Annotated in this window: 51 protein-coding genes and 1 tRNA gene (2 of these 52 running past the window's edge); 40 read left to right on the top strand and 12 right to left on the bottom strand. The window is 67.5% G+C overall.

Features of this window, described 5'->3' with window-relative positions; all coding sequences use genetic code 11:
• A protein-coding gene (locus BSP_RS11055; protein ID WP_152950359.1) for a hypothetical protein crosses the window boundary here: on the bottom strand, window positions 1-537 show its 5' portion. Its footprint begins 357 nt before the window's first position; 537 of the gene's 894 nt are visible here — the first part of the coding sequence; it begins with the start codon at window positions 535-537; the stop codon falls past the left edge of the window.
• Between the two features lie 377 nt (window positions 538-914).
• Between BSP_RS11055 and BSP_RS16230 the strand changes: the two genes are divergently transcribed.
• The 10 genes from BSP_RS16230 to BSP_RS11005 all read left to right on the top strand — a co-directional run bounded on the left by BSP_RS16230 (window position 915) and on the right by BSP_RS11005 (window position 11,855).
• Window positions 915-998, top strand: a complete 84-nt coding sequence (locus BSP_RS16230; RefSeq protein WP_082503478.1) for a potassium-transporting ATPase subunit F — start codon at window positions 915-917, stop codon at window positions 996-998.
• 18 nt (window positions 999-1,016) lie between these two features.
• Window positions 1,017-2,726 (top strand): potassium-transporting ATPase subunit KdpA, encoded by a 1,710-nt coding sequence (gene kdpA / locus BSP_RS11045; RefSeq protein WP_054765929.1) that lies wholly within the window; start codon window positions 1,017-1,019, stop codon window positions 2,724-2,726.
• 18 nt (window positions 2,727-2,744) lie between these two features.
• Window positions 2,745-4,811, top strand: a complete 2,067-nt coding sequence (gene kdpB, locus BSP_RS11040; RefSeq protein WP_152950357.1) for a potassium-transporting ATPase subunit KdpB — start codon at window positions 2,745-2,747, stop codon at window positions 4,809-4,811.
• 23 nt (window positions 4,812-4,834) lie between these two features.
• A complete protein-coding gene (locus tag BSP_RS11035) occupies window positions 4,835-5,551 on the top strand; it encodes a TorF family putative porin (RefSeq protein ID WP_152950356.1) in 717 nt (238 codons plus the stop codon).
• A 10-nt stretch (window positions 5,552-5,561) separates the two neighbouring features.
• Window positions 5,562-6,140, top strand: a complete 579-nt coding sequence (gene kdpC / locus BSP_RS11030; protein ID WP_152950355.1) for a K(+)-transporting ATPase subunit C — start codon at window positions 5,562-5,564, stop codon at window positions 6,138-6,140.
• Window positions 6,141-8,828 (top strand): sensor histidine kinase KdpD, encoded by a 2,688-nt coding sequence (locus tag BSP_RS11025; protein WP_152950354.1) that lies wholly within the window; start codon window positions 6,141-6,143, stop codon window positions 8,826-8,828.
• Window positions 8,828-9,517 carry a response regulator gene (locus BSP_RS11020; protein ID WP_054765924.1) on the top strand — a complete coding sequence of 230 codons (690 nt, stop codon included), beginning with the start codon at window positions 8,828-8,830 and terminating at the stop codon, window positions 9,515-9,517. The genes BSP_RS11025 and BSP_RS11020 overlap by 1 nt, the downstream gene beginning before the upstream one ends.
• A 913-nt stretch (window positions 9,518-10,430) precedes the next feature.
• Window positions 10,431-10,970, top strand: a complete 540-nt coding sequence (locus BSP_RS11015; protein WP_227975930.1) for a lytic transglycosylase domain-containing protein — start codon at window positions 10,431-10,433, stop codon at window positions 10,968-10,970.
• On the top strand, window positions 10,964-11,233 hold the full coding sequence (locus BSP_RS11010) for a hypothetical protein (RefSeq protein ID WP_054765923.1): 270 nt from the start codon (window positions 10,964-10,966) through the stop codon (window positions 11,231-11,233). The genes BSP_RS11015 and BSP_RS11010 overlap by 7 nt, the downstream gene beginning before the upstream one ends.
• The gene (locus BSP_RS11005; protein ID WP_335337461.1) at window positions 11,226-11,855 is read left to right on the top strand and encodes an AlpA family transcriptional regulator; all 630 of its coding nucleotides are present in this window, start codon (window positions 11,226-11,228) and stop codon (window positions 11,853-11,855) included. Before BSP_RS11010 ends, BSP_RS11005 begins: the two co-directional genes overlap by 8 nt.
• 789 nt (window positions 11,856-12,644) lie before the next feature.
• On the opposite strand, the gene BSP_RS11000 is transcribed toward BSP_RS11005, so the two are convergent.
• Window positions 12,645-12,734: transfer RNA gene (locus BSP_RS11000), tRNA-Ser, on the bottom strand.
• Window positions 12,735-12,844: 110 nt separating this feature from the next.
• Between BSP_RS11000 and BSP_RS10995 the strand changes: the two genes are divergently transcribed.
• The 5 genes from BSP_RS10995 to BSP_RS10975 are packed head-to-tail and all read left to right on the top strand — an operon-like array spanning window position 12,845 to window position 16,866.
• Window positions 12,845-13,633 (top strand): septal ring lytic transglycosylase RlpA family protein, encoded by a 789-nt coding sequence (locus tag BSP_RS10995; RefSeq protein WP_054765922.1) that lies wholly within the window; start codon window positions 12,845-12,847, stop codon window positions 13,631-13,633.
• Window positions 13,634-13,671: 38 nt separating this feature from the next.
• Window positions 13,672-14,304, top strand: coding sequence for a dTMP kinase (gene tmk / locus BSP_RS10990; RefSeq protein WP_152950353.1), 633 nt, complete (start codon window positions 13,672-13,674; stop codon window positions 14,302-14,304).
• Window positions 14,301-15,293: a DNA polymerase III subunit delta' gene (locus BSP_RS10985; protein WP_054765920.1), complete on the top strand. Its 993-nt coding sequence runs from the start codon at window positions 14,301-14,303 to the stop codon at window positions 15,291-15,293. Before tmk ends, BSP_RS10985 begins: the two co-directional genes overlap by 4 nt.
• Window positions 15,293-16,075, top strand: coding sequence for a TatD family hydrolase (locus BSP_RS10980; protein WP_152950352.1), 783 nt, complete (start codon window positions 15,293-15,295; stop codon window positions 16,073-16,075). The genes BSP_RS10985 and BSP_RS10980 overlap by 1 nt, the downstream gene beginning before the upstream one ends.
• Window positions 16,072-16,866, top strand: coding sequence for an MBL fold metallo-hydrolase (locus BSP_RS10975; RefSeq protein WP_152950351.1), 795 nt, complete (start codon window positions 16,072-16,074; stop codon window positions 16,864-16,866). The genes BSP_RS10980 and BSP_RS10975 overlap by 4 nt, the downstream gene beginning before the upstream one ends.
• A 1,101-nt stretch (window positions 16,867-17,967) precedes the next feature.
• Here the strand turns inward: BSP_RS10975 and BSP_RS10970 are convergent.
• Both BSP_RS10970 and recG read right to left on the bottom strand, forming a co-directional pair.
• On the bottom strand, window positions 17,968-19,581 hold the full coding sequence (locus tag BSP_RS10970) for an NAD(P)/FAD-dependent oxidoreductase (protein WP_152950350.1): 1,614 nt from the start codon (window positions 19,579-19,581) through the stop codon (window positions 17,968-17,970).
• 77 nt (window positions 19,582-19,658) lie between these two features.
• Window positions 19,659-21,746 carry an ATP-dependent DNA helicase RecG gene (gene recG, locus BSP_RS10965; protein WP_152951123.1) on the bottom strand — a complete coding sequence of 696 codons (2,088 nt, stop codon included), beginning with the start codon at window positions 21,744-21,746 and terminating at the stop codon, window positions 19,659-19,661.
• Between the two features lie 145 nt (window positions 21,747-21,891).
• Between recG and BSP_RS10960 the strand changes: the two genes are divergently transcribed.
• Window positions 21,892-22,221 (top strand): succinate dehydrogenase assembly factor 2, encoded by a 330-nt coding sequence (locus BSP_RS10960; protein WP_152950349.1) that lies wholly within the window; start codon window positions 21,892-21,894, stop codon window positions 22,219-22,221.
• Window positions 22,221-25,688, top strand: a complete 3,468-nt coding sequence (mfd, locus tag BSP_RS10955; protein ID WP_152950348.1) for a transcription-repair coupling factor — start codon at window positions 22,221-22,223, stop codon at window positions 25,686-25,688. The genes BSP_RS10960 and mfd overlap by 1 nt, the downstream gene beginning before the upstream one ends.
• Window positions 25,689-25,693: 5 nt before the next feature.
• Here mfd and BSP_RS10950 read toward each other — a convergent pair whose 3' ends face one another.
• Entirely contained in the window at window positions 25,694-27,001 is a 1,308-nt protein-coding gene (locus tag BSP_RS10950; RefSeq protein ID WP_054765914.1) for a diguanylate cyclase domain-containing protein, read from the bottom strand.
• 284 nt (window positions 27,002-27,285) lie between these two features.
• Here BSP_RS10950 and BSP_RS10945 point away from each other — a divergent pair, with 284 nt between their 5' ends.
• Window positions 27,286-28,149 carry a YihY/virulence factor BrkB family protein gene (locus BSP_RS10945; protein ID WP_182713208.1) on the top strand — a complete coding sequence of 288 codons (864 nt, stop codon included), beginning with the start codon at window positions 27,286-27,288 and terminating at the stop codon, window positions 28,147-28,149.
• Between the two features lie 10 nt (window positions 28,150-28,159).
• Here BSP_RS10945 and BSP_RS10940 read toward each other — a convergent pair whose 3' ends face one another.
• On the bottom strand, window positions 28,160-28,387 hold the full coding sequence (locus BSP_RS10940; protein WP_054765913.1) for a sulfurtransferase TusA family protein: 228 nt from the start codon (window positions 28,385-28,387) through the stop codon (window positions 28,160-28,162).
• On the bottom strand, window positions 28,384-28,875 hold the full coding sequence (locus tag BSP_RS10935) for a CinA family protein (protein WP_152950346.1): 492 nt from the start codon (window positions 28,873-28,875) through the stop codon (window positions 28,384-28,386). The genes BSP_RS10940 and BSP_RS10935 overlap by 4 nt, the downstream gene beginning before the upstream one ends.
• Window positions 28,876-28,915: 40 nt before the next feature.
• Between BSP_RS10935 and BSP_RS10930 the strand changes: the two genes are divergently transcribed.
• Entirely contained in the window at window positions 28,916-31,213 is a 2,298-nt protein-coding gene (locus tag BSP_RS10930; RefSeq protein WP_054765911.1) for a spermidine synthase, read from the top strand.
• A gap of 10 nt (window positions 31,214-31,223) precedes the next feature.
• Here the strand turns inward: BSP_RS10930 and BSP_RS10925 are convergent, their stop codons facing one another.
• Window positions 31,224-32,378 (bottom strand): bifunctional 2-C-methyl-D-erythritol 4-phosphate cytidylyltransferase/2-C-methyl-D-erythritol 2,4-cyclodiphosphate synthase, encoded by a 1,155-nt coding sequence (locus BSP_RS10925; protein ID WP_054765910.1) that lies wholly within the window; start codon window positions 32,376-32,378, stop codon window positions 31,224-31,226.
• Between the two features lie 93 nt (window positions 32,379-32,471).
• Between BSP_RS10925 and dusB the strand changes: the two genes are divergently transcribed.
• From dusB to BSP_RS10890, 7 genes are all read left to right on the top strand, one after another.
• Window positions 32,472-33,527 (top strand): tRNA dihydrouridine synthase DusB, encoded by a 1,056-nt coding sequence (gene dusB / locus BSP_RS10920; RefSeq protein ID WP_054765909.1) that lies wholly within the window; start codon window positions 32,472-32,474, stop codon window positions 33,525-33,527.
• Complete coding sequence (locus tag BSP_RS10915; protein ID WP_152950345.1) at window positions 33,524-35,791, top strand: PAS domain-containing sensor histidine kinase; 2,268 nt, start codon at window positions 33,524-33,526, stop codon at window positions 35,789-35,791. The genes dusB and BSP_RS10915 overlap by 4 nt, the downstream gene beginning before the upstream one ends.
• A 10-nt stretch (window positions 35,792-35,801) precedes the next feature.
• The gene (locus BSP_RS10910) at window positions 35,802-37,208 is read left to right on the top strand and encodes a sigma-54 dependent transcriptional regulator (protein ID WP_152950344.1); all 1,407 of its coding nucleotides are present in this window, start codon (window positions 35,802-35,804) and stop codon (window positions 37,206-37,208) included.
• Window positions 37,208-38,071 carry a D-amino-acid transaminase gene (locus BSP_RS10905; RefSeq protein ID WP_054765906.1) on the top strand — a complete coding sequence of 288 codons (864 nt, stop codon included), beginning with the start codon at window positions 37,208-37,210 and terminating at the stop codon, window positions 38,069-38,071. The genes BSP_RS10910 and BSP_RS10905 overlap by 1 nt, the downstream gene beginning before the upstream one ends.
• A gap of 104 nt (window positions 38,072-38,175) precedes the next feature.
• Complete coding sequence (hfq, locus tag BSP_RS10900; RefSeq protein ID WP_054766962.1) at window positions 38,176-38,421, top strand: RNA chaperone Hfq; 246 nt, start codon at window positions 38,176-38,178, stop codon at window positions 38,419-38,421.
• Window positions 38,422-39,735, top strand: coding sequence for a GTPase HflX (hflX, locus tag BSP_RS10895; protein ID WP_054765905.1), 1,314 nt, complete (start codon window positions 38,422-38,424; stop codon window positions 39,733-39,735).
• Window positions 39,736-39,738: 3 nt separating this feature from the next.
• Window positions 39,739-41,379 (top strand): Na+/H+ antiporter, encoded by a 1,641-nt coding sequence (locus tag BSP_RS10890; RefSeq protein ID WP_054765904.1) that lies wholly within the window; start codon window positions 39,739-39,741, stop codon window positions 41,377-41,379.
• A gap of 3 nt (window positions 41,380-41,382) precedes the next feature.
• Here BSP_RS10890 and BSP_RS10885 read toward each other — a convergent pair whose 3' ends face one another.
• Genes BSP_RS10885 through BSP_RS10875 form a run of 3 tightly spaced genes read right to left on the bottom strand, consistent with a single transcriptional unit; the run spans window position 41,383 to window position 44,197 of the window.
• Entirely contained in the window at window positions 41,383-42,039 is a 657-nt protein-coding gene (locus BSP_RS10885) for an HAD family phosphatase (protein ID WP_054765903.1), read from the bottom strand.
• Window positions 42,040-42,047: 8 nt separating this feature from the next.
• Entirely contained in the window at window positions 42,048-42,842 is a 795-nt protein-coding gene (gene mazG / locus BSP_RS10880) for a nucleoside triphosphate pyrophosphohydrolase (RefSeq protein ID WP_082382702.1), read from the bottom strand.
• Window positions 42,839-44,197: an MFS transporter gene (locus BSP_RS10875; protein ID WP_054765902.1), complete on the bottom strand. Its 1,359-nt coding sequence runs from the start codon at window positions 44,195-44,197 to the stop codon at window positions 42,839-42,841. Before BSP_RS10875 ends, mazG begins: the two co-directional genes overlap by 4 nt.
• Before the next feature lie 135 nt (window positions 44,198-44,332).
• Between BSP_RS10875 and BSP_RS10870 the strand changes: the two genes are divergently transcribed.
• The 3 genes from BSP_RS10870 to ygiD all read left to right on the top strand — a co-directional run bounded on the left by BSP_RS10870 (window position 44,333) and on the right by ygiD (window position 46,707).
• Window positions 44,333-45,190, top strand: coding sequence for a M15 family metallopeptidase (locus BSP_RS10870; protein WP_054765901.1), 858 nt, complete (start codon window positions 44,333-44,335; stop codon window positions 45,188-45,190).
• 151 nt (window positions 45,191-45,341) lie between these two features.
• Entirely contained in the window at window positions 45,342-45,944 is a 603-nt protein-coding gene (gene wrbA, locus BSP_RS10865; protein ID WP_054765900.1) for an NAD(P)H:quinone oxidoreductase, read from the top strand.
• Window positions 45,945-45,948: 4 nt separating this feature from the next.
• The gene (ygiD, locus tag BSP_RS10860) at window positions 45,949-46,707 is read left to right on the top strand and encodes a 4,5-DOPA dioxygenase extradiol (RefSeq protein ID WP_082382701.1); all 759 of its coding nucleotides are present in this window, start codon (window positions 45,949-45,951) and stop codon (window positions 46,705-46,707) included.
• 6 nt (window positions 46,708-46,713) lie between these two features.
• Here the strand turns inward: ygiD and BSP_RS10855 are convergent, their stop codons facing one another.
• On the bottom strand, window positions 46,714-48,267 hold the full coding sequence (locus BSP_RS10855; protein WP_152950343.1) for an AMP-binding protein: 1,554 nt from the start codon (window positions 48,265-48,267) through the stop codon (window positions 46,714-46,716).
• Window positions 48,268-48,450: 183 nt separating this feature from the next.
• Between BSP_RS10855 and lipA the strand changes: the two genes are divergently transcribed.
• The 11 genes from lipA to BSP_RS10800 form a co-directional block, all read left to right on the top strand.
• Window positions 48,451-49,413: a lipoyl synthase gene (gene lipA, locus BSP_RS10850; protein WP_054765898.1), complete on the top strand. Its 963-nt coding sequence runs from the start codon at window positions 48,451-48,453 to the stop codon at window positions 49,411-49,413.
• Window positions 49,414-49,420: 7 nt separating this feature from the next.
• Window positions 49,421-49,873, top strand: a complete 453-nt coding sequence (locus tag BSP_RS10845; protein ID WP_054765897.1) for a type II toxin-antitoxin system RatA family toxin — start codon at window positions 49,421-49,423, stop codon at window positions 49,871-49,873.
• Window positions 49,870-50,985, top strand: coding sequence for an NAD(P)/FAD-dependent oxidoreductase (locus BSP_RS10840; RefSeq protein ID WP_054765896.1), 1,116 nt, complete (start codon window positions 49,870-49,872; stop codon window positions 50,983-50,985). The genes BSP_RS10845 and BSP_RS10840 overlap by 4 nt, the downstream gene beginning before the upstream one ends.
• Window positions 50,982-51,533, top strand: a complete 552-nt coding sequence (locus tag BSP_RS10835; RefSeq protein WP_054765895.1) for a sugar O-acetyltransferase — start codon at window positions 50,982-50,984, stop codon at window positions 51,531-51,533. The genes BSP_RS10840 and BSP_RS10835 overlap by 4 nt, the downstream gene beginning before the upstream one ends.
• A 133-nt stretch (window positions 51,534-51,666) precedes the next feature.
• Window positions 51,667-51,849, top strand: coding sequence for a 50S ribosomal protein L32 (gene rpmF, locus BSP_RS10830; RefSeq protein WP_054765894.1), 183 nt, complete (start codon window positions 51,667-51,669; stop codon window positions 51,847-51,849).
• Between the two features lie 287 nt (window positions 51,850-52,136).
• A complete protein-coding gene (locus BSP_RS10825) occupies window positions 52,137-52,571 on the top strand; it encodes a hypothetical protein (RefSeq protein WP_227975928.1) in 435 nt (144 codons plus the stop codon).
• A gap of 89 nt (window positions 52,572-52,660) precedes the next feature.
• A complete protein-coding gene (eno, locus tag BSP_RS10820) occupies window positions 52,661-53,938 on the top strand; it encodes a phosphopyruvate hydratase (protein ID WP_054765892.1) in 1,278 nt (425 codons plus the stop codon).
• 138 nt (window positions 53,939-54,076) lie between these two features.
• Window positions 54,077-54,376 carry a septum formation initiator family protein gene (locus BSP_RS10815; protein ID WP_054765891.1) on the top strand — a complete coding sequence of 100 codons (300 nt, stop codon included), beginning with the start codon at window positions 54,077-54,079 and terminating at the stop codon, window positions 54,374-54,376.
• Window positions 54,377-54,509: 133 nt separating this feature from the next.
• Window positions 54,510-55,538, top strand: coding sequence for a pyruvate dehydrogenase (acetyl-transferring) E1 component subunit alpha (pdhA, locus tag BSP_RS10810; protein WP_054765890.1), 1,029 nt, complete (start codon window positions 54,510-54,512; stop codon window positions 55,536-55,538).
• 3 nt (window positions 55,539-55,541) lie between these two features.
• Window positions 55,542-56,921, top strand: a complete 1,380-nt coding sequence (locus BSP_RS10805) for a pyruvate dehydrogenase complex E1 component subunit beta (protein ID WP_152950341.1) — start codon at window positions 55,542-55,544, stop codon at window positions 56,919-56,921.
• On the top strand, window positions 56,918-57,204 hold the beginning of the coding sequence (locus tag BSP_RS10800; RefSeq protein ID WP_152950340.1) for a pyruvate dehydrogenase complex dihydrolipoamide acetyltransferase. 1,027 nt of this gene lie beyond the right edge of the window; only the first 287 of its 1,314 coding nucleotides appear in the window; the start codon lies at window positions 56,918-56,920; the stop codon falls past the right edge of the window. Before BSP_RS10805 ends, BSP_RS10800 begins: the two co-directional genes overlap by 4 nt.

Genomic DNA, 57,204 nt, shown 5'->3' with positions numbered 1-57,204 from the left:
TCTCACGCCAAACGCCAGTCGATCTGGCCCGAAGCGGTATGGCGCAGTGTCGAAAGAAATCCGGGAAATCCGGACGGCGTCGTCGTCCATGGCGTGGGGGATGCGGAGCCGATGGCGCGGCGTGCCGGTTGGCTCGTCGACGACGAGCACATCAAGATCACCCAGCGTCGAATCCACGCCAACCTCAGCAATAAGCGGGATGGCGACCAGAAGCAGTCCTGGCCTTCCCCGCCAGCGACGACAGACGATGGCGTGAGGGTTTATCGACGAGGGTGAGGGCAGGGTGAGCGTGCGATTTCCAGTTTTCATAGTGCGCTCGCCGTCCGCGACCGCATTGGGGTAGGCTTGACGAACGATCGCCCCGATGTCCCCGCATTCCTGATCCTGTGCACGCGCGAGCGTCGGCACGCACAGCGCCAACACCAGCGTCGCCAGACTCCATCCGTCGACCGTCCGCATGGTCTCTCCCTTCACAGCTTTTGACAGCCGCTGAACTATGGTCTGCTGCTGATAGACATTGAGCATCGTTTTCGTCACGGAAGTTCCCGGTCAATGGGAAGTCGGGGCCTTGGCGTAGGGCAAGTGGATCGATCCATAGGGGACGCCGTCCATCCTCGCAAAAGCGACCAATTCTCCTACGGATCGACGACGGAGACTCCCAATGGGAAGCCACGACGCGCTTCTTCGTCCAGGCGATAGGCCTAGTAGGCGACCGGCCGATAGATCCAGGTTTTTATGAATCCTTTAGGCGAAGGGCTGGGAGTCACATCGCGCCATTATGCGTCTTGATGGTCCTGTCCCGCTCGAACTTTGAGCGAGGAGGCCGACATGGCCGATGTGATCTTTCTGGCGATCGGGGCAGGGGCGTTCGCCGTCTTCGCCCTGCTGGCCACAGCGTTGAAGCGGGTGTGACGATGATCGCCATGCTCTGGGGGGCGGGGGCGCTTGTCGTCGCCGTTTACATGGTCGCGGCGCTGCTGCGGCCCGAGCGGTTCTGAGGAACCGGGACGGATTTCATGAACATTCAAGGATGGGGCGAGATCGCCGTGACCCTTGGGCTGGCCGTCATGCTCGGCTGGCCCATCGGCATTTATATGTCGCGCGTCTGGAACGGCGAGCGGACCTGGCTGGACCCGATGTTGAAGCCGGTCGAGGCCGTCTTTTACGGCGCGGCGGGCGTCGATCCGAAACGCAGCCAAGGCTGGCTGGCATATGCCGGCGCCCTGCTGGCCTTCAACCTGGCGGGCTTTGTGCTGCTGTACGCCATCCTGCGTCTGCAGGGCTTGCTGCCGCTGAACCCGCAGGGGTTTGCGGGCGTGTCGCCGCACCTGGCCTTCAACACCGCCGTCAGCTTTGTCACCAACACCAACTGGCAGAGCTATGGCGGGGAGGCGACGATGTCGACCTTCAGCCAAATGGTCGGGCTGACGGTACAGAACTTCGTGTCGGCTGCGACCGGGGCGACCATAGCGGCGGCCCTGGCGCGGGCCTTCGTCGCCCATCGCGGCGAGGGCGTCGGCAACTTCTGGGCCGACCTGACGCGGACCACCCTCTATGTGCTGCTGCCCGCCGCCTTCGTGCTGGCGGTCGTTCTGGGCGGACTGGGCGTTGTGCAGAGCCTGGCGGCGAACGTTCAGGCGACAGGCGTCGAGGGCGGGTCCCAGAGCCTGCCGCTGTTTCCGGCGGCCAGCCAGGTGGCGATCAAACAGTTGGGCATCAACGGCGGCGGCGTCTTCAACGTCAACGGCGCCCATCCCTTCGAGAACCCCAACGCCATCACCAATCTTCTCAGCGCCGTGGCGATCAACGTCATGGGTTGGGCGGCCTTCTTCGCCTTCGGCCGCACGGCTCTGGCGGGACGCGACGTCCGCGCTCTTGCGGCGGCGGCGCTGATCCTGCTGAGCGTCGCCAGCGCGGCCATGTATGTGATTGAGACCCAGCCGGCCCCGGCCCTGGTCGCGGCCCAGGTGGACGCCTCGGTCAATATGGAGGGCAAGGAGGTCCGCTTCGGCGCGCCCGCCTCGACCGTCTGGTCCGTGGTCACGACCGGCGCCTCGAACGGCTCGGTCAATTCGATGCACGCCAGCTATATGCCGCTGGGCGGGGCCTTGCAGATGTTCCTGATGCAGCTGGGCGAGATCCTGCCCGGCGGGATCGGGTCGGGCATCGCCATCATGGTGGTCATGGCCCTGCTGTCGGTCTTCGTCGCCGGCCTGATGGTCGGACGGACGCCCGAATATCTGGGCAAGAAGATCGAGGCGCGCGAGATCCAGTTCGCCATGATCGCGGTGCTGGTTCTGCCGCTGGCCATCCTGGGCTTCGCGGCGGTCAGTGCAGTGTTCCCCAACGCCTTGGCGGGGCTGCTGAACGACGGCCCGCATGGCCTTTCGGAGATCCTCTACGCCTACACCTCGGCGGCGGCGAACAACGGCTCTGCCTTTGCGGGTCTGACCGCCAACGCCCCCTGGTGGAACACGACCCTGGGTCTGGGGATGCTGTTCGGTCGGTTTGTTCCGGCCGTCGCCGTTCTGGCCATCGCCGGCAGTTTGGTCGTCAAGCCCAAGCTGGCGCCCAGCGCCGGCGCACTGCCCACCGACAACGGCCTGTTCATCGGCCTGCTGATCGGCGTGATCCTCATCCTCGGCGGCCTGCAGTTCCTACCCGCCCTCGCCCTGGGACCGATCGTCGAGCACTTCCAGGTGCTCGCGGCGGTCGCCGGCGCCTGATCCTTCGGACATCCTGACATGACACAAATCACACTCGATCCCCGCGAGGGCGGCGGTGCGTCGCCCCTCGCGGGCGGTCTCTCCGGGGCGATGATCGGGCGCGCAGTCGGCGACGCCTTCGTCAAGCTGAACCCGGTCAAACTGGTCAAGAACCCGGTTATCTTCACCACCTGGATCGTGGCGCTTCTGTCCACGATCTCGGCGGCGGCGGCCATGGCCGGCGGTCAATCGGCGGGCTTTGCGGTGCAACTGGCGCTGTGGCTGTGGGCCACGGTCCTGTTCGCCAATGTCGCCGAAAGCGTCGCCGAAGGGCGGGGCAAGGCGGCGGCCGATAGTCTGCGCGCCACCCGCGTCACAACCAAGGCCAAGCTGATCGTCGATCCCGAGACCGGCATGGTGATCCCGACCAATGCGTCGGATCTTGAGATCGGATCCGTCATCCTGGTCGAGGCCGGCGATGTCATCGCCTCGGACGGCGAGATCATCGAGGGCGTAGCCTCGGTCAACGAGGCCGCCATCACCGGCGAGAGCGCGCCGGTGATCCGCGAAAGCGGCGGCGACCGTTCGGCGGTGACCGGCGGCACCACCGTGGTGTCCGACTGGATCAAGGTGCGCATCACCGCCAAGCCGGGCTCGACCTTCCTGGACCGCATGATCGCCATGGTCGAGGGCGCGGATCGACGCAAGACGCCGAACGAACTGGCTCTGGCCGTGCTGTTGGTCGGCCTGACCCTGATCTTCCTGATCGCGGTCGTGACCCTGGTGGGCCTGGGCGCCTATTCGGGCGCCGATCTGGACCCGATGGTGCTGGGCGCCCTGTTCATCACCCTGATCCCAACCACGATCGGGGGCCTGCTGTCCGCCGTCGGCATCGCCGGCATGGACCGGTTGCTGAAGGTGAACGTGCTGGCCACCTCGGGCCGTGCGGTGGAGGCGGCAGGCGACGTCGACACCCTGCTGCTCGACAAGACCGGCACCATCACCTTCGGCAACCGCATGGCGACCGAGGTCATCCCGGTTCCCGGCGTGCGCCCCGAGGCCGCCCTGGCCGCGGCCGTCATGGCGTCCCTGGCCGACGAGACGCCTGAGGGCCGGTCCATCGTCGAGCTGGGCCGCAACGCAGGCGTCTCGGTCGAACAACCTGTCGGCGCCGTCGCCATCCCCTTCACCGCCGTCACCCGCCAGTCGGGCCTGGACGTCGGCAAGGACAGCTGGAGGAAGGGCGCGGTCGATGCGGTGTTGAAGGATCTGAACCTGTCCGACGGCGCGGCTCCCGCCGAGTTCCGTCAGGCGGTGGACCGGATCGCCCGTTCGGGCGGCACGCCCCTGGCCGTGACCCAGAACGGCGTGCTGGTCGGCGTCATCCACCTGAAGGACGTGGTCAAGCCGGGCGTGAAGGCGCGCTTCGCCGACCTGCGTCGCATGGGCCTGCGCACCGTCATGATCACCGGCGACAATCCGGTGACGGCGGCGGCCATCGCCTCGGAAGCCGGGGTGGACGACTACCTCGCCGAGGCGACGCCCGAGGACAAGATGCGCCTGATCAAGGCCGAACAGGCCAAGGGCCGTCTGGTCGCCATGTGCGGCGACGGCGCCAATGACGCGCCCGCCCTGGCCCAGGCCGATGTCGGGGTGGCCATGCAGACCGGCGCCCAGGCCGCGCGCGAGGCCGGCAATATGGTCGATCTGGACAGCGATCCGACCAAGGTCATCGAGATCGTCGAGGTCGGCAAGCAACTGCTGATCACGCGCGGCGCCCTGACCACCTTCTCGGTCGCCAACGACGTGGCCAAGTATTTCGCCATCATCCCGGCCATGTTCGTGGTCGCCCTGCCGTCGCTCGGCGCGCTGAACGTGATGCGTCTGCACAGTCCCGAAAGCGCCATACTGTCGGCGGTGATCTTCAACGCCCTGATCATCGTCGCCCTGATCCCGCTGGCGCTGAAGGGCGTCAAATACCGGGCCATCGGCGCCGGCGCCCTGCTGGGTCGCAACCTGCTGATCTACGGCGTGGGCGGTCTGATCGCGCCGTTCGTCGGCATCAAGCTGATCGATCTCGTCATTTCCGCGCTGGGCCTGGCCTGATGCGCGCTTCCAAGGATATCTCCATGCGTAATCGTCTCAACAAGGCCTCCGGCCGTAACGACGCCTGGTTCGCCGCCGCCAGTATCGCCGCAATCGCAGGCCTGGGCCTATGCAGCGAGGCCAAGGCGCAGGATGTTTCGGCAAACGTCGCCCTGACGTCCGACTATGTCTTCCGCGGCGTCAGCCAGACGCAGGAAGATCCGGCGATCTCGGCGGGCGTCGATCTGACCCGCAATGGCTTCTACGCCGGCGGCTGGGCCTCCAACGTCGATTTCGGCGATAATACGGACGCCGAGGTCGATCTCTACGCCGGCTATCGGCCCGAGGTGGCGGGTTATGCCCTGGATTTCGGCGTCATCGGCTATCTGTACGCCGGACAGCCGGACGGCGCGGACTATGACTATGTCGAGCTGAAAGCCGCAGCCTCGCGCGCCGTCGGTCCCGCGACCCTGGGCGCGGCGGTCTATTATTCGCCCGACTTCTTCGGCGCGTCGGAAGACGAAGCGACCTATGCCGAAATCAACGGCGCCGTCAGCCCGGCCGACAAATGGACCATCTCGGGCGCCGTCGGGCGTCAGTGGGTCTCGTCGGACCAGGACTACACCACCTGGAACCTGGGCGCGGCCTATCAGCTGACTGACATCCTGGCGGTCGACTTGCGATATCACGACACCGATCAACACGACTTCGGCGATCTCTACGGCGCGCGCGCCATAGCGACGCTGAAGGTGACCTTCTGAGGCGAGGACCATGGTCAACCAACTGCGTCCAGCCATCGTGATGATGGCTCTTTTTACCCTCCTGCTGGGGCTGGCTTATCCGCTGGCGGTGACGGGGATCGCCCAGATCGCCTTCCCCAGCCAGGCCAACGGCAGCCTGGTGCGCGACGCCGGCGGTCGGGTCGTTGGCTCGGCCCTGATCGGACAGCCGTTCGCGGGTTCGACCTATCTGCATCCGCGCCCCTCGGCTGCGGGCGACGGCTATGACGCCGCCGCCTCGTCGGGCTCGAACATGGGGCCGTTGAACCCGGACCTGGCGGCGCGGGTCGCCGAAAGCGCCCAGGCCATCCGCGCCGAGGACGGTCCCGGCGTCATCCCCGCCGATGCGGTGACGACCTCGGGTTCGGGCCTCGACCCGGACGTGTCACCGGCCTACGCTCGGCTTCAGGCCGCGCGGATCGCCCGCGCCAGAGGCGTTTCCGTGCAGCAGGTGCAGAGCATCATCGACAGCCAGACCGAGGGGGCCTTCCTCGGCTTCATCGGCCAGCCGCGGGTCAATGTCCTGATGACCAATCGCGCGCTGGACGCCCGCTTCGGCGCGGAGGGCTGATTGCCCGAGACGGCGCCCGAAACGCCCGCGACTTCAGCCGTTCCGCGCCGCAAGCGCGGGCGGCTGAAGGTGTTTCTGGGCATGTCGCCCGGCGTGGGCAAGACCTATGAAATGCTGCGCGCCGCCCGTCGGCGAAAGGCTGAGGGGCTGGATGTCGTCGTGGGTCTGGTTGAGACCCACGGCCGCAAGGAGACTATGAGTTTGCTGCGCGGCCTGGAGGTCCTGCCGCGCACGCCGATCGACCATCGTGGGCGGTCGCTGATGGAGTTCGATCTCGACGGCGCCCTGGCGCGCCGCCCCGGGCTGCTGCTGGTCGATGAATACGCCCATTCCAACGCGCCGGGCTCTCGCCATCCAAAACGCTGGCAGGACGTGGAAGAGCTGCGCGACGCCGGGATCGACATCTGGACGACGCTGAACATCCAGCATCTGGAAAGCCTCTCCGACGTTATCCTGCGCATCACCGGCGTGCGGCAGCGCGAAACGGTGCCCGACAGCCTCCTGACCGAAGCCGACGACATCGAGGTGGTGGACATCACGCCCGAGGACCTCCGCGCTCGCCTGGCCGAGGGCAAGGTCTATGTGCCCGAGACGGCGCGGGCGGCGTCCGAGAATTTCTTCAAGCTGGAGAATCTGACGGCCCTGCGCGAACTGGCTCTGCGTCGCGCGGCCCAGACGGTGGACGATCAGCTGTTGTCCCATCTGCGGGACCGCGGCGTGTCCGGGCCCTGGGCGGCGAGCGAGCGGATCATGGTCCTGGTGGGCGGCGACGCCATGAGCGCGTCTCTGGTGCGGACCGGGCGACGGATGTCGGACATGATGATGAACGCCGCTTGGTCGGTGGCCCATGTGGAACGGCCGTCGGGCTCGCGCTCTGACGCTCGCTCCATGGCGCGCCTGTCCGAGGCCTTCAAACTGGCCGAGCAACTGGGGGCGCGCCCGGTGACGCTGAGCGGCGACGACGTGGTGCGCGCCGTTCTGGATCACGCCCATCGCAACAACGTCACCCAGATCGTCATCGGCAAGACGCGAGGCGGGCGGTTCGCCGAATGGACCGGCCGGGCCCTGGCGACCGAACTGCTGCGCAAGGCCCAGGGCGTCGCGGTTCATGTGGTGACCGAAGGCGATCTGGCGGCGCCCGAACCGGCGACGCGGGCGGGACCGCGCGGCGGCGCGGATTGGCGCGCCTATAGCGCGAGCGCCGGCTCCATCGGTGCGGCGACGGGCGTCGCCCTGCTGCTGGACACGCGGTTCGAGCGGGTCGATCTGGGCGTCATCTATCTGGCGGCGGTCGTGGCGGCTGCGGTGTTGAACGGCCTGCGCCCGGCCCTGGCGGCGGCGACCCTGGCCTTTCTGACCTACAACTTCCTGTTCCTTCAGCCGCGCTACAGTTTCCTGATCGGCTCGCCGACTGACTTTCTCACTCTGGTGCTGTTCTGGGCCGTGGCCCTGGGCGCCGGGGCCCTGGCGGGGCGGGTGCGCGAACAGGCCCGCGCCGCCCAGAGGCGCGCCGCCGCCGTCTCGGCCTTGCTGGCCGCCAGCCAGACCCTGTCTGCCGCCCAGGATCGCGCCGGCACGGCTCTAAGCCTGGCCGAACAGGCGTCGGCCGCTGCGGGTGCGGGAGCCGTGGTCTTGCTGCCGGACGGAGACGACATCGTCCCGGCGGCCGCCAGTCCGGAAGGCGCGACCCTGGGCGCCGACGCCATGGCGGCCGCCCGCTGGGCCTGGATGCATGGCGAGGTCGCCGGACACGGCACCGGCACCCTGCCGCAGAGCCGATGGCGGTTCCAACCCCTGCAGGGGGTTCGGGGACGGGCAGGGGTGGCGGGCATCGACGCCTCGGCCGTGACGGCCGGTTCGGACGAGGAGCGCCTGGCCCTGGCCCTGCTCGATCAGGGCGCCGTTGCGCTGGAGCGCGCCGACCTTGCGGGACAGGCGCTGGAGACTGAGACTCTGCGCCGCGCCGACCGTTTCCGCGCCGCCCTGATGAACTCGGTCAGCCACGATCTGCGCACGCCCCTGTCCACCGTCCTGGGCTCGGCGACGACGCTGATCGACTATGGTGCGACCCTGAAGCCCGAGGTCCGCGACGACCTGCTGCTGAGCATCCGAGAAGAGGCCGAGCGCCTGTCGCGCTATGTCGGCGACCTTTTGGACATGACCCGGCTGGAGGGCGGCGGGCTGAACGTCCGCACTGACTGGACCGATGTGCGCGACATCCTGAACGCCGCCGCCGACCGGGTGTCGCGCCGCCTGGGCCAGCGCAAGGTCACACGAGACTTTCCCGCCCAGCTCAGCATGGTCGAGGCCGATCCGGGCCTCTTGGAACAGGCGGTGGTCAACATTCTGGAAAACGCCATCGCCTACAGCCCCGACGGCACGACCATCGAACTGGCGGCTTATGAGGATCGCGGCGCCGTCGTCATCTCCATCGAGGACGAGGGCAGGGGCATCCCGACTGCGGAGCTGGAAAGGGTGTTCGACAAGTTTCGGCGTATGGAGGAATCCACCGACCGTGCAAAAGGGGCCGGCCTGGGGCTCGCCATCGCCAAGGGCTTCGTCGAGGCCATGCGCGGCCGCATCGCCGCCGCCAGCCCGATCCAGGACGGACCGGACGGTGAAAAGCGCGGAACTCGAATTCTGATCAGCCTGCCCAAGTCCATCGCCACCCATCCGGATCTGCTGTGATGACCGCCGTTCGCCCCCAGATTCTGGTCATCGACGACGAACCACAAATCCACCGGTTTCTGTCGCCTGCGCTCGACGCCGCCGGCTATGAACCCAAGCGCGCCGACAGCGGACAGGAAGGCCTGCGCGCCATCGCCCTGTGGAACCCCGACGCCGTGGTCCTGGACCTGGGCCTGCCCGATATGGACGGCAAGGACGTGCTGACCCGCGCGCGTGAGTTCTACAAGGGACCGATCATCATCCTGTCCGCACGCGACCGCGAGGCGGAAAAAATTGCGGCCTTGGACCTGGGGGCCAATGACTATGTGGAAAAGCCATTCGGCGTCGGCGAATTGCTGGCGCGCATCCGCGCAGGCTTGCGCCAAGGCATGCTGACGCCGGTCGCTGGCGGGGTGGTCACGGCGGAGGATGTCATAATCGATCTGGACCGCCGGATCGTCACCCGCGCCGGCGAGCGGGTGAAGCTGCGGCCCAAGGAGTACGACGTCCTGGCCTATCTGGCGCGCAACGCCGGCAAGGTGCTGGGCCATGTCGATCTGCTGAAGACCGTCTGGGGCGCCGGCCACCTGCACGACGTCCAGTATCTGCGTGTCGTGATCGGCCAACTCCGGCACAAGCTGGAGAAAGACCCAGCCCAGCCCGCTTTGCTCGTCACCGAACCAGGCATTGGGTATCGGCTTGCCACTTGATTCAGCCGACCGGTAGCCGAGGCGGGACGGCGGCGCCATGGCGATTATCTGAAGATGCTCTTTGGGTTAAAGACCTGACCGCCGACGGCGCTGAGAGCTGCTGTGGTCATAGAATGGCAACGCACATGGAGGCGACCTCAATGGAGGTTGGCCATGCGCCAGTCTGACCTATTCATCCAACCCAAGCGCCATGGAACACGGGCTGGTCTGATCGGCCCCGAGGCGCCGCTCAAGCCAAAGCACATCTGGGCCTTCCGCCAGCGCTCATTCGTCATCCAGCAGAAGACGGGTAGGCCTGTGCCGTTCGAAATCACAGAGGCCGCGCGTGACGCAATCGCTGCCTGGTTAAAGGTCCGGGGTCAGCGCGATGAGGACTGGCTGTTCCCCAGTCGTAGCCGGCCGGGGCAGCACATCGGCGCCCGACAGGACGCCCGGCTCGTCGATCAATGGATTCGGATGATCGACCTCGAATCGCAGGGTACGGAACTCACAGCCTCCGCCGCACTAAGGTGTCTCTCGTCTACAAGGAGACCGGTAACCTGCGGGCTTGCCAACTCCTATTGGGTCACCGGAAACTGGAGAGCACTGTCCGATACCTCGGCATCGAGGTGGACGACGCCCTGGAGATGTCAGAGCAGATCGATCTGTGACTCTCGACCGGGCCTGAAACGGGCCCGGTCATGTCTGCTAAGGGTGGGTTTGAAAAGCATGCATCGCGCCCGAAAGCGTGCCTCAGATCCCCGCGCGAATGTCCTCTATCCGGCATAGTCCACATGACCGCCGTTGGCGCTCAGTTGCCAGCCAGAGTGGCCAAGCCGGACGTTCGTCTGTGGTGAGGTATGCCAGCCGCGCGGCCCTCCTCCTGTGCCTCGTCAGCCCGACTATGGGCATTGGACCGGCACGGGCCCAGGCCGTGGACTGGTCCGCCGCCGGCGGCGGACTGTTCGGCTTCTCGTCTGAGGACAGGGAGGGCGTCGGTGAGTTCGAAGCGCTGAGCGACAGGATCGCGGCGCTCAGCCAGCCTTACCAGGCGGCTGTGGAGGCCGCCGCGCGGCGACACGGCCTCGACGAGAAGCTGCTTCACGCCGTCGTCATTGTTGAAAGCGCCTATCGACCCGAGGCCTGTTTGATCGCCGGCGCCTGTGGCCTGACCCAATTGATGCCCGGGACAGCCGCCGATCTTCAAGTTCCGAATCGTTTGGAGCCGGAGGAGAACGTGCGCGGCGGCGTGGCCTATCTGGCGCAGCAACTCGTCCGGTTCGGCGACGTGCGGCTGGCTCTGGCCGCCTACAACGCCGGACCCCCCGGGTGGCCCGGCTCGGACAGATCCCCGACATCGCCGAAACCCGCCAGTACGTCGCGAGCGTTCTGGGCTGCTACCTCCGCCCTGACGGCGGGCCGGCGGATCCTCACCGTCCAGCAATGCCAGCCTACGGGAGGCTCCCAATGGTGACGGAGCCCGCGTTTTCGGCGGTGGAGGAGGGCGCGCTCCTGACGCGCGCCGAGACCTCCGCCTTCCTGGCGCAGCGGGGCATCCGGCTCAAGCCGGCCCCGCTGGCGCGGCTTTGGTCCACCCGGTCGGACGGACCTCCGTGTCTCCACGTCCGTTCAAAACCCTTCTATCCCCGCAATCTGCTCGAAGCCTGGGCGGCGGCCCAGATATTGGGGCTCCGCACCGGCGCCCCCGCCGCCGCCCAGAGCCGACGCCGTGTCTGATCGGACGCCCCGATCCGACGGCCCCAACCTCTTCTCCGCCCATCCGAAGGCGGTGAGGGAGCGGATCGTGACGGACGTGATCCTCGACCGCGCGGAATCGACGCCGGTTCCGCCTCCAAGAGGCCGGGCGACCCCGTTCCGGTTAAACGACGACGGCGTCCAGCCCGGCGGTCCGGATGACCGGCTTTTGCTCTGGCCCGAGGTTCAAAACCTCGTCGGCTTCAGCCGAACGACGGCCTTGCGCATGCAGCGGGCAGGACTCTTCCCTTGGCCCATACCCGTGTCCCCAGGTCGGGTCGGATGGCGGGAAAGCGAATTGAACGCCTGGAAAAGGGCGAGGCGAGGCGCCGAACCGGTTCCCGGCCGAGCGCCGGGCGGCGAGCGGCGTTTCAGCCCGCCGAGCCCGCCGAGCCCGCCGCGTCTGCCGGGCATGCCACTGTCGTCGCGGGAGAACGGTCCGTCCCGCGAGCGGGCGCCCGGTTCGGCGACGACGGGGTCGGTTCCGCCGCAATCCCCAACGCCACCTCCACCTCCACCGTGTACGCCGCCCGCAGTGGCGGCGCGCAAGCCGCGACGACGTTCACGTGGTCCGGATCCAGTTCAGACGGACTTCGGCTTCTAGCCTTCATCTTCAACTCTGGCCCCGACCTCAACTTAGGCCTCGGTCGATGCGGCGACGGTCTTACGGGGCGGGCCCTCGACTGTATCGTCTGACTGGCGCCACCTCTTCAGGTGATCCCTAATTTCCGTCACTGCGTGGAGGCGCGCCATGACGTGGGAATGATCGACATGGTGCGGACTCGGTCCGGCATTTCGGGATCACTGATGACGCTCCCCCGCGTCTATGGAGTTCGCGCTACCGACCCGAGGCGGTCAGGATCTGTTGGAAAGGCGAAGTGGCCAATCGACAGCCAAGGCAAGCACGATCTATCGCGGCCGATGCAAACAGCTGACGCCGAACGAATGGTCCCGCATGACTTCGCTCCGCTTGCCCGATCGCGGGCCAGTCGTGAGCGCTCGCTGGGTAGGTGGCTGATTAGCAGGCTGGGGACGAGCTGGTTCTACGCCATGGCCGACACGATTCACTTCGGGGCACAAGCGGGCGCCGACGCCTTTCGTCGCTGGATGATGGCGAGGGTCGATTAAGGAGACGGCGCGATCCGGCTGACGACAGTGCTGCGTGCTTGGCGGACTCTCGTTCTCTCTTCGCCTGAGATGGTTCGGGCATATCGCCGAATCGCGGCTGAAACCGCTGTGGAAGTGAGACAGAACTCCCGGACCAGGCGAAACTGGAGATAACCGAACACACCTCGAACGCCCTGAAAAGCCATCTGAAGCGGTGTTGTGATAGGCGGGTGTTTAGGTGGGCGTATAGAAAAAGCTAGAATTTGCGTAATAAAATTAATGCGAATGGCGGAAGCGGTGGGATTCGAACCCACGGACGGCTCGCACCGTCGCTGGTTTTCAAGACCAGTGCCTTAAACCACTCGGCCACACTTCCTTGCCGGATCGCCCGGTCGGGCGGACGCCATAGCAGGCGAACGCCCCATTAACCAAAGCGGAAATGTCTTCGGTCATCCTGTTTTTGGACGGGTGTGACGAGGCGTGCCGATGCGAGTTGGACAGTGGATCCGGAGCGGCCTGGTTTTGGGGCTGTTCTCGCTGCTGGCGGCCTGTTCGACCTTGGGCGGCGGGCGAGGCGGCGGAGCCGCGCCCGTGGTCAGGGACCCGGCCCCGATCGTGTCGGGCACGATGCGGCCCTATCAGGTGCGCGGGCGGTGGTACACGCCCAAGGAACAGCCGGATTATGACGAGGTCGGTCTGGCCTCCTGGTACGGCGACGCCTTCAACGGTCGGCCGACCTCGACCGGCGAACGGTTCGACATGCGCCAGCTGACCGCGGCGCATAAGACCCTGCCGCTGCCGGGCCTGGTCGAGGTCACCAATCTGGAGAATGGGCGCCGGATCGTGGTGCGGGTCAATGATCGCGGGCCGTTCGTCGATGGGCGAATCATCGATCTGTCGCGAGGCGCGGCGCAGGAGCTGGATCTGCTGCGGCAAGGCGTGGGGCGGGTGCGGGTTCGCTATCTCGGCCGGGCGCCGCGACTGGGCGGCGGCGCTGTGCTCAGGGCCGAGGCGGCGGCCCCCGCTCCCTCGACCTCGGCCGAAGCCCCGGTCGGCGCGGGCGGCGGCTTCTGGGTCCAGGCCGGGGCGTTCAGGGATCAGAACAGCGCCCGGCGGATCGCGCGGAGGCTGGGCGAGCGGGCGACCGTGGACGAGACCGGCGGACTGTACCGCGTTCTGGTCGGTCCCTGGGGCGACGCCAATGCGGCCGAGACCGCGCGACAGGCGGTCGTGGCGCGCGGATATGCGGACGCTCTGTTGATATCCGGCGGCTAAGGCTTGCCTCCCGCGCTGCGGACGCCATTAGTGCGCCCGTGACCCGTGGGAAATTCATCAGCTTCGAAGGCGGAGAAGGCTCCGGCAAGTCGACTCAGGTCGGGCGGCTGGTCGAGCGGCTGCAGCCCGTTCTGGGCGACCGCCAGGTGGTCCGCACGCGCGAGCCGGGCGGATCGAAGGGGGCGGAGGTGATCCGCAACCTCGTCGTGGCCACCGACGCCGAGCCCTGGTCGGCCATGACCGAGACCCTGCTGATGTACGCCGCGCGCTCGGATCACCTGGAGCGGACCATTCGGCCGGCGCTGGCGGCGGGCGACTGGGTGGTGTGCGACCGGTTCGCCGACAGCAGTCGAGCCTATCAGGGCGCGGGCGGGGGCGTCGCCCAGAGCTTTATCGAACAGATCGATGCGGGCGTGGTCGGAGACGATCAGCCGGATCTGACCCTGGTGTTCGACCTGCCGGTCGAGGTGGGGCTGGAGCGGGCGTTCGGGCGCGGCCTGTTCGAGACGCGGTTCGAGTCCAAGGGGTTGGAGTTTCATCAGCGGCTGCGCGAGGGCTTTCTGCGCATCGTCGAGGCCAACCCTAATCGGTGCGTGCTCATCGACGCCGTGGGTTCACCGGACGAGGTCGAGGCGCGGGTCTGGCGGGCGGTGCAGGACCGGCTGCTGTGAGCGAGGACCACCCGCGCGACCGGTTCGACCTGGTCCCCGACGCGGCGGCCGAGGCGGCCTTTCTGGACGCCTGGGAGCGGGGGCGGCTGCACCACGCCTGGCTGTTGTGCGGGGTCGAGGGGACGGGCAAGGCGACCTTCGCCTATCGCGCGGCGCGGCGGCTGCTGGGGGCGGCGGCCGATCCAGGGCGGGGGCCGCTGGGGGCGCGGCGTGACGATCCGGTCAGCCGGCTGATCTCGGCCCAGTCCCATCCCGACCTGCTGGTGCTGGAACGGATGGTCGAGGGGGGCAAGACCAAGAAGTCGATCTCGGTCGATCAGTCGCGCGACCTGCCCGAGTTCTTTTCCAAGAGCCCTTCCCAGGCCCAGCACCGGGTGGCGATCATCGATGCGGCCGATGACCTGAACATCAATGCGGCCAACGCCTTGCTGAAGGTTCTGGAGGAGCCGCCCGAGCGGGGCGTGCTGTTCCTGGTGACCCACGCCCCTGGGCGCCTGCTGGCCACGATCCGTTCGCGCTGTCGGCGGCTGAGCTTCCCGATCTGGAGCCAGGAGCGGCTGGAGACCCTGGTGCGGAACCGCACGGGGGCCGAGCCGGAGGCGGCCGAGCACGCGGCGGCCATGGCGGGCGGATCGCCCGGCGCGGCCTTGGCCTTGGCGTCGGGGGCGACCTTCGAGATGGACCAGTTGGCGCGGCGCTGGGTCGAGGGCGATGTGGACCGGGCCGAGGCCCTGGCCGTCGCCGACAGGTTCCGGGGCGCGGAAGGCCAGGAGCGGTTCGACATCCTGATGGACCGGCTAATCGCGGCGGTGCGGATGCGGGCCCTGAACAGTGCGCCCGGCTTCGGCAACCGTTGGGCCGAGCTGTGGGAGCGGCTGCAGCCGTTGCCGGAGCGGGCGGCCGGGCTGAACCTGGACCGGGGCGATGTCCTGGCCGGGGCGCTGGCCGACCTGAAACGGGTTCAGGCGCAAGAGGAACGGAGAGGCTGATGCTGATCGACAGCCATGTGAACCTGCACGCCCCCCAGTTCGACGAAGACCGGGACGCGGTGATCGCCCGGGCGCGCGAGGCCGGGGTCGCTCTGATGGTCGAGATCTCCGACAAGCTGACCACCTTTGAAGCGACCCACGGGATCGCCATGGCCAACGACGACATCTGGTGCACGGTCGGGGTCCATCCGCACGAGGCCAAGGATGCGGCGGAACTGACGGCGGCGACCCTGGTGGAGCTGGCGCAGCGGCCCAAGGTGGTGGGGATCGGGGAGTGCGGGCTGGACTTCCACTATGACTTCAGCCCGCGCGAGATCCAGGCGGCGGTGTTCCGCCGGCATGTGGCGGCGGCGCGCGAGACGGGCTTGCCGCTGGTGATCCACACCCGCGAGGCGGATGAGGTCATGGGGGCGATCCTGAAGGAGGAGTACGCCGCCGGGCCGTTCAAGATGCTGATGCACTGCTACACCAGCGGGGCGGAACTGGCGGGAATCGCAGCGGAACTGGGGGCCTGGTTCTCGGTTTCAGGGATCGCCACCTTCAAGGCGGCCGAGGATGTGCGGGCGGTGATCCGCGACATGCCGGCCGAGCGTATAATCGTCGAGACCGACTGCCCCTATCTGGCGCCCATCCCGCATCGGGGGCGGCGCAACGAGCCGGCCTATATCCGCCATGTGCTGGACAAGCTGGCCGAGATCCGGGGCTGGAGCGCCCAGGAGGCGGACCAGAGAACCACCGAGGCCTTCTTCGGCCTCTTTGATCGGATACCGAGATCGGCATGAGCTTCGAAGTCGTCATCCTGGGCAGCGGATCCTCGGGCGGGGTGCCGCGGGGCGACGGCGACTGGGGCGTCTGCGACCCGGCCGAGCCGAGGAACCGGCGGACGCGCTGCTCGATGCTGGCGCGGAAGACGGGGCCGGAGGGGACGACCAACATCCTGATCGACACCTCGCCCGACCTGCGCGAACAGATGTTGGCCAGCGGGACCCGGCATATCGACGCGGTCCTCTATACCCACGACCATGCGGATCAGACCCATGGGATCGACGATCTGCGCACCTTCGCGACGCGGGCGCGCAAGCGGATCCCGGCCTGGATGGATGAGGCGACCCTGACGTCCCTGTCGCACCGGTTCGACTATATCTTCGAGAGCAAGTTCGGCTATCCGCCGCTGCTGGACGCCCAGGTCATTCCGCCGCACGGGACGGCCTGGTCGGTGGAGGGGCCGGGGGGCGCGATCCCGGTCGTGACCTTCGATCAGGGGCACGGGCCGATCCGGTCGGTCGGCTATCGGCTGGGCGACATGGCCTATTCCAGCGACGTCTCGGACCTGGACGACGCGGCGATCCGTGCGGTGGCGGGTTGCCAGGTCTGGATCGTCGACGCCCTGCGCTACACCCCCCATCCGACCCATGCCCATCTGGACCGGACGCTGGAGTGGATTGCGGCGGCGGACGTCGAGCGGGCCGTGCTGACGAACCTGCATATCGACATGGATTACAAGGAGCTGTCGGCGATTGTTCCGGCCAATGTCGAGGTCGGGTTCGACGGCTGGACCTGCATGATCGGCTGAGTTTTGGCAGGCTTGTCGTAAAAACAGGGTGACAAACCGCCAAACCGCCAAACCGCCAAATGGGCCGTGGGCGACGGCTGCGCCTTATGATCGTCTGAGGCCGGTCGGTTTGGCGCGAAAACAGGGTGACAACCGTGCCAAAGGCGCCAAACGCGCCAGGGGCGACGACTGGGGCGTTGATGGGGAGCGGACGGCGCAGGCGGACTGCGGCGCGCGCCTGATGTCAAAGACCGGACGACGAGGTTAGCACGGTCTGGATGCGTGCTTGGTCGATGGCCGTTCGGACGCGTTAGGGTGTTGAAAGGATTAGCTTCAGTTCGACAAATTGGGGGAGGTGACCTTCGTTTGCCTTCCTTGGTTCATCTATACGAACCGCTCTCCTCGCATTTGCATTTAGCAGAGCCGCGCTGGAAAGCGGACGTTCGGGACATCTGTTCGGGGTGGGAAGCAGACTTTCCGGGTTAGTTCGGTCCGCAGGTCAAATCGATGAACTTTCGTGTCTGGACATCATAGGTTCCGAACACGAACTTGTCGTTCGAGCTATCGAGCCACATCACTTCCTGATCGGCCCGAAGTAAATGACGGCCCGGAAGATACATGTCAGGCGACGCATTTTCGTGGAAGCGAACGTTGACCCTCGACGTGTCTGAGCCAAACCACGGACCACTCAGGAGCCACAAGAAATCGATCCGCGGCTCCCTTGTTGACCACGCGGGCCTTTCCCACACGTAGTAGCGGGACGGCCACCGAGCAGTTGAACCAACGCACGGGTCTTGTTCGAGCAGCCGATCAATCTCATCGGCAACGTCTGGGCTTGGGGCAGGCGTGATCGCCAGACCAAGGGCCATGATAACCGCAATGAGCACCCCACCCAAAAGAAGGGCGGCACGCTTTCCCGCTCTTGGTTTCCCTCGCATTGCTCGACCATAGCCTTAGGCGCAGTGTCCGCAATGGGTCGGGATCGGTCTCGCGTACAGGCCCGAATAGCCGACGCTCCAACGACCTGACGCCTTTGGCCTTCTCAACCCGTCCGCCGTGGATCGTGAGCCGGCCACGGGCATCCAAAAAACTGACGGTGGGCGCTGTCTGGGTTCGACCGATCTACGCCGTCCCCTCCGCCACCATCGACCGGGCGACGGCTTCGGCGACCTTGATGCCGTCGACGGCGGCCGACAGGATGCCGCCGGCGTAGCCGGCGCCTTCGCCGGCAGGGAAGAGACCGCGCACGTTCAAGCTCTGGAAGTCGGCGCCGCGGGTCATTCGGATCGGGGATGAACTGCGGGTTTCGACCCCCGTCAGAACCGCCTGGGCGTCGTCGTAGCGGGCGATCTTGCGGCCGAAGACGGGCAGGGCCTCGCGCATGGCGGCGATCACATAGTCGGGCATCAGGGGCGCCAGGTCGGTCGGGCGCACGCCCGGTTTATAGCTGGGGACGACCTCGCCCAGCGTGGTCGAGGGGCGGCCCGCCAGGAAGTCGCCGACCAGCTGGCCCGGCGCGAAATAGTCGCCGCCGCCGGCCGCATAGGCGCGGGTCTCCAGATCCCGTTGCAGTTCGATGCCCGCCAGCGGATGGTCGCTGGGATAATCCTCGGGCGAGATGCCGACCACGAAGCCGGAGTTGGCGTTGCGCTCGTTGCGCGAATACTGGCTCATGCCGTTGGTCACGACTCGGCCTGGCTCGCTGGTGGCCGCGACCACCGTGCCGCCCGGGCACATGCAGAAGCTGTAGACGGTGCGGCCATTCGAGCAATGGTGCGAAAGCGAATAGGCCGCCGCGCCCAGGTCAGGGTGGCCGGCGCAGGGGCCGAACATGGCCTTGTCGATCCACGACTGCGGATGCTCGATGCGAAAGCCGATCGAGAACGGCTTGGCCTCGATATGGACGCCGCGCTCGTAGAGGGTCTGGAAGGTGTCGCGCGACGAGTGGCCGATGGCGAAGACCACGTGATCGGCCTCCAGCGTCTCGCCAGTGTGCAGGCGCACGCCCCGAAGGACGCCCTTGTCGAGATCGATGTCCGTGACCCGGTGCTCGAAGCGGTATTCGCCGCCCAGCTTTTCGATCTTCTCGCGCATGGCCTCGACCATGGTCACCAGGCGGAAGGTGCCGATGTGCGGGTGGGCCTCGGTCAGGATTTCCTCCGGCGCCCCGGCTGCGACGAATTCGGTCAACACCTTGCGGGCCAGGAAACGCGGATCCTTGATCTGGCTGTAGAGCTTGCCGTCGGAGAAGGTGCCCGCGCCGCCCTCGCCGAACTGCACGTTGGATTCCGGGTCCAACTTGCTGCTCCGCCACAGGCCCCAGGTGTCCTTGGTCCGCTGCCGAACCACCTTGCCGCGGTCGAGGATGATCGGCTTGAACCCCATCTCGGCCAGGATCAGCCCGGCGAACAGGCCGCACGGCCCGGCCCCGATCACGACCGGCCGAAGGCGCTCGGTGCTGGGGGCGACGGCGACCGGGCGATAGGCGACGTCCGGCGTCGGCGCCACGTGCACGTCGTCTGCAAGGCGGGCCAGCACCGCCGCTTCATCCCTCACCTCGACGTCGAGGATGTAGACTTTCAGTATCGCGGATTTCCGGCGGGCGTCGTGCGCCCGCTTCCATATCGACCAGGAGACAAGATCGTGCGGCGGCACGCCCAGCCGGGCGGCGATCGCGGCGGGCAAGGCCTCCGGCGGGTGGTCGAGGGGCAGTTTGAGTTCTGACAGGCGCAACATCCGGGGCGTTCTAGCCGGTCGAGTCTTTGGATCCTAGGCGCAAGGTCCAGGATCACGGACGTGGGCGCGGCGCCCCTTCAATCCGACCCCGCCTTATGCCCCTTCCAGTCGAACAACTCCTCCAGCACCTGAACCGCCTGACCGCGCTCGGACGCCAGGTCGGGGTCGCGGTTCAGGATCAGGCGGGCGTCGTCGGCGGCGGCCAGCATCAGGGCGCGGTGGCGGATCGGGTCGGCGAAGCGGTAGGCGGGGAAGCCGCTCTGTTTCAGGCCCAGGGGGTCGCCGCCGCCGCGCAGGCGGAAGTCTTCCTCGGCGATGACGAAGCCGTCCTCGGTGCGGCGCAGGGTTTCGAGGCGTTCCTTGGCGGTTTCGCCGAGAGCGCCGTCCTGGCCGCCGTACAGCAGGATGCAGGAACTGGCCTTTGCGCCGCGACCCACGCGGCCGCGCAGCTGGTGCAGCTGGGCCAGGCCGAAACGGTCGGCGTGTTCGATGACCATGATGGAGGCGTTGGGCACGTCGACCCCGACCTCAACCACCGTGGTGGCGACCAGCAGGGGAATGCGGCCGTCGGCGAAGTCGGCCATGACGGCCTCGCGCTCGGCGCCGGGCATCTGGCCGTGGGCCAGGCCGACCTCGACCCCCAGCAGGCGGCGCAGGTCGTCGGCGCGGTCGACGGCGGCGGCGAGGTCTATGGCCTCGGATTCGGCGACGAGGGGGCAGATCCAATAGGCCTGTGCGCCGGCGTCCAGCGCCGTCTTCAGCCGGGCGGCGACCTCGCCGATGCGGGCCAGGGGGACGACGGCGGTTGTGACGGGGGTGCGGCCCGGCGGCTTCTCCATCAGGCGGCTGACCTCCAGCTCGCCGTACTGGGTCAGTTCCAGGGTGCGGGGGATGGGGGTGGCCGACATGGTCAGCAGGTGGACGGCGCCCAGGCGCGGATCGCCCTTGGCCTGGAGCCGCTGGCGCTCGCTGACGCCGAACCGGTGCTGTTCGTCGATGACGGCCAGGGCGAGGCGGTCGAAACGGACGGCGTCCTGGAACAGGGCGTGGGTGCCGATGGCGACCTGGACGTGACCGGAGGCCAGGGCAGCCAGTTTCTCGCGTCTCTGGCCGTTGGTGTCGCGGCCGGTCAGTAGGACGGAGGCGACGCCGGCCGCCTCCAGCAGGGGACCGAGCTTTTCATAATGCTGGCGGGCCAGGATTTCGGTCGGGGCCATCAGGGCGGACTGGAAACCGCTGGAGGCCGCGTCGGCCAGGGCCAGGGCGGCGACGGCGGTCTTGCCCGAACCGACGTCGCCCTGAAGCAGCCGGCCCATCTGTTTGCCGGAGGCCAGGTCGCGACGGATTTCGGCGACGGCCTGGGCCTGGGCGCCCGTCAGGGTGAAGGGCAGGGCCTGGAGCAGGCAGTCGGAGGCGGCGCCGGGCGCGATGACGGGGGCGGGCTTGATCTCCCGGGCGCGGCGACGGCGGGCCAGGGCCAGCTGGTGGGCGAGGAATTCGTCATAGGCCAGGCGCTGGCGGGCGGGGGCGTCGGGCGACAGGTCGGGCTCGCCCGTCGGGGCGTGCAGGGCGTCCAGCGCCTCGCGCCAGGACAGCCAGTTCTGCTTCTTCAGCCAGGCAGGGTCCTGCCATTCCGGCAGGTCGGGGGCGGCGGGCAGGGCGGCCTGGACCAGTTTGCGCAGCTGGCGCGAGGTCAAGCCTTGCGTCGCCGGATAGACGGGTTCGGAGGCGGGGATGTCGGCGGCCTTGTCGGGCGTGACGATGTCCGGATGGACGATCTGGACCTCGCCGTTGAACCGCTCGACCTTGCCCGAGACCAGCCGGGTCTCGCCGCGCGGCAGCAGCCGGTCGATATGCTGGGGCGAGCCGCCGAACCAGACCAGGTGAACAAAGCCCGTCGCGTCGCTGGCGCGGACCTTCAGCGGGGCGCCGGGGCGGCTGGGGATGAACAGGCGGTCGATGACGATCTCGAAGATGCCGACCTCGCCGTCCACGGCGGTCGCCGCCTCCATCGGCCGGCGCACGATGACGCCCGAGGGGCTGAGGAAGACCAGGTCGCGCACCAGCGGCCCCGCCACCTTCTGCACCAGGGGCAGGACGCGGGGGCCCACGCCCTTCAGGCTGGAGACCTCGGCGAACAGGGGGAAAAGAATCTGCGGACGCATCGCCGTGAACATAGCGTGACCATGACGGGTGGCGAAGTCCGTTCAGGAACGCTATCTGCGCTTCTTCCATTTTAGGACGCCAAGGCTCGCCACGCGGTGGATCGCGGCTTGAACGTCCTTCAACCTTGCCGGGCCAGGATTGCTTGTGACCGAAATCCCCCAAGATGACAGTGGCGACCAAGCGGCCCTGGAGCGGAAACAGCGGCTGGGCCGGATCCAGTTCCGGTCCTGGCGGCGCGGTTTCCGCGAGGCCGACATGGTGCTGGGCCCGTTCTCGGACCAGGTGGCGCCGACGCTGACGGACGCCGAGCTGGACCAGCTGGAACTGCTGATCGACGAGGAGGATCAGTGGCTCTACGGCTGGATCATCGAACGTGACCCGACGCCGCCCGAGGTCGAGACGCCGGTGATGGCCAAGGTGCGGGCCTTCATGCGCGAGCATGTGGCCGCCGAGGTCGGCAAGGGCATCGGCTGATGGATCAGCAGGTGATTGTGCGCCGGACCGACGCCGATCTGGGCGGCGCGCCGGAAGGTCTGGACGCCCTGGTCGTGGCGGAGCGGATCAAGGCCGACGGCGGGGTCGGGGTCTTTGTCGCGCGCGACTATCAGCGAGCCGGCGGCTTTGTTCAGGCGTTCCGATTCTTCTCGCAAGATATCGAAATTCTGGAATATCCGGCCTGGGACTGTCTGCCCTATGACCGGCTGAGCCCGACGGCGGGGATCGCCGCCCAGCGGATGGCGACCCTGACGCGCCTGGCCCAGCGCAAGACCGGCGACGCGCCCGTTCTGGTGGTCACGACGGTCGGTGCGGCCATGCAGAGGACGCCGCCGAAGTCGGTGACGACCCAGGCCGGGTTCGAGACCAGGGTCGGCCGCGATCTGGATATCCAGGCGCTGGAGCGGTATTTCGCCGCCAACGGCTATGTCCGCGCCTCGACCGTGTCGGAGCGGGGTGAGTTCGCGGTGCGGGGCGGGGTGGTGGACGTCTATCCGCCGGGCTTCGAGGAGCCGGTGCGGCTGGACATGTTCGGGTCCGAACTGGAATCGATCCGCACCTTCGACCCTGAGACCCAGCGCTCTACCGGCCAGATGACGGCGGTGGCCCTGGCGCCCGTGTCGGAGGCCCTGCTGGATGCGGACGCCATATCGCGCTTCCGCACCGGCTATCTGAAGCTGTTCGGGGCGCCGGGCGACGATCCCCTGTACGCGACCATCAGCGAGGGCGCGCGGCGGCAGGGCATGGAGCAGTGGCTGCCGCTGTTCTACGAAAGGCTGGACAGCCTGTTCGACTATCTGCCGGATCAGGCGCAGGTCTTTCTGGACAATCAGGCCGAAAGCGCGCGGGCCGAGCGGTGGGATCTGATCGTCGACGCCTATGAGGCGCGGGCCGAGGCGGCCAAGGCGCAGAAAGGCAAGGGCGGGGGGCATGCGGCCGCCAATCGCGCCCTGCCGCCGCAGTGCCTCTATATGGACGCCGGCGACTGGAACCAGGCTCTGGCCGGCCGGTCGGTGCGGCGGCTCACGCCCTTTACGGGCGGGGGCGAAGACGCGGGCGGACGGCTGGGACGAACCTTCGCGGCCGAGCGATCACAGGACAGCGTCAACCTGTTCGAGGCGGTCGCGGCCCATGCCCAGGCGCTGAAGGCCGAGGGGCGTCGGGTGCTGTTCGCCTCGTGGACCGAGGGCTCGTCGGAGCGCCTGGCGACCCTTTTGGGCGACCACGGCCTGGATCATATCGTCGCCGTGCGCGACTGGGCCGATGTCCAGACCGCGCCCAAGGACCTGTATTTGCGGGGCGTCCTGCCGGTGGAGCATGGATTCGTCACGGACGAGGTCGCCGTCATCTCCGAGACCGACATCCTGGGCGACCGGTTGGCGCGGCCGAGGAAGAAGCGTCGGGCCTCCAACTTCCTGGCCGAGGCCTCGGCCCTGACCACCGGCGACCTGGTGGTCCACCTGGATCACGGCATCGGGCGGTACGAGGGGCTGAAGACCCTGGACATCCAGGAGGCGCCGCACGACTGCCTGGAGCTCTTGTACGCCGGTGACAGCAAACTCTATCTGCCGGTTGAAAACATTGATCTTCTGACCCGGTACGGCACGGACGCCGACGGGGTGCAGCTGGACAGGCTGGGCGGCGCCGGCTGGCAGGCGAGGAAGGCCAAGGCCAAGGAACGGCTGCGCGCCATGGCCGAGGGTCTGATCGCCCTGGCCGCCAAGCGGGCGCTGCGCGAGACGGAGGCGGTGACGCCGGCGCCGGGCCTGTTCGCCGAATTCTGCGCCCGCTTCCCCTATGAGGAGACGGACGACCAGCTGAACGCCATCGGCGACGTGCTGGAGGACCTGGGCAAGGGCACGCCGATGGATCGCCTGATCTGCGGCGACGTGGGCTTCGGCAAGACCGAGGTGGCGCTGCGCGCCGCCTTCGTCGTGGCCATGACCGGCAAACAGGTGGCGGTGGTGGCGCCGACTACCCTGCTGGCGCGCCAGCACTACAAGACCTTCACCGAACGCTTCGCCGGCTGGCCGGTCAAGGTGCGCCAGCTGTCGCGGATGGTGACGGGCAAGGAGGCGACCGAAACGCGGGCGGGGCTGAAGGACGGCTCGGTCGAGATCGTCGTCGGCACCCATGCGGTCCTGGCCGAACAGGTCGGTTTCCGCGACCTGGGCCTGGTGATCGTGGACGAGGAGCAGCACTTCGGCGTCAAGCACAAGGAAAAGCTGAAGACCCTGCGCGCCGACGTTCATCTGCTGACCCTGACCGCCACCCCGATCCCGCGCACCCTGCAGATGGCCCTGTCGGGCATTCGCGAGATGTCGATCATCGCCACCCCGCCGGTCGATCGCCTGGCGGTGCGGACCTATGTGACGCCGTGGGACCCGGTGCTGGTGCGCGAGGCCCTGCTGCGCGAGAAATATCGCGGGGGGCAGGCCTATTATGTCGCGCCGCGCCTGAAGGACCTGCCGGACATCGAGAAATTCCTGCGCGAACAGGTGCCGGAGATCAAGTTCGTGGTCGGCCACGGCCAGATGTCGGCGACCCAGCTCGAGGAGGTGATGAGCGCCTTCTACGAGGGGGAGTACGACGTCCTGGTCTCGACCACCATCGTCGAGAGCGGGCTGGATATTCCGACGGCCAACACCCTGATCGTGCACCGGGCCGACATGTTCGGCCTGGCCCAGCTGTACCAGATCCGGGGCCGGGTGGGCCGATCCAAGGCCCGGGCCTTCGCCTATCTGACCACCGATCCGGTCAAGCCGATGACCCTGTCGGCCGAGCGTCGGCTGCAGGTGCTGCAGTCGCTGGACAATCTGGGCGCCGGCTTCCAGCTGGCCAGCCACGACCTGGACCAGCGCGGCGGCGGCAATCTGCTGGGCGACGAACAGTCGGGCCATATCCGCGAGGTGGGGGTCGAGCTGTACCAGCAGATGCTGGAGGACGCGGTCGCCGAACTGCGCGAAAAGGGCGAGGGGCTGAATGTGGATCGCGGCTGGTCGCCGTCGATAAACGTCGGCGCTTCCGTCCTGATTCCAGAGGAATACGTCCCGGACCTGAACGTTCGTCTGAGCCTGTATCGCCGCCTGTCCGACGCCGAACGGGCCGAGGACCGCGAAGCCCTGGCCGCCGAACTGATCGACCGGTTCGGACCCCTGCCGGACGAGGCGCAGCAACTGCTGAAGATCGTCGGCATCAAGTCGAACTGCCGCCGGGCCTGTATCGAGAAGATCGACATCGGGCCGCGCGGCGCGGTGCTGACCCTGCGCGACAACAGCTTCCCCAATCCGGTCGGACTGGTCGGCCTGATCCAGAAGAACCACGCCTTCTGGAAGATCCGGCCCGATCAGAAGATCGTTGTGACGGGGGACTGGCCGACGGCCGAAGACCGGCTGAAGGTGGCGGAGCGGATCACGGCCGATCTGGCGCGGGTGGCGGGGGCGTAAGGGCCCTACCGCGTCTTGTCGAACAGGTCGGCGGAGGCGCGTTCGAGGAGGGCGCCGGCGGATTCGCCGGGGCGCATTTCGGCGGCGCCGACGTCGAATTCGGCGACGAAGGGCGAGCGGTCGGGGCCGGCGTCGAAGGCGGTGCAGCCGATGACGGCGGCGATCCGTTCGGCGGCCAGGCGAGCGGCCTCGCCGCGCGTGGCGGGCAGGGCCAGGGCGAAGACCTCCTTGGCCAGACGGGCCGGCGTATCCTCGACCCGAACCAGGCGCGAGACCATGGCGCCGATCTGGGGCATGGCCCGGTCCAGCCAGCCGCCCTGGCGCGCCCAGGTGACGGGCTCGGTCTCGCGCACCCTGAGAACGCAGACGGACAGGGGACGTTTGCGAACGCGAGACGCCTCGGCGACCCGACCCAGGTGGGCGGCGAAGAGTTCGGGCGTGAACAGGCCGGTGGAGGCGTCCATCAGGTCCAGACTGCGGACCGAATCCAGCGCCTTTCTGATGGTCAGGTGGCGGCGGTGGGCGCCGGCCATGGCCAGGACCCGCTCCGCCGTCTCCTGCTCCGGCGTTTCGGTCGAGGCGACGTCGGCGAAGCCCCGATTGAACAGTTCGTTCAGGCTGATTTCGTCGGCGCCACGCAGATAGAGCATCAGCGGAATATGATACAGGCGCGTGTTGCGCTTCATGCCTGCGGCGATCGACAGAGCCGGAGTGTGATCCTTTGCGCCCCACAATATGGCGGCGTCGAACAGGGTCTCATGCAGATAGTCGAAGGCGGTGTAAGGGGTGGGCGCCGCCACCACCTCGGCCCCCGCAGAGGTCAAGGCGTTGGACAGGGCCAGGAAGCGACGGTCCGCAACCCCGGCCGCCAGGATCCGCAGAGGCGCCGCCGCGCCGGGGTCGGCGGCCAGGCTGATGCCCCGCAGGCCGAAGGTGGCGACCCGCAGGTGAAACTCTTCCTCGGCGATGGCGGCGCGGCCGAGCTGTTCGAGACGCAGGGCGGCCTGGGCCGGGTGCGGCGGAACCGACATGGCGACATCGGCGCCCTCGACCGAGTCGGGGGCTGCGCCGACCACCATGATGGACAGGCGGCGCGGTTGGGCCGCCGCGCGCAGTCGGACCGCCGCGTCCGGCGTCAGGGAATCAAAGTCGATCACGGCGGCTTCGAGCGGCAGGTCCTGAAGCGTCGCCTCGGCCGAGCCGACATCGCGGGCGGTGACGGTGGTCCAGCCAAGCGCGTCCAGGCCGGCGGCGAGCGGCCCGATACGGGCGTCATGAGCCGCCAGGATCAAAACGCGCGCGTCGAATGCCAAGCCAGTCCCTCCCCATCGGTCGCTGGGGCCATAGCCGCATGCGAGGCGGACCACCATAGCGCGACGCATTTTATAAAGGACTATCGCCTTCGCAGGCCGCCCTTAAAGGCAGGTGCGTCGACAGGGCTTTCCCCCGTTCCAGAATCCTTTAAGTCTAGGGGTTTGTTGTAACGGTTGTGGGGACCGGATTGAGCGATCAGCTGACCCGATCGGTTCTGAAGGCGCCCGGCTTCTGGGGCGGTCTGGCCGTGCGCGCCTTCACCCGCAGCTGGGGCCGGGACGTCATGCTCTACACGGGGGGCGTTTCCTTCTTCGCCCTTCTGGCCGTCTTTCCGGCCATCGCCATCCTGATCGGCGTCTATAAGCTGGGCCTGTCGATCAATGAGGTCAGCGCCCAGGCCGCCGCCCTGTCCGACCTGTTGCCGCGCGCGGCCCAGACCATTTTTCACGACGAGATCGCCCGGTTGGCCAAGGCTTCCGCCCGGACCGTCTCGGCCCAGAGCGCCTTCGCCCTGTTCGTCGGCGCCTACGCCGCCCATCGAGGGTTCAAGGCGTTGCTGGCGGGACTTAATCTCATTCACGATGAGACTGAGCCTCACGGCTTCTTCAAATTCAATCTACTGGCCTTTTTCGTCGCCATATTCGCCTTCGCCCTGTTCACCGTCGTGTCCGGCGCCGTGGTGACGGCGCGGATTCTGGCCCATGCCGCCTCGCCGGGGGCGAGGGGGGACAATGCGGGTCTGATGCCGCTCGACGCCCTGCTGCCCGCCCTGGGCCTGGTGGTGGGGCTGACGTTGCTCTATCGCTACGCCATGAGTCACCGGACGCCGGTGGCCTGGCTGCCGTCGATCACCGGAGGGCTGGTGGCCACCCTGATGTCGGTGGTCTCATCCTGGCTCTGCGCCATCTATGTCGAACAGATCGCGCCTCTGGGAGCGACCTATGGCTCGGTCGGGGCCGTGGTGGTTTTGCTGATCTGGCTGTCCTGGAACGTCAACGCCATCTTCTACGGCGGCGCCTTCGCGACCGAGATGGAGATCGCCGCCGGGGCCGAGAGGGCGGAACAGGCGCGCAGGGCCTCCGCCGCGGCGGATGTGGTCGATCTGTCGGAACGGCGGGCCAGCCGCCGCACGCGGTCGCGGACCTAGGGTCGAAAACTCAGCCCGCTTCGACCAGAAGGCGCAGGACGCCGTCGACCTCTTCGATCGAAATCACGCGGCCCTGCTTCTGAGCCATTAGAAACGGCGCGTCGATGCGCGCCATAGGGTCGGTCGCCAGAAGGACGAAACGGGCGCCGGCCGCCGCCCCGGCCATGGCCTTTTGCAGCCTGAGGCTGGGCGCCGGGCAGCGGTGGCCTCGGGCGTCGACGACGACGGGTTCGGTCACGATGCGGCTCGCTCCGCCAACATCTCCAAGGCGACCCTGAGCGCCGCCATCCGGACCGCGTCGCGCCCCAGGTCGCCGAACCGCTCCATCCTGTGGACCAGCCCGCCCGGACCCAGGGCCGCGAAATGGACCAGGCCGACCGGCTTGTCCGGGCCGCCGCCGCCCGGCCCCGCAATTCCGGTGACGGAGACGCTGACGCTCGCGTTCGACTGGGCTGCGGCGCCTTCGGCCATGGCGCGGGCCGTCGGCTCGGAGACGGCGCCGTGGGCGATCAGGGTCGCCTCCGGCACGCCCAGCATCTGTTGCTTGGCGGCGTTGCTGTAGGTGACGAAGCCGCGATCCAGAACCGCAGATGAACCGGGGACGGCCGTCAGGACGGCGGAGACCAGGCCGCCGGTGCAGCTTTCCGCCGTGGCGATCATCAGGCCCCGCTCGGCCGCGGTTGCGACGATCTGTTGCGCCAGTCGCAGGATGTCTTGTGAGAACATGCGCTTTCCATAGGCCGCGAGTCCCGCTCTAACCAGCACCATGACCGATGTGGTTCAAGCCGAAAGCGCGGCGCGCCCGAACCCTGGGCGGCTGACGCCTCTCCTGTTCGCGCTGGCCGTCTTCACCTCGGCCTGTCTGGTCTTCGTCGTTCAGCCGATGGCGACCAAGCTGATCCTGCCCAGCCTGGGCGGATCGCCGTCGGTGTGGAACGCCGCCATGGTCTTCTTCCAGACCGCGCTGCTGGCCGGCTACGGCTACGCCCACGCCCTGCAGCGCATCGGGTCGATGCGGCTTCAGGTGCTGGTTCATCTGGCGCTTCTGCTGGCCGCAGGCCTGTCTTTGCCCCTGCGGATCAGCGGCGTCCTGGGCGATCCCGATCCAAACGCGCCCACGGCCTGGCTTCTGGCGACCCTGACCCTCTCGATCGGGGCCCCCTTCGCCATTCTTTCGGCCACCGCGCCCCTGCTTCAAGCCTGGTATGCGCGGGCGCGGGCGGGCCAGGCGGACGCGAAGAACCCCTATGTCCTCTATGCCGCTTCGAACCTGGGCAGTTTTCTGGCCCTGCTGGCCTATCCGGTCCTGATCGAACCCCTGGCCAGTCTTTCGCTCCAGCGCCTGGGCTGGAGCCTGGGCTATGGTCTGTTCCTGGTGATGGTCGCCGGCCTGGGCGCCCTGGCCTGGTCCGGCCGCGGGGTCCGAACGGGTGCGGCGGCAGAGCCCGCGCCCCTGGAGGCGGGGCCGCTGATCGCCTGGCGCGAGAAGGGGTTGCTGATCCTGCTGGCGGCCGTTCCGTCGAGCCTGATGCTGGGTGTGACGGCGCATCTGTCGACCGACGTGGCCTCTGCGCCCTTCCTCTGGGTCATTCCTCTGGCCCTCTATCTGCTGACCTTTGTCATCGCCTTTCAGAACCGACCGGTCCTGCCGCTCCCCCTGACGCTGGCGATCCAGGCGGGGGTGCTGGCGGCCGGCTGCGCCCTGGTCGCCTTTCGGACCACGGAGTGGCTGTTCGTCTTCGTCGTCAATCTGACAGCCTTCTTCTTCTGCGCCCTGATGTGCCATCAGCGGATGGCCGAGCGGCGTCCTGCGCCGGGCCGGCTGACGGAATTCTATCTGCTGCTGTCGCTGGGCGGCGTCCTGGGCGGCGTCTTCAACGCCCTGATTGCGCCCCTGATCTTCAACATGGTCTGGGAATATCCGCTGGCGCTGGTCGCCGTCGGCCTTTTGCGGCCATGGGGCGAAGGCGAGGTGCGGCGATGGGAGATCATCGCCTGTGTGATCGGGGGCCTGGTCGCCCTTGCCGGACCGCTGGGTCTGGCCCTGGTGCGCTACGCCCCCGACATTCGCGCGGTCGTCCCGGACGCCGAACTGGTGCGGATCGCCCAGGCGGTGATCGGCGTCGCCGCCCTGTTCGCCTTCCTGCTGAGGGACCGGGCGATCATGTTCACCGTCGTTCTGGGAGCCATGGTCTGGTCCGGCTACCATGTCGCGCGGGGCTATGACTGGGCCCTGACGGAGCGCAGCTTCTTCGGGGTCATGCGTGTGGCCGATACCGACGTCGCGGGTCTGGGGGGACCGGTTCATGTGCTGATGCACGGCACCACCCTGCACGGCGCCCAGGCGCAGTCGGAACCGCACCGTTGCTCGCCAACCCTCTATTACGCCACGGCGACGCCTCTGGGGCAGGCGGCCCTGATGGCCCAGGCGCACCGGCCGGACGGCGCCCGGATCGGGGTCGTGGGCCAGGGCTCGGGGGCCATGGCGGCCTATAAGCGCCGCCAGGACCAGATGAGCTTTTTCGAGATCGACCCGATGGTGGATAGGCTGTCGCGCGATCCGCGCTGGTTCAGCTTCATCAATGGTTGCGCCGAAGGACCGATCCGGACGGTGCTGGGCGACGCCCGACTGACCATGGCGCGGGAGGCCGCCGGTTCCTATGACCTGCTGATCATCGACGCCTTCAGCTCCGACGCCGTACCGACCCATCTGCTGACCCAGGAGGCCATCGCCGGCTATCTGCGGCTTTTGAAGCCGGACGGGGTGGTGGTGCTGCACCTGTCCAACCGCAATCTGGACATCACCCTGCCGGCCGAGGCGGCGGCCGCGGCCCTGGGGGCGCCGGCTCTTCACCAGATTTATCGGGAACGGTCGGACGCGCCGCTGATGGCGGAATCCTCGACCGAGGCTCTGGTGATCGGCAAGAGCGAAGCGGCCCTGGCGCCCTATCGCGAAGATCCGCGCTGGCGCAGGCTGTCGCCCACGGAGGTGCGGCCGTGGACAGACGACTACGTGAACCTGTTCGGAGCCCTGGTGCGGCAGATGCGGCTGGCCGCGCGCTGAAGGCGCCGGATCAGGCCGAGACCGGCATCTCCACCGTCGCCGCCGCCTGGGCGGCCAAGCCTTCGCCTCGGCCGGTGAAGCCCAACCCTTCGGATGTGGTGGCCTTCACGCTGACGCAGTCCAGCGGCAAGGCCAGCAGATCGGCGATCCGTTCGCGCATGGCCTGCCGGTGCGGCTTCACCTTCGGACGTTCGCAGATCAGGGTCACGTCAACATTGACGATGCGGCCGCCGCGCGCCGCCACCAATTCGGCGGCGTGGATCAGAAACTGGTCGGAGGCGGCGCCCTTCCACTTCGGGTCGGTGGGGGGGAAATGATCGCCGATGTCGCCGGCGGCGATCGCTCCCAGCAGGGCGTCGGTCAAGGCGTGCAGCCCGGCGTCGGCGTCCGAATGGCCGATCAGGGTCTGATCATGAGGAATTTCGATCCCGCACAGCCAGACTGATTCTCCGGGGCCCCAACGATGGACGTCGAAACCCGTCCCCATGCGGGACTGGTAACGGGTCTCTTGCGACAGCAGGGCCTCGGCCATGGCGAAATCCTCGGGATAGGTGAGTTTCATCAGCCGGGCGTCGCCGGCGACCAGGGCGATCCGGCCGCCGTGACGGCGCACCACCACGGCCTCGTCGGTCGGGGTCTCGGCCGGGTTCCAGGCGGCATAGGCCGATTCCAGGAGCCCACGGCGGAACGCCTGAGGGGTCTGGGCCCGCCAGAGGTCCTCGCGGTCCACCGCCTCGGCCATCAGCCCGTCCGATCCCCGGCGCAGGCTGTCGGCGACGGCCAGGACGGGCAGGGCGCCGTCGGCCTGATCCAGGGCGGCGACGACGCGGGCGATGACGGGGGCGTCCAACAGCGGGCGGGCGGCGTCGTGGACCAGCACGGGCTGGTCGCCGGGACAGGTGAGGGCCGCCAGTCCTGCGCGAACGGACTCCGCCCGCGTCGTCCCGCCGACCACGGCGCGCCACCCCGTCAGCCCGTCCAGCACCTCGGCGGCGCGATCCCGAGCGTCGGAGGCTACGACCACGACCAGCTCCTGGGCGCCGGCGTCCAGAAGCGCTTGGGCGGACCAGCGCAGAACCGGCTTTCCGCCCAGGGTCCGCCACTGTTTTTCGCCGCCGGCCCGCGTTCCGGAACCGGCCGCGACAATGATGGCTGAGAAGATCATGACGTCTTCTAGAGCGCGACGTTCAGCGGGGAAACCGTCAATCCGCCGCTGTCGCGCTTGACGAAAGGGCGCGCAATGCGGCGAAAGGCGGGAATGTCCAAGTCCTTGACCATCGGCGACGTCACCGTGCCCGGCCGCGTGCTGATGGCGCCGATGACCGGCGTCACCGATCTGCCGTTCCGCATCCTAGCCTCCAAACTGGGCGCGGCCTATGTGGCGACCGAGATGGTGGCGGCCAAGGAGCTGGCGCGGGCTCGGCCCGACGTGGTGCGGCGCGCCGCCGTGGGCGCGGGCCTGCCGCTGACCGTGATCCAGTTGGTCGGGCGGGATCCGGGCCAGATGGCCGAGGGGGCGCGCATGGCCGAACAGGCCGGTGCGGACATCGTCGATCTGAACTTCGGCTGTCCCGCAAAGGAGGTGACGGGTTCGGCCGCCGGATCGGCCCTGATGCGGACGCCTGACCTGGCCTGTCGCATCATGGAGGCCGTGGTGAGGGCCACCGGCCGTCCGGTCACGGTCAAGATGCGGCTGGGCTGGGATGACGACAGCCGAAACGCCGCGGATCTGGCTGTGCGGGCCGAGGCGCTCGGTGTGAGGGCTGTGACGGTCCATGGACGAACCCGCCAGCAGTTCTATACCGGAAGGGCGGACTGGGACGCCGTGGGCGCCGTAAAGGCGGCCGTTCGCATTCCCGTCATCGTCAACGGCGACATCGTCACGCCTGAAGACGCGCGCACGGCCCTTGAGCGGTCCGGCGCCGACGGTCTGATGCTGGGACGAGGCGTCTACGGCCGGCCCTGGCTGGCGGCCCATTTGGAACAGGCGCTGAGCGGCGTGACGGCGCCCCAGGAGCCGGGGCCGGAGGCGCGACTGGCGATCGTGATCCACCATCTGAGGGCCTCGATCGACTTCTACGGCCTGCCGCTGGGGCTGAAGATGTTCCGCAAACATCTGGGCTGGTACATCGAACAGGCGCCCTGGCCGGCCGATCCGCAACACCGTCGCGAGGCCAAGGCAAGAATTTGCCGCCTGGACGATCCCGCGGCCGTCGAGCAGGAAATGGCGGGGCTGTGGCGGCGAAATTTACCTGACTGTTTCAATTCGGCTGTTGAAACGCCGCCACAGTTCGCGGACACTGCTGTGGCATGACGGATACGCCCTCAGCCGTGACCTCTCGCACCGACCCTTCGTCGGGCGACGAGTCGTTCTGGGGGCGTTTTGAAACCGAGCGGGCGCGGGCGGGCTTCGGTTTAGCCTACGCCTTGGCCGTCATCATCACGGCGGCGGCGGTATGGCTGGTCGCGGTGGCGCCGGGCGCCAGCGCCGGCGCTGCGCGAGGATCGGCCGGTCAGATCGTGCTGTTCGTCCTGATCGCCAATCTGATCCTGATTTCGGGTCTGGCCTTCATCGTGGGACGTCGCGTCCTGGTCCTAGCCCGCAGCACCAGCGAAGCGGGTTCGCGCCTGCACCTGCGGTTCGTGGCCCTGTTCTCGACGGTGGCGGTGATTCCGGCGGTTCTCATCGCCCTGGTCTTCGGTGTGCTCGTGACGCGGGGGGTCGATCAATGGTTCAGTCAGAACGTCCAGGCCTCGGTCGAAAACGGCGCCGTGGTCGGGCGCGCCTACATCCAGGACGTCGCCACAGCCGTCGATGCGGATCTCGTCACGATCGCGGATCAACTGACCAGCGCCCGCGGCCTGTTCGACGACCGGATCCAGTTCAACGACGCCTTGGCCCAGATCGGAGACATCTTCGGCTATCCCGCGATCTATATTCTTGACGGTGATCGGGAGGTGCTGGCGCGAGCGGAAGGACCGGGGGCGCCGCCCTATCTGGCTCCGCCGCGCTCCTATCTGGAAGACGCCGTCCAGGGCGGCAAGCCGCCGACGGACGTGACCCAGCACCCGGACACCGTGCGCTCCCTGATCGCCCTGCCAGCCTATGGCGACGCCTATCTTTATCTGGTGCGGCCGCTGCAGGACGGTCTGGTGGCGCGAATGAACGCTTCGAGCCAGTCGATCCAGGCCTATCGCGAAGCCCAGGAGAGCCGCGCCCGGATCCAATCGGCCTTCATTCTCAGCTATCTGGAGACCGCCCTGCTGGTCCTGGTTGGAGCGGTCTGGCTGGGCATGTCGGCGGCCAGCAGTATTTCGGCCCCGATCGGGCGGCTGGTGAAGGCGGCCGGTCAGGTGGCGGCGGGCGACTTCAGCGCCCGGGTGGACAGCGACGGGGCGCCGGGTGAAATCGCCACCCTGTCGGAGGCCTTCAACCGTATGACGGGCGATCTTCAGGCCCAGCAGTCGGCGCTGAAGGCGGCCAGCGAAGACGCCCAGGATCGCAGCCGCTTCATCGAGACAGTGCTGTCCGGCGTCAGCGCCGGGGTGATCGGTCTGGATCGGCGCGGACGAATCTCGGCCATCAACGACAGCGCCCTGCAACTGCTGCACATCGAAGAAGCCGAGGTTCTCGGCCGTGAACTGGCGACCTTGTCGCCCGAGCTCAGCGATCTGGTCGGACGGGTCGAGGCCCATATCGAAGAGGACATAGATCTGAGCCGCGAAGGCGAGACCCTGCGTCTGAGGGTGCGCATCGAGGGCGGTCAGGGCGGCGAGATGGTGCTGACCTTCGACGACATCACCCGGCTGGTCACGGCCCAGCGCAACGCCGCCTGGCGCGACGTGGCGCGGCGTATCGCCCATGAGATCAAGAATCCCCTGACCCCGATCCAACTGTCGGCTGAAAGGCTGAGGCGGAAATACAGGGACAAGGTGGACGAGGTGGAGATCTTCGACCGCTGCACCGACACCATCATCCGCCAGGTGGGGGACATCGGCCGGATGGTGGACGAATTCTCGTCCTTCGCCCGCATGCCCGCGCCGCGTTTCGGGGCGGCCAACCCCGCCGAAATGCTGCGAGAGGCGGTTTTCGCCCAGCGGGTGGCGGCCGCGGACATCGGCGTGGACCTGATCGAGCCCCTGCCCAAGGCGAGCCTGCGGTGCGACGCCCGGATGGTGGGACAGGCGCTGGTCAACATCCTGAAGAACGCGGGCGAATCCGTGGCGGCGCGGCGTGCCGCCGAAGGCGCAGCGTCCGGACCCGATGCGGCGGCCATCATCGCCTCCCTGATCATCGAGAACGAGACGGCCGTCTTTGTGGTGGAGGACGACGGCGTCGGCCTTCCCGCCAAGGACCGCGATCGCCTGATCGAACCCTATGTGACCACGCGCGAAAAGGGCACGGGCCTGGGCCTGGCCATCGTCAAACGCATCTGCGAGGACCACGGCGGCGAGCTGAAGCTGGCGGACGCCGAGACCCTGCGCGGCGCCCGCGTGTGCCTGATCTTCCCCCTGAAACCCCACGGCAAGACCGGCGATGCGACGGAGCGCAAGCTCCAGAGCGTCGTCGCCGAATAAGCGAGGCAAGATGCGACCTACCGGTTCCGACATTCTGGTCGTCGACGACGAGGCGGACATCCGCGATCTGGTTTCGGGCCTGCTCGAGGATGAGGGGCACGCCGTGCGCGTGGCCGCCAATTCCGACGAGGCCCTGGCGGCGATCCGCGCACGGAAGCCGTCGCTGGCGATCCTCGACATCTGGATGCAGGGCGGCGGTCTGGACGGGCTGGAACTGCTGGAGGTGGTCAAGGAGATCGACCCCGACCTGCCGGTGGTGATGATCTCGGGCCACGGCAATATCGAGACGGCGGTGACCGCGCTGAAGCGCGGCGCCTATGACTTTATCGAAAAGCCGTTCAAGTCGGATCGGCTGGTGGTGGTGGTCGAGCGGGCGATCGAGGCGGCGACGCTGAAACGCGAGAACCGCCGTCTGCGCGCGCAGACGATGACGCCGTCCGGCCTGATCGGCCGCTCCCAGGCGGCCCAGGCCCTGCGCAGCACCATCGCCAAGGTGGCCCAGGCCAACAGCCGGGTGCTGATTTCCGGTCCGGCCGGGTCGGGCAAGGAGCTTGTGGCGCGTCAGATCCACGAAGCCAGCCCGCGCGCGCGCGCCGAGTTCGTCGCCATCTCGGCCGCCGGAATGACGCCCGAGCGACTGGACGTCGAACTGTTCGGGGAAGAGGGACAGGACGGCCGGCCGCGCAAGATCGGGGTGTTCGAGCGGGCGCACAACGGCACCCTCTATCTGGACGAGATCAGCGACATGCCGCGTGAGAGTCAGAGCCGCATCCTGCGGGTTCTGGTGGATCAGCGCTTCCGTCGGGTCGGCGGCGAACAGGACGTGCAGGTCGATGTGCGCGTCGTCACATCCACTTCGCGAGACCTGAAGACGGAGATTGCCGAAGGCCGGTTCCGTGAGGACCTGTTCCACCGCCTGAACGTCGTGCCGATCCGGGTGCCGGCCCTGTCGGAGCGGCGCGAGGACATCGCCGAACTGGTCGACTATTTCGTCGAGACCATCAGCGCGTCCCAGGGCCTGCCGCGCCGGATCGTCGGCGAGGACGCGGTGGCGGTGCTTCAGGTCCATCCCTGGCCGGGCAACATCCGCCAGCTGCGCAACAACATCGAGCGGCTGCTGATCCTGGCGACAGGCGATCCGAACGAGCCGATCACCGCCGACATGCTGCCGCAGGAGGTCGCCACCTCGAACAGCCCTTCCTCCAGCCTGGGGGCGGAGCGCACCATCGCCCTGCCGCTGCGCGAAGCGCGCGAGGTGTTCGAACGCGAGTATCTGGCCGCCCAGATCATGCGCTTCGGCGGCAACATTTCCCGCACAGCCGCCTTCATCGGCATGGAGCGGTCGGCTCTGCATAGAAAGCTGAAGTCGCTGGGTGTCTCTCCGGCGCGAGGCGGAGATGAGGACGAGGCCGACTGATGTCCCGCGTCGCCTATGTGAATGGAACCTATCAGCCGCACGGCGAAGCCGTGGTCCATGTGGAGGATCGGGGCTTTCAGTTCGCCGACGGGGTCTATGAGGTCTGGTCCGTGTTCGACGGTCGGCTGGCGGATTTCGACGGCCATATGACGCGGCTGCATCGCAGCCTCAATGAACTGCGCATCGACATTCCCATGTCGGTCGCCGCCCTGACGCGGGTGCTGCGCGAGACGATCCGGCGCAACCGGGTGAAGAACGGCATCGTCTACCTGCAGGTCACGCGCGGCACGGCGCGGCGCGACCATCCCTTTCCCGCGCCGGGGACGCCGCCCAGCGTCATCGTCACCGCCAAGTCCATCTCGCCCGCACGAGGAGAAGCTCAGGCGAAAAAGGGCGTCGCCGTCCTGACCCAGCCGGACATCCGCTGGGGACGCTGCGACATCAAGACGGTGGGGCTCTTGCCGAACATCCTGGCCAAACAGGCGGCGCGGGAGGCCGGCGCCTATGAGGCCTGGTTCGTCGACGACATGGGCCTCGTGACCGAAGGCTCCTCGACCAACGCCTGGATCGTGGATGAGAACGGAAAGCTGCGCACCCGCGACACCCAGGCCAACATCCTGAAGGGCTGCACGCGCACCACCCTGATGACCCTGATCGAGGAACAGGGCCTCGAACTGGACGAGCGCCCCTTCAGCGTCGAGGACGTCAAGCGCGCGCGCGAAGCCTTCTTCACGGCCGCCGGCGCTTTCGTGACCCCCGCGATTTCGATCGACGGAACCAAGATCGGGGACGGCAAGCCGGGGCCGATTACGTTGAAGCTGCGGCGGCTCTATCTTGAACGCGCGCGTCGAGAGGCCATTTAGGGCGTTGCCGGAGCGGGGAGGCGGCGTCTAAGGTCGCTGCCGGCCCGTTCGGCCCCGACGCCGCTCCCATGGCGACGAACAACCAAGAACAGGAAAAACCTGCCATGTCGCAAGACAAACGCCAGAACCTTCAGGACACCTTCCTCAACTCGGTCCGCAAGACCAAGACGCCGCTGACCATCTTCCTGGTCAATGGGGTCAAGTTGCAGGGAATCGTGACCTGGTTCGACAACTTCTGTGTGCTGCTGCGCCGCGATGGCCAGTCCCAGCTGGTGTACAAGCACGCCATCTCCACCATCATGCCGTCCGCGCCCGTGCAGCTGTACGAGCCCGACGCCGAAGACGATTGATTGACCCAAAAACTGATTGATCACGCCGCCCCGGTTCAGCGGGCGGTCGTCATCCACCCTGACGGCCGGTCCGAATCGCCGCGTCTCGCCGAAGAACGGCTGGAGGAGGCGTCCGGCCTGGCCCGCGCCCTGGACCTGGATATCCGCGGCGAGGAGATCGTGCGCGTCCGCAAGGTCGCGCCAGCGACCCTGTTCGGAAGCGGCAAGGTCGAGGAGCTGGCCGCCCTGATGCGGGCAGCCGAGGCCGATGTCGCCGTCATCGACGACGCCCTGACCCCGGTGCAGCAACGCAATCTGGAGAAGGCGTGGGAGGTGAAGGTCATCGACCGCACCGGCCTGATCCTGGAAATCTTCGGCCGCCGCGCGCGGACCAAGGAAGGCCGGCTGCAGGTCGAACTGGCCCGACTCGACTATGAACGGTCGCGCCTGGTGCGGACCTGGACCCACCTGGAGCGCCAGCGCGGCGGCACCGGCTCGACCGGCGGTCCCGGCGAAACCCAGATCGAGCTGGACCGGCGTCTGATCGCCGACCGGATCGTGCGGCTGAAGGCCGAGCTGGAGGAGGTGCGCCGCACGCGCGGCCTGCATCGCAAACAGCGCCAGAAGGTCCCGTTTCCGACCATCGCCCTGGTCGGCTACACCAACGCCGGCAAGTCGACCCTGTTCAACCGGCTTACGGGATCGGAGGTCTTCGCCAAGGATCTGTTGTTCGCCACCCTGGACACGACCCAGCGCACCATCCGCCTGCCGCAGGGCCGCCCGGCCATTGTGGCCGATACGGTCGGCTTCATCTCCGACCTGCCGCACGAACTGGTCGAAAGCTTCCGCGCCACTCTGGAAGAGGTCGGCGAGGCCGATCTGATCCTGCACGTCCGCGACATCGCCTCGGCCGACAGCGACGCCCAGGCCAAGGACGTCGAGGCCGTGCTGAAACAGATCGAGACCCCCGAGGGCAAGACCCGCCGGGTGCTGGAGGTCTGGAACAAGATCGACCTGCTGGACGAGGAGGCCCACGAAACCATTCTTGGTCAGGCCGAACGTCTGGCCAAGGACGGCGAGGCGGTCGCCGTCTCGGCCTGGACGGGCGAGGGGATCGAACGCCTGCGCCAGACCATCGCCGGCCTGATCGACGACGATCCGGAGACGCGCCTGACCCTGTCGCCCGAACAGGGCGAGGCGCTGGCCTGGCTTTATGAACATGGCCGGGTGACGAGGCGGGACGCGGAGGAGGATGGCCGCACCCATGTCACAGTGAGGCTTCATCCTGCCGCCCTGGGGCGGTTCGAGCGCCTGTATCCCGGCCTGACCGACTGAACCATGCATCTGATCGAGACCGTCCTGCTGCTGCTTCTGGCCGTCGTGGTGTCGGGATCGGTCGCGCGGATCACCCGTATCGCCCTGCCGCTGGTGCAGATCGGTCTGGGGGCCGCCATCGTCCTGGCGACCGGGACGACGGTCGATCTGAAGCCGGACATCTTCTTTCTGCTGTTCCTGCCGCCCCTGCTGTTTCTGGACGGTTGGCGCATCCCCAAGGAGGCCCTGTTTCGCGACCGGGCCGTGATCCTGGAACTGGCCCTGGGGCTGGTGCTGTTCACCGTCATCGGCCTGGGCTTCATGATCTGGTGGATGATCCCCGAGATGCCCTTGCCGGTGGCCTTCGCCCTGGCGGCGATCCTGTCTCCGACCGACCCAATCGCCGTCCAGGCCATCGCTGCGCGGGCCCCGATACCCAAGCGGCTGATGCATATTCTGGAAGGGGAGTCGCTGCTGAACGACGCCACGGGCTTGACCTGTATGCGGATCGCGGTCGTGGCGGCGACCACCGGCGCCTTTTCCTTGGGCGGGGCGGTGGCGACCTTCGCCTGGCTGTCTGTGGTCGGGGTGGCGACGGGCGTGCTGGTCACAATCGCCATCAGCTACGTTAAGGGTTTCGTCAGTCGGCGCTGGGGCGAGGATGTCGGGGCGCAGATCCTGGTCAGCCTGCTGATCCCCTTCGCCGCCTATCTGGTCGCGGAAGAGCTGAGGGCGTCGGGCATATTGGCCGCCGTGGCGGCGGGCGTGACCATGAGCTTCACCGAGCGGGGCGGCGGCGTAGGCGGCCAGTCCCTGGCCATGACCCGTATCCGGCGCGGGGTGGTGTGGGACACGGTCCAGTTCGTCGCCAATGGCATCATCTTCGTGATTCTGGGCCAGCAGATGCCTTCCATAATGGCGCGCGCGGCCGAGGTGGTGCGGGGCACCAGCCGGCCCGAGGTCTGGTGGCTGGCTGTCTATGTCCTGGCCATTGTCGCGGCCCTAGCGGCCTTGCGTTTCGTCTGGGTGTGGACGTCGCTGAGGCTGACCCTGTTTCGGCGCCGCCATCGCGGGCCGCCGCCCAAGGTCGGACTGCGGCTGACCATGGTCATGTCTCTGGCGGGGGTGCGGGGCGCCATCACCCTGGCGGGCATCCTGACCGTGCCCTTCTTCCTCGCGGACGGCTCGCCGATGCCGTCCCGCAATCTGGCGATCTTCCTGGCGGCTGGGGTGATCATCGTCTCCCTGCTGCTCGCCACCTTCGCCTTGCCGCGTCTGATGAAGGGGGTGGAGCTGCCCCCCGAACCGTCACAGGAGCGGGAAGAGGACAGAGGGCGCGTCGCTGCCGCCTCGGCCGCCCTGCGCGCCCTGGAGGATGCGTCCCACGCCATGGCCGAGGGCAAGGCCAACCCTGACCTCTATTCCGACGTCGCCAGTCGGATCATGGAGATCTATCGCCGCCGCATCGAGACCCATACCCGCACCGAAGAAGACGACGCGGCCGTGGCGCGCAAGATCGATCAGGTGGAGCGCAAGCTCTGGCTGGCGGCGCTCGCGGCGGAGCGGGAAGAGCTCGGCCGGATGGCGCGCTTACGCCGGCTGGACGAGGTGACGGCGCGCAAGATGATCCGCGAGGTCGATCTGCAGGAACTGCGCTACCTTTGACGCTCAGCGGTCCATGAAGGCCGCGACCGCCGCATAGCTGTCGGCGATATGGTGGGCGCCGCGGGCGACCAGACGGTCGGCGTGGCCGTCGCGGACATGGCCTCCGGCGGTCAGGCCCACCACCGTCATGCCGGCGGCGACCCCGGCTGTGACGCCCGCCTCGCTGTCCTCGATGACCAGGACGCGGCCCGGATCGACACCCATGCTTTCGGCGGCGTGCAGGAAGATGTCGGGGTGGGGCTTGCCGCGCTCGACCGCCAGGCCGGTGAAGACGGCGCCGTCGAAATGATCGGTCAGGCCGAACAGGTCCAGGCCGACGCCGATCCAGTCAGGGCCGCTGGACGAGGCGATGCAGCGCGCCTCGGACCGGGCGGCGACGAAGTCGATCAGGCCGGGCACGGGCTTCAGATGGAGCGGGGCGCGGGCCCGGCAGGCAGCGAACCAGGTGGTGTGGAAATCCTCCGGGCAGGGCCGGCCCAGGGCCGCCTCGACCACCGGCCGGTTGTCGCGCCAGCGCCGGCCCGTATAGGCGGCGAGGACATCGTCCAGGCTGGTGGGCAGGCCGATGGCGGTCAGCTGCTCGGCCATGACGGTGCTGTTCAGCACCTCGCTGTCGGCGACCACGCCGTCGTAGTCGAAGATGATCAGGTCGTAGGTCATGCGGCGGCTCAGGAGGACGAGCCGGCCTTCTCGGCCGCCTTTGCGGCGTCCCAGAGGCGGTCCATCTCCTCCAGCGTCGATTGGTCGGGGGTGCGGCCGGACTTGGCCAGTTCCGCCTCGATGAAGCCGAAACGGCGCACGAACTTGGCGTTGGCGGCGCGGAGCGCATCCTCGGGCTCGACATCCAGCTTGCGGGCCAGGTTGGCGACGACGAACAGCAGGTCGCCCAGCTCCTCGCGGGCCTTGGCCTGATCGCCGGCGGCGATCTCGACGCGCAGCTCCTCGACCTCTTCGGCCAGCTTGTCGAACACCTCGTCGGTCGAGGGCCAATCGAAGCCGACGCGGCCGGCGCGTTTGGTCAGTTTGGCGGCGCGGGTCAGGGCGGGCAGGCCGACGGGGACATCGTCGAGGACGCCGGGCTTCTTGCGGTCCTTGCGTTCGGCGGCCTTGATGGCTTCCCAGGCCACGGTCTGTTCTTTTGAAGTCCGTTGGGCTTCGTCGCCGAAGACATGGGGGTGGCGGCGTTCCAGCTTGTCGGCGATGGCCGTGACCACGTCGTCGAAGGCGAACAGGCCCTGTTCCTCGGCCATGCGGGCGTGGAAGACGACCTGGAACAGCAGGTCGCCCAGTTCACCCTTCAGTTCGACCAGATCGTTACGCTCGATGGCGTCGGCGACCTCGTAGGCCTCCTCGATCGTATAGGGGGCGATGGTGGCGAAGGTCTGCTCCACGTCCCAGGGGCAGCCGCCGTCCGGGTCGCGCAGCCGCTCCATGATGGACAGAAGCCGGTCGATCGGCCTCATGCCCGCGCCTCCGCGTCGCGGGCGTCCAGGGCCTTGCGGATCTCGTTATGGCGCGCGGCGGTCAGCGGATAGTTCTTCAGCACCCAGGCAGTCAGGGCCAGAAGCAGGCCGGGGACGGCGATGAACAGGATCTGAAGCGTCAGAAGGGAGGTGTCGCTGTTGCCGTTCGGCCCGGGCACGGCGCGGAAGCCGACCTTTTCGAGGACGAAATAGGGGAGCAGGGCGAGGACGTGGCCGATCTTGGTGGTGGCCGAGAGGATGGACAGCATCAGGCCGGTGCGGTCGACGCCCGTCTCGAACCGCTCCTGATCGCCGGCGTCGGCCATCATGGCGCGGGTCAGGAACAGGCCGGCGGCGTAGGGCAGGCCGGCGATGAACATGACCACGGCGGTCAGGGCGAAATTGCCGCCGGGGACCAGGGTGGCGCCGATATAGAGGACGGCCGAGACGAGGCTGGCGATCGCCAGGCCCCGGTCCTTGCCGACACGGGTCGCCAGCCAGGCCCAGAAGGGAGCGCCGCACAGGCCGGCGACGAAATAGAACAGCATGAAGAGCCCGGCCTCGGTGTGGTCGTAGCCGCGGATCTGGCCGAAGAAGAAGAACAGCAGCGAACCGGTGATGCCCGGCGCCACGCCCAGCAGCAGATCGGCGATCAGCAGCTTGCGCACCACGGGCGTCTTCAGCAGGGCCAGATAGGCGCCGAGGCTGCCGTGCGGTTGGTCCCCGGCGGTGACGGGCTCGGGCACGGCGACCATGGCCAGGCCGATGGTGACCGGCAGGGCGATGATGATGCCCCAGCCCATGATCCGCACCCCGTCGGCATAGGTTCCGATGCCGGTCTGGACCACCACGGTCGGGAGAACCAGGATCAGCACCACCCCGATGATGTTGAATACCTGCCACCAGCCGTAGACGCGGCTGCGCTGGTCATACTGGGGCGCAAGGACGGCGGCCCAGCCCAGCTGGCCCAGGGTGCCGATGGAGAAGCCCAGGTAGAGGAACAGCAGCCAGCCGAACAGATAGACCGCCGGGGCGCCCGGCTGGACCAGGACGAACATCATCAGGGCCGCCAGCATCAGCATGGGGGTGGCCAGGGCCATCCAGGGGCGGTAGCGACCGAAACGGGTCCGGGTCTTGTCCATGCCCCAGCCGAGGAAGGGGTCGAAGACGATGTCGATCAGCCGCACGGCCATGAAGACGGTCGCGACCACGCCCAGCTCCAGACCCACATAGGTGGCGTAGAACTCCGGCAGGGTGACGGGCAGGGCCACGCCGAAGGCCGCCAGCGGCAGGCAGGGGCCGGAGAAGGCGGCGAGCACGGCGTTGGAGCGACGGGGCGCGGCGGCGGCGGTCATGCGACGGGTCCGGGACAGCCCGGATGAGTCGGGCCGACGCAAGATTGCAGGTTTGGACGCGGGAGCGGAGTCGGATTCGGGCGGACGGCCGTCTGCGCGCTTGCTCCTGAGGGCCGCTTGAGGCTTGCTGGGGGCATGTGGCGAAGCTGTCTCGCGTTCCTGACTCTCTGGCTGGTCTTGGCCTTCGCCGGCGTAGCGCGCGCGGCGGGGCCCTGCCACACCAACGCCGACGTCTGGGGCGAGGAGGCCCTGGCCAATGCGGCCTCGGCCTATGGACTGGAGTGGGCGCCGTTCGGGGCGACAGAATTTGGGTGGATGGCCTATGCGCCCCTGATCCAGCAGGAGCTGCACACCCAGTGCGGCCCCGGTACGCCGGTCTTCGCCTCACAACTGGCGGGATTCCAGCAGACCCACGGCCTGGCGCCGACAGGCCTGTTCGACGCCGGGACCTTCCAGGTGTTGCGCGGGCTGTGGCAGGAGCGGCGGCCTTTCGTGATGGCGCGGATCCGTGGCGAATGCCCTGATCCGCCGCCGATCAACCAACTGGGCTATCTGGTCGCGTCAGAAGAGCACGCCGACCGGCTGACCCGGCTGTTGCGGCGTGACGTGCTGGACGCCTATCGCCGGATGGTCGCCGCCGCACGGGCAGAGGTTCCCGAGATCGCCGCCGATCCCGAACTGCTGCAGATCTTCTCAGGCTTCCGGGACCCCGAGGCGGACGCCGCCCGCTGCGCCCAGCAGGGCAATTGCGACGGCCTGCGCCGCGCCGTCTGTTCGCCCCACCGGACGGGCGCGGCGGTCGATCTGTACGTCGGCCAGGCGCCGGGCCGGGGCGTCGACTCGACGGCGGCGGCCAGTCGCGAATATATGGCGCGCGGGGCGACCTATCGCTGGCTGGTCGCCAACGCCGGGCGGTTCGGCTTCGTCCCCTATGTCTATGAACCCTGGCACTGGGAATATGTGCGGCCCTGGGATCCTTCGTTCGCGCCCTGAGCCGGTTGGACGAGCCTCCGGTTTTCATTTCAGTTTTTGACCGAAACCATCGCGAAAGCCGAGAGGGGGCTTGCATGGCGTCAAGCGAGACGCCAAGTTAGCAACGGTCGTTGTTGCGAATGACGGCCGTGACATTCAACGGAGTCCTCCCTTGCCCAAGATTCTCGTCCTCTACCACTCGACCTACGGCCATCTGGAAATCATGGCCGAAGCCGTCGCCGAAGGCGCGCGTCAGGTCGAAGGCGCCGTGGTCGACATCAAGCGCGTGCCGGAGACCGTGCCGGAAGAGCTGGCCAAGGCTTCGCACTACAAGCTGGATCAGAAGGCGCCGATCGCGAAGATCGACGACCTGAAGGACTATGACGCCATCATCATCGGCGCCGGCACCCGCTTCGGCTCGGCCGCCTCTCAGATGCGCGCCTTCCTGGACCAGGCCGGCGGCCTGTGGTTCACCGGCGCCCTGATCGGCAAGATCGGCGGCGCCTTCACCGCCACCGCGACCCAGCACGGCGGTCAGGAGACCACCTTCCAGGGTCTGCACAACTTCTTCATGCACCACGGCATGCCGGTGGTCGGTCTGCCGTATTCGTTCCAGGCCCAGATGACCCTGGACGCGGTGCACGGCGGCTCGCCCTATGGGGCGACGACGATCACGGGCGGCGACGGCTCGCGCATGCCCAGCGAGATCGAGCTGGACGGCGCCCGTTTCCAGGGCAAGCATATCGCCGAACTGGCCAAGAAGCTGCACGGCTGATCCGATGCGCCAGCCCGCGCTCTTCTTCGGTCACGGTTCGCCGATGAACGCCCTGGGCGGTCCCTACGGGGCCGCCTGGCGCGACCTGGGCGAGGCCGTGGGCAAGCCCGAGGGGATGGTGATGATCTCCGCCCACTGGGAGACGCGCGGGCTGGGCGTCACGGCGCAGGAGAAGCCCGAGACCATCCATGATTTCGGTGGTTTCCCGCGCGAACTTCACGAGATGCAGTATCCCGCGCCCGGCTCGCCAGCCCTGGCGGCCCGAGTCGCGGACCTGACCGGGGCGGTGCAGACGACGCAGTGGGGCCTGGATCACGGGACCTGGTCGGTGCTTTGCCATGTCTGGCCAGAGGCCGATGTGCCGGTGGTCCAGTTGTCGCTGAACCGCGAGCTGACGCCGCGCCAGCATTACGAGCTGGGCAGGACCCTGAGACCGCTGCGGGACGAGGGAATCGTGATCGCCGGCTCGGGCGACTTCGTCCACAATCTGCGCACCTGGAAGCGCGAGGAAGGGGCAGAACCCTACGCCTGGGCGACCGGGTTCAATGAGGCGGTGAAGGCGGCGTTCGAGCGCGGCGACCATGAGGCCCTGATCGACTGGGTCGGTCTGGCCGAGGACGCCCAGCTGAGCGTGCCGACCGACGAGCACTTCCTGCCCGTGCTCTATGTGGCCGCCCAGCAGGCGGTCGGGGAGGCGGTGAGCTTCTTCAACGACCGGATCGACGGCGGTTCGATCTCGATGACGGGGGTGCGGATCGGGTGAGCCCGATCACGCCGCCTTGTCGCCCTCGACCATCTTCTGGATCGTCACATAATCAGTCTTGCCGGTGCCCAGGACAGGGACCTCGGCGACCTTGACGATCTTCTTGGGGACGATCAGCTCAGGCGCGCCGTTGGCGCGGGCCCATTCCGCCAGGGGCGCCACCTCGGCCCCGGCGTGGTCGGTGACCAGGACCAGTTTTTCGCCCTTTCGGGTGTCTGGAATGGAGACGACGGCGTGACGCTGGTCCGGCCAGACCGCACCGGCTATGCTCTCGACCGCCGTGAGGGAGACCATTTCGCCGCCGATCTTGGCGAAGCGTTTGGCGCGCCCCTTGATGGTGACATAGCCCTCGGCGTCGACATCGACGATGTCGCCGGTGTCCAGCCAGTCGTCGCCCACCGCATCCCAGGCCAGGGGCTCGGCGGCCGTGACATAGCCGCTCATGATGTTGGGCCCCTTCAGGAACAGCCGGCCGCCCTCGTCGATTCCTTCAACCGGCTCCAGCTTCCAGTCCATGCCGGGCAGGATCTGACCGACCGTGCCGGGGGCGTTGCGGTCGGGATGGTTGACCGCCACCACAGGCGAGGCCTCGGTCGCGCCGTAGCCTTCCAGCAGTTCGACGCCGCCGAACTTGGTGTTGAACAGGTTGCGGGTCTCCTCGCGCACCTTTTCGGCGCCGGCGACGGCGAATTTGAGGGTGGCGAAGTCGCCGGGCTCGGCGACCCGGGCGTACTGGCTGAGGAAGGTGTCGGTCGCGAAAAGAATGGACGCCTTCACCTGGGGCAGCAGGTCGGTGATCTGTTTGGCGTGAAGCGGCGAAGGGTACTGGAAGGCCTTCAGACCCTGGAGCAGGGGCAGGACGACGCCGCCGGTCAGGCCGAAACAGTGGAAGGTCGGCAGGGGATTGAACATCACCCATTCCGGCAGAAGGTCGATATGGGCCGCGACCTGTCGGGCGTTAGCGACCAGGTTCTTCTGGCTCAGAACCACGCCCTTTGGCGTGCCGAAACTGCCCGAGGTGAACAGGACGACGCCCGGCGCGTCAGGGTCGGTCTTGACGCGGAACCGCTTTGGCGCGGCGCCGGCGGCGAGGCCGTACAGCTTGTCCTGAAGCCCGATGGTCTTGCGCACGTCGTCCAGCCAGACGATTTCGGCCACCGTCTTCAGTTCGGCGATCAGGTCGTCCAGCTTGGCCTGGTCGATGAAGCGTTTGGCGGTCAGGACCTTCTTGACGCCCGAGGCCTTGATGGCGGCCTTCAGATTGGCCTCGCCGGCGGTGAAGTTGAGCATGACCGGCACGCGGCCGTGGGCGTGCAGGCCGAAGAAGGTGACGACCACGCCCATGGACGAGGGCAGCAGGATGGCGACCCGCTCGCCCAGCTCGGTCATCTTCGCGATCTTGCGGCCAAGAACGAAGGCGGCGCGGATCAAGCCCGTGTAGGTGAGGGGGTGGCGATCCTGGTCCTCAAGGATCTCCTTGTCCCCGAACCGGGCGCGCGCCTCGATCAGGGCGTCGATCAGCGAGGTCTCGTACAGCGAAGGGTCCAGATCCTGGCGCAAACGCGTCTCCTGCGGAGGGCGCGACAGGCCCTCTCTGTTGTCGGGCGTCCGTCAATAATGACGCAACGGCGTCTTGAAAAGATGCGTAACGTCGCGTGAGTTCCCGGGGCGGCGATCGGGCGCGCCATCATCTGTAACCGCCTTTGGCTTGCCATTGGGCGCGGGAAGGCCGAAATACCGCCCATGGTCACCCTGATCGACACCCTTCAGCGCAAGCCGTCGGAGCTGCGCCACCCGGAGAAGCAGAACCGTCCGGAGTCGGTGGTTCTGAAAAAGCCCGACTGGCTGCGGGTCAAGGCGCCCGGATCGGGCCAGTACAACAACACCAAGGACATCGTTCGCTCCAAGGGGCTGCACACGGTCTGTGAAGAGGCGGCCTGCCCGAATATCGGCGAGTGCTGGAGCCAGAAGCACGCCACCCTGATGATCATGGGCGACACCTGCACGCGGGCCTGCGCCTTCTGCAACGTCAAGACGGGCCTGCCCCAGCCGCTGGACCCGGAGGAGCCGGGCAAGGTCGGGCTGGCGGTGTCGCAGATGGGGCTGAACCATGTGGTGATCACCTCGGTCGACCGCGACGACGTGGCCGACGGCGGGGCGGCTCACTTCGCCGAGGTGGTGCGCCAGATCCGCCTCCAGGCGCCGAACACCACAATCGAGATCCTGACGCCTGACTTCCTGCGCAAGGACGGGGCGGCGGCGGTGATGATCGACGCCAAGCCCGACGTCTTCAACCACAATCTCGAGACCGTTCCGCGCCTGTATCTGAAGATCCGGCCCGGCGCCCGCTACTTCCACAGCCTGCGCCTGTTGCAGATGGTCAAGGAGCGCGACCCGAACCAGTTCACCAAGTCCGGCATCATGGTCGGCCTGGGCGAGACCAAGGAAGAGGTCATGCAGGTGATGGACGACATGCGGTCCGCCGGCGTCGACTTCATCACCATCGGCCAGTACCTGCAGCCGACGCGCAAACACGCCGCCATCGACCGGTTCGTGACCCCTGAAGAGTTCAAGGCCTATGAGGCGATCGCCCGGGCCAAGGGCTTCCTGATGGTGTCGTCGTCGCCGCTGACCCGTTCGTCGCACCACGCCGGCGACGACTTCGCCCGGCTGAAGGCCGCGCGCGAGGCGCAGCTGCGCCGCTAAATTCCGTATGGCCGTCCACCGCGTAACGCGCATTCTTCCCTATGCGCCCGAACAGCTTGCCGATCTGGTCGCCGATGTGCGCGCCTATCCCGACTTCGTGCCCTGGGTCACCTCGATGCGGGTCTGGAACGCGCGGGCCGAAGGCGAGGGCGTGACCGTGCTGGACGCCGAGGCGGGGGTGGGCTTCTCCTTCCTGAAGGAGCGGTTCTCCACCTGGGTCCGGCATGATCGCAATGCGCCCAAGGTCGAGGTCGGTCTGCTGCGAGGGCCGTTCAAACATCTGAAGAACCGGTGGGAGTTCTTCCCGCATCCCGAAGGGACGCGGCTGGAGTTCATGATCGACTTCGCCTTCAAGTCCCGCATGCTGGATCTGATGCTGTCGGCCAATTTCGACCGGGCGGTGGAAAAGCTGATCGGCTGTTTCGAGGCCGAGGCGATGCGGAGGTACGGCAGGCGATGAGTTTCGATTTCGACGCGACCGTCGTGGGCGCCGGGGCCGTAGGCCTGGCCTGCGGTCGGGCGTTGTCGAAACGGGGCCTGACGGTGCTGGTGCTGGAGAAGGAAGGCCATGTCGGCCAGGGCGTCTCGTCGCGCAATTCCGAGGTGATCCACGGCGGCCTCTATTATCCGACCGCTTCGCTGAAGGCCCGCTTCTGCGTCGAGGGGCGGCGGGCGCTTTACGACTTCTTGGCCACTCACAAGATCGATCACTGGAAGTGCGGCAAGCTGGTCGTGGCGACCGAAGAGGCCGAGGTCGAGCGGATCGAGGCCATCTTCGAACAGGCGACGGCGAACGGGGTCGAGGGGCTGGACCACCTGACCGGCGCCCAGGCGCGGGCGCTGGAGCCGGAACTGAACGCCCACGCCGCCATCCTGTCGCCCGAGAGCGGCCTGTTCGACAGCCACGGCTATATGCTGGCCCTGCAGGGCGAGATCGAGGATGCGGGCGGATCGGTCGTGGTTTCGGCCCCGTTCGAGGGCGCAGAGCCCCTGCCGGGCGGCGGCTTCACGATCCGCGTGGGCGGGGAGGGGGCGATGGCGGTCTCCAGCCGTCTGCTGGTCACGGCGCCCGGTCTGGCGGCCCAGGCCGTGGCGGCGGCGATCGAGGGCTATCCGGCAGAGGACATCCCCGCCGGCCATTTCGGCAAGGGCGTCTATTTCCGGCTGGTCGGCAAGGCGCCGTTCGACCGGCTGATCTATCCGCCGCCGATTCCCGGCGCCCTGGGCACCCACTATCGCAAGGACCTGGGTGGTCAGGCGGTGTTCGGCCCGGACCTGGCCTATGTCGAGAGCGAGGACTATTCGGTCGATCCGGCCAAGGCGGAAGAGTTCGCCGGCTATATCCGTCGCTTCTGGCCGGGGCTGCCTGATGGAGCTTTGACCCCGGACTACGCGGGCATTCGGCCCAAGCTGCACGGGCCTGGCGAGCCGCAGCCGGACTTCCAACTGCACGGGGTCGAGCGCCACGGCATGGAGGGGCTGATGGCTCTGTTCGGCATCGAAAGCCCAGGTCTGACCAGCTCCCTGGCCATCGGCGAGGCCGTGGCCGCCGCCCTGACGGAGGCCGCATGACAGAAAGAGAAAAGATGCTGGCCGGCCTGCCCTATGATCCGGGCGATCCGGACCTGCGCGACGGCCGCGCCCGCGCCGTGGCCCTGACCGTCGCCATCAACGCCGAACCGGATCGAGACCGGCGTCGCGCCCTGGTCAACCAACTGGTCCGGGCGTCGGACGGCGCGGCGATCATCATGCCGGGCTTCTACTGCGACTATGGGGTCAATATCCATTTCGGGTCGAACGCCTTCGTCAACGCCAACAGCGTGTTTCTGGACTGCGCCGAGATCCGAATCGGCGACAACTTCCAGGCCGGTCCCGGCGTACAGCTGTTGACGCCCGAACATCCGCTGGACGCCGCCGAACGACGGGGACGGGAATCCGCCCGGCCCATCGTCATCGGCGACGATGTCTGGATCGGCGGCGGCGCGATCGTGCTTGCGGGAGTTTCCATCGGTGATCGGGCTGTGGTGGGGGCGGGCAGCGTGGTGACCCGAGACGTTCCGGCGGACGTCGTGGTGGTCGGCAATCCGGCCAAGATCGTCCGCCGCCTGACGCCCGCTTAAACGCCTTGAAATCGTCGCGCGGTTCATGCATAAGCCGCGCCTCGCGTGGCGGTCCGGTGGGCCGCCGCTATTGTTTTCGCGCCAGACAGGCTTCGGCTCTGGGCGGCGCCCGACTTAGAAGATTGAGACGGACATGGCCGTTCCGAAGCGCAAAGTATCCCCCTCGCGTCGCAACATGCGCCGCGCCCACGACGCCCTGACCTCGAACGTCTATGTCGAGGACAAGGACACCGGCGAGCTGAAGCGCCCGCACCACATCGACCTGAAGACCGGCACCTATCGCGGCCGTCAGGTTCTGACGCCGAAGGAAGACTAGTCTTTTCCTCCCGGCCCGGTCGCCGACCGGACAAAGAGATTTACGGCGCGCGGTGATCCGCGCGCCGTTTTCGTGCGTTCATGGCGGCGAAGCTTGTTCGGGAGACTTCGTCGATGATCCGTTTCGCCGCCGTCAGCACTGTCGCTTTTTTGACTCTCTCCGCCTGTGAACGTCGAGAGGAACCAGCGCCGAAGCCCGCCGCGCCGGCCTCGACGCCTCAGGCCGCTCCAGCGCCCGCGGATCCTAACGCCCTGACCAGCGAGGGCCTGGGCCCCGCGCGGATCGGCATGACACGCGCCCAGCTGGTTCAGGTCTGGGGCGAGGATTCGCAGCCCAATGCGGTCGGCGGCCCCGATCCCGAGACCTGCGACGAGTTCCATCCCACGAAGGCGCCCGCGGATGTGAGGGTCATGATTCAGAACGGCGTCCTGACCCGGATCACCGCCGCCCGTGAGGCGACGGTCAAGACCGACCGCGGCTTCGGCCTCGGCGACGACGGCATGGCGATCAAACAGGCCTATGGCGGCGCCGTCTTCGCCCAGCCGCACAAATATGAGCCGGCTCCTGCGGAGGATCTGTTCGTCTGGTCGCGCGGCGGCTCCACCGCCTATGTCGTCGATCCTGCGGCGCGCGGCCTTCGCTATGAGGTCGGCGCCGACGGCAAGGTGAAAGCGATCCATGCGGGCGATCCGTCGATACAGCTGGTCGAGGGCTGTTCCTGACGGCAAGGGGCGCGGCAGCCATTGGCGATTCGCAGGGAGACGGCTAAACCCCTCGGACCTGTTTTTCGCCTGAGCCAAAGAGCCGAGCCATGACCGACATCGCCGACATCGTCGCCCGCCAGATTCTCGACAGCCGGGGCAATCCGACGGTGGAAGTGGATGTGATCCTGGATGACGGCTCTTTCGGCCGCGCCGCCGTGCCCTCGGGCGCCTCGACCGGCGCCCACGAGGCCGTCGAACTGCGCGACGGCGACAAGGATATGTGGGGCGGCAAGGGCGTGCAGAAGGCGGTCGACGCCGTCAACGGCGAGATCTTTGACGCCCTGTCCGGCATGGACGCCGAGGATCAGCGTCGGATCGACGAGGCGATGATCGAGCTGGACGGCACGCCGAACAAGGGCCGTCTGGGCGCCAACGCCATCCTGGGCGTGTCACTCGCCGCCGCCAAGGCCAGCGCCATCTCGGCCGGCTTGCCGCTGCATCGCTACATCGGCGGCGTCTCTGCCCGCGTCCTGCCCACGCCGATGATGAACATCATCAACGGCGGCGCCCACGCCGACAATCCGATCGACATCCAGGAATTCATGATCCTGCCGACCGGCGCCGAGACCTTCACCGACGCCCTGCGCATGGGTACGGAGATCTTCCACGCCCTGAAGAAGCAGCTGAAGGACGCCGGTCATAACACCAACGTCGGGGACGAAGGCGGCTTTGCGCCGAATCTGGCCTCGGCCGAGGAAGCCCTGAGCTTCATCACCAAGGCGGGGCAGGCGGCCGGCTATCTGGCCGGCGAAGACTTCCACCTGGGTCTGGACGTCGCCTCGACCGAGTTCTTCAAGGACGGCAAATATGTGATGGCGGGCGAGGGCAAGACCGTCGACGCCGAGGGCATGGCCGCCTATCTGGTCGATCTGTGCGAGCGGTTCCCGATCGTCTCGATCGAGGACGGCATGGCCGAGGACGATTTCGACGGCTGGCGCCTGCTGACCGAACGTCTGGGCGACCGGGTCCAGCTGGTCGGCGACGATCTGTTCGTGACCAATCCCGCGCGTCTGGCCGCCGGCATCGGCGAGGGCTTGGCCAACTCCATCCTGATCAAGGTCAACCAGATCGGCACCCTGTCGGAGACCCTGGACGCCGTCGATATGGCCCACCGCGCTGGCTATACCGCCGTGATGAGCCACCGATCGGGCGAGACCGAGGATTCGACCATCGCCGACCTGGCCGTGGCCACCAACTGCGGACAGATCAAGACCGGCTCGCTGGCCCGCTCCGATCGGGTGGCCAAATACAATCAACTGCTGCGCCTGGAGGAGATGCTGGGTGACCAGGCCGTCTATTTCGGCGACGGCATGCTCCTGCGCTAAGCCACGAATTGTCGGCGAAGAATCGGCATTCTTCGCCGACTTTCTTAAGGCTAAGCTACTTTTCGTTAGGCATTTTCGGGCACAGTTAACGAACTGTGTCTCTCGCGCTCAGAAGGAGCGTCTGTCTTGCCCGAACGGATGAAGCCGTACCGCCTGTCCATTGTCCTTTTGCTCCTGCTCGCCTATCTTGGGGTGCAGGCCCTGACGGGCGAGCGCGGCCTGCTGAGCGGATCGTCGCGGGACGCCCTGCTGGGGCAGCGCGAGGCGCAGCTCGCCCATCTGACGGAACAACGGCGCGATCTGGAAACCCGCGTGCGCTATCTGCGCAGCGACAGCCTGTCCAAGGATCTGCTGGAGGAGCGGGCCCGCGCGGTTCTCGGGTTTTCGGACCCGCGCGACTATGTGATTGCCGTTCAGGCGCAATCCGTTCAGGGGTGAAAATCCTCCCCACTTGAACTATTGTTACAGCTTGGCCCGCCCCCCTTTGCGTTTCGGGAACGAAGGCTGCTAAAGCCCCCTTCCGTAACGATAAGAAGGCGTCGCTCCCCGGCGCCTAGCCGGGAGATGCCGGATGGCGAAAGCCCCAGCCAAAGCCGCTCAGACCACTGCGCCTGACAAACTGCCGAACACGCCTTCGGCCTCCAAGGAGGACCTCCTCCGCTATTACCGTGAGATGGTGCTCATCCGCCGCTTCGAGGAGCGGGCGGGCCAGCTTTACGGCATGGGTCTGATCGGGGGGTTCTGCCACCTGTACATCGGCCAGGAAGCCGTGGCCGTGGGCGTTCAGGAGAGCGTCAAACAGGGCCATGACAAGATCATCACCGGCTACCGCGACCACGGCCATATGCTGGCCGCCGGCATGGATCCGAAGGAAGTCATGGCCGAACTGACCGGCCGCATCGGCGGCTCGTCCAAGGGCAAGGGCGGCTCGATGCACATGTTCGACGTGCCGACCGGCTTCTACGGCGGCCACGGCATCGTCGGCGCCCAGGTGGCGCTGGGCACGGGCCTGGCCTTTGCGGGCAAGTACCGCGGCGACGATTCGGTGGCCTTCGTCTATTTCGGCGACGGCGCCTCGAACCAGGGTCAGGTGTACGAAAGCTTCAACATGGCCCAGCTGTGGAAGTTGCCGGCCATCTACATCATCGAGAACAATCAGTACGCCATGGGCACGAGCATCGAACGCTCGTCCTCCACGACCCAGCTCAGCCAGCGCGGCGCCAGCTTCGGCATTCCCGGCGAACAGGTCGACGGCATGGATGTTCTGGCCGTCCGTGACGCGGTCAAGAAGGCGGTCGAGCGCGCCCGCGCCGGCGAAGGTCCCTACATCCTTGAGGTCAAGACCTACCGCTATCGCGGCCACTCCATGTCCGATCCGGCCAAGTACCGGACCAAGGAAGAGGTGGACGAGGTCAAGAAGACCCGCGATCCCATCGATCACGTCAAGACCCTGCTGGCCGCCGCCAATGCGACCGAGGACGAGCTGAAGGCCATCGACAACGAGATCAAGGCCATCGTCGCAGAGGCCGTTCAATTCGCCCAAGAAAGCCCGGAACCCGATCCGTCCGAGCTCTATACCGACGTCTACGTGGAGGCCTGATCCGTGACCGACATCCTCATGCCGGCGCTGTCCCCCACGATGGAAGAGGGCACGCTGACCAAATGGCACATCAAGGCGGGCGACACCGTGTCGGCCGGCCAGGTGATCGCCGAGATCGAAACCGACAAGGCCACGATGGAAGTCGAGGCCGTGGATGAAGGCGAAGTGCTGGAGATCCTGGTCGCCGAAGGCTCGGAGAATGTGAAGGTCAATACGCCGATCGCGCGTCTGGCCGGCGAAGACGGCGCGGCGGCGCCCGCCCCGAAGGCGGAGTCCGACAAGGCCCAGGCCGATGCGCCCAAGGCGACCGCCGAGGGCAAGACCGGCGATCCCGAAAAGGCCCCGACCCAGACCTCGACCCCCAAGGTCGAGCTGCGCGATCCGGAAATCCCGGCCGACGCCAAGCTGGTGAAGACGACCATCCGTGACGCCCTGCGCGACGCCATGGCCGAGGAGATGCGTCGCGACGACAAGGTCTTCCTGATCGGTGAGGAAGTCGCCCAGTATCAGGGCGCCTACAAGGTCAGCCGCGAGCTGCTGCAGGAGTTCGGCGACCAGCGCGTGGTCGACACCCCGATTACCGAGCACGGCTTCGCGGGCCTAGGCGTCGGCGCCGCCATGGCGGGCCTGAAGCCGATCGTCGAGTTCATGACCTTCAACTTCGCCATGCAGGCGATCGACCACATCATCAACTCGGCCGCCAAGACGCTTTATATGTCGGGCGGTCAGATCAAGGCGCCGATCGTCTTCCGCGGCCCGAACGGCGCGGCCAGCCGCGTGGCGGCCCAGCACAGCCAGGACTATTCGGCCTGGTATGCCCAGGTGCCGGGCCTCAAGGTCATCGCCCCCTATGATGCGGCCGACGCCAAGGGCCTGCTGAAGGCGGCCATCCGCGACCCGAACCCGATCGTCTTCCTCGAACACGAGATGATGTACGGGCTGGAGTTCGACGTGCCGGAGGTCGAGGACTATGTCCTGCCGATCGGCAAGGCCAAGGTACGCCGCGAAGGCCGCGACGTCACCATCACCTGCCACAGCCGCATGGTCGGCTTCGCCCTGCAGGCCGCCGAGAAGCTGGCCGAGGAAGGCATCGAGTGCGAGGTGGTCGATCTGCGCACCCTGCGTCCGCTGGACACCGACACCATTGTCCAGAGCGTCAAGAAGACCAGCCGCCTGGTCTCGGCCGAAGAGGGCTGGGGTCCGATGGGCGTGGGCGCCGAGGTGGTGGCCCGCGTCATCCAACACGCCTTCGACTATCTGGACGCCCCGCCGTTGCGGGTGCACCAGGAGGACGTGCCTCTGCCCTACGCCGCCAATCTGGAAGCCCTGTCGCTGCCGGGCGTGGACAAGATCATCGCAGCCGTGAAGCAGGTGATGGCATGACCGATATCCTGATGCCGGCCCTGTCTCCGACCATGGAAGAGGGCGTCCTGGCCAAGTGGCATGTGAAGGTCGGCGACGTCGTCTCCGCCGGGGACGTGATCGCCGAGATCGAAACCGACAAGGCCACGATGGAAGTCGAGGCCGTGGACGAGGGCGAGATCACCGACATCCTGGTCGCTGAAGGGACGGAAGGGGTGAAGGTCAATACGCCCATCGCCCGACTGAAGGACGAGGGCGGCGCGGCGGCCCCGAAGGCCGACAAGGCCGCCAGCCCTCCGACGAG

The sequence above is a fragment of the Brevundimonas sp. Bb-A genome (assembly GCF_009394735.1).
Classification (GTDB): Bacteria; Pseudomonadota; Alphaproteobacteria; order Caulobacterales; family Caulobacteraceae; genus Brevundimonas; species Brevundimonas aurantiaca.
Note: the sequence above shows the minus strand (reverse complement) of the source record. Positions and strands in the feature narration are given on the sequence as shown.

Excerpts from the sequence above, each read along its gene's own strand:
- BSP_RS10870 (WP_054765901.1), top strand. The coding sequence starts at position 44,333 with ATGTGGCGAAGCTGTCTCGCGTTCCTGACTCTCTGGCTGGTCTTGGCC.
- dusB (WP_054765909.1), top strand. The coding sequence starts at position 32,472 with ATGTCCAAGTCCTTGACCATCGGCGACGTCACCGTGCCCGGCCGCGTG.
- ygiD (WP_082382701.1), top strand. The coding sequence starts at position 45,949 with ATGCGCCAGCCCGCGCTCTTCTTCGGTCACGGTTCGCCGATGAACGCC.
- kdpB (WP_152950357.1), top strand. The coding sequence starts at position 2,745 with ATGACACAAATCACACTCGATCCCCGCGAGGGCGGCGGTGCGTCGCCC.
- BSP_RS10925 (WP_054765910.1), bottom strand. The coding sequence starts at position 32,378 with ATGATCTTCTCAGCCATCATTGTCGCGGCCGGTTCCGGAACGCGGGCC.
- hfq (WP_054766962.1), top strand. The coding sequence starts at position 38,176 with ATGTCGCAAGACAAACGCCAGAACCTTCAGGACACCTTCCTCAACTCG.
- BSP_RS10885 (WP_054765903.1), bottom strand. The coding sequence starts at position 42,039 with ATGACCTACGACCTGATCATCTTCGACTACGACGGCGTGGTCGCCGAC.
- BSP_RS10930 (WP_054765911.1), top strand. The coding sequence starts at position 28,916 with ATGACCGATGTGGTTCAAGCCGAAAGCGCGGCGCGCCCGAACCCTGGG.
- mazG (WP_082382702.1), bottom strand. The coding sequence starts at position 42,842 with ATGAGGCCGATCGACCGGCTTCTGTCCATCATGGAGCGGCTGCGCGAC.
- BSP_RS10910 (WP_152950344.1), top strand. The coding sequence starts at position 35,802 with ATGCGACCTACCGGTTCCGACATTCTGGTCGTCGACGACGAGGCGGAC.
- BSP_RS10915 (WP_152950345.1), top strand. The coding sequence starts at position 33,524 with ATGACGGATACGCCCTCAGCCGTGACCTCTCGCACCGACCCTTCGTCG.
- recG (WP_152951123.1), bottom strand. The coding sequence starts at position 21,746 with ATGCGTCCGCAGATTCTTTTCCCCCTGTTCGCCGAGGTCTCCAGCCTG.
- lipA (WP_054765898.1), top strand. The coding sequence starts at position 48,451 with ATGGTCACCCTGATCGACACCCTTCAGCGCAAGCCGTCGGAGCTGCGC.
- pdhA (WP_054765890.1), top strand. The coding sequence starts at position 54,510 with ATGGCGAAAGCCCCAGCCAAAGCCGCTCAGACCACTGCGCCTGACAAA.
- eno (WP_054765892.1), top strand. The coding sequence starts at position 52,661 with ATGACCGACATCGCCGACATCGTCGCCCGCCAGATTCTCGACAGCCGG.
- BSP_RS10995 (WP_054765922.1), top strand. The coding sequence starts at position 12,845 with ATGCGAGTTGGACAGTGGATCCGGAGCGGCCTGGTTTTGGGGCTGTTC.
- BSP_RS10845 (WP_054765897.1), top strand. The coding sequence starts at position 49,421 with ATGGCCGTCCACCGCGTAACGCGCATTCTTCCCTATGCGCCCGAACAG.
- BSP_RS10890 (WP_054765904.1), top strand. The coding sequence starts at position 39,739 with ATGCATCTGATCGAGACCGTCCTGCTGCTGCTTCTGGCCGTCGTGGTG.
- BSP_RS11020 (WP_054765924.1), top strand. The coding sequence starts at position 8,828 with ATGACCGCCGTTCGCCCCCAGATTCTGGTCATCGACGACGAACCACAA.
- BSP_RS10980 (WP_152950352.1), top strand. The coding sequence starts at position 15,293 with ATGCTGATCGACAGCCATGTGAACCTGCACGCCCCCCAGTTCGACGAA.
- BSP_RS10935 (WP_152950346.1), bottom strand. The coding sequence starts at position 28,875 with ATGTTCTCACAAGACATCCTGCGACTGGCGCAACAGATCGTCGCAACC.
- mfd (WP_152950348.1), top strand. The coding sequence starts at position 22,221 with ATGGATCAGCAGGTGATTGTGCGCCGGACCGACGCCGATCTGGGCGGC.
- BSP_RS10815 (WP_054765891.1), top strand. The coding sequence starts at position 54,077 with ATGAAGCCGTACCGCCTGTCCATTGTCCTTTTGCTCCTGCTCGCCTAT.
- BSP_RS10835 (WP_054765895.1), top strand. The coding sequence starts at position 50,982 with ATGACAGAAAGAGAAAAGATGCTGGCCGGCCTGCCCTATGATCCGGGC.
- BSP_RS11010 (WP_054765923.1), top strand. The coding sequence starts at position 10,964 with ATGGTGACGGAGCCCGCGTTTTCGGCGGTGGAGGAGGGCGCGCTCCTG.
- BSP_RS10905 (WP_054765906.1), top strand. The coding sequence starts at position 37,208 with ATGTCCCGCGTCGCCTATGTGAATGGAACCTATCAGCCGCACGGCGAA.
- kdpA (WP_054765929.1), top strand. The coding sequence starts at position 1,017 with ATGAACATTCAAGGATGGGGCGAGATCGCCGTGACCCTTGGGCTGGCC.
- BSP_RS10975 (WP_152950351.1), top strand. The coding sequence starts at position 16,072 with ATGAGCTTCGAAGTCGTCATCCTGGGCAGCGGATCCTCGGGCGGGGTG.
- BSP_RS10875 (WP_054765902.1), bottom strand. The coding sequence starts at position 44,197 with ATGACCGCCGCCGCCGCGCCCCGTCGCTCCAACGCCGTGCTCGCCGCC.
- kdpC (WP_152950355.1), top strand. The coding sequence starts at position 5,562 with ATGGTCAACCAACTGCGTCCAGCCATCGTGATGATGGCTCTTTTTACC.
- BSP_RS10970 (WP_152950350.1), bottom strand. The coding sequence starts at position 19,581 with ATGTTGCGCCTGTCAGAACTCAAACTGCCCCTCGACCACCCGCCGGAG.
- BSP_RS10840 (WP_054765896.1), top strand. The coding sequence starts at position 49,870 with ATGAGTTTCGATTTCGACGCGACCGTCGTGGGCGCCGGGGCCGTAGGC.
- BSP_RS10945 (WP_182713208.1), top strand. The coding sequence starts at position 27,286 with ATGCTCTACACGGGGGGCGTTTCCTTCTTCGCCCTTCTGGCCGTCTTT.
- BSP_RS11035 (WP_152950356.1), top strand. The coding sequence starts at position 4,835 with ATGCGTAATCGTCTCAACAAGGCCTCCGGCCGTAACGACGCCTGGTTC.
- BSP_RS10825 (WP_227975928.1), top strand. The coding sequence starts at position 52,137 with ATGACACGCGCCCAGCTGGTTCAGGTCTGGGGCGAGGATTCGCAGCCC.
- rpmF (WP_054765894.1), top strand. The coding sequence starts at position 51,667 with ATGGCCGTTCCGAAGCGCAAAGTATCCCCCTCGCGTCGCAACATGCGC.
- BSP_RS16230 (WP_082503478.1), top strand. The coding sequence starts at position 915 with ATGATCGCCATGCTCTGGGGGGCGGGGGCGCTTGTCGTCGCCGTTTAC.